This is a genomic window from Pampinifervens navoyensis, assembly GCF_046159715.1.
Classification (GTDB): Bacteria; Aquificota; Aquificia; order Aquificales; family Aquificaceae; genus Pampinifervens.
In genome coordinates, this window is the sequence record NZ_JBJXCT010000004.1 from 55,669 (window position 1) to 107,565 (window position 51,897).

At 48.5% G+C, this 51,897-nt stretch carries 69 protein-coding genes and 3 tRNA genes (2 of these 72 cut by a window edge); 26 read left to right on the forward strand and 46 right to left on the reverse strand.

Going from position 1 to position 51,897, the window contains the following annotated elements; translation table 11 throughout:
* From ACKRDP_RS04175 to ACKRDP_RS04200, 6 genes are all read right to left on the reverse strand, one after another.
* Positions 1-228, reverse strand: the 5' portion of a protein-coding gene (locus ACKRDP_RS04175; protein WP_409153497.1) for a hypothetical protein. The gene continues 171 nt to the left of window position 1, outside the view; the window shows 228 of its 399 coding nt (coding positions 1-228); it begins with the start codon at positions 226-228; its stop codon lies beyond the left edge, outside the window.
* Positions 229-244: 16 nt separating this feature from the next.
* The gene (dnaK, locus tag ACKRDP_RS04180; RefSeq protein WP_409153498.1) at positions 245-2,110 is read right to left on the reverse strand and encodes a molecular chaperone DnaK; all 1,866 of its coding nucleotides are present in this window, start codon (positions 2,108-2,110) and stop codon (positions 245-247) included.
* Between the two features lie 177 nt (positions 2,111-2,287).
* On the reverse strand, positions 2,288-3,460 hold the full coding sequence (gene flgL / locus ACKRDP_RS04185; RefSeq protein WP_409153499.1) for a flagellar hook-associated protein FlgL: 1,173 nt from the start codon (positions 3,458-3,460) through the stop codon (positions 2,288-2,290).
* An 11-nt stretch (positions 3,461-3,471) separates the two neighbouring features.
* Entirely contained in the window at positions 3,472-5,043 is a 1,572-nt protein-coding gene (gene flgK, locus ACKRDP_RS04190) for a flagellar hook-associated protein FlgK (RefSeq protein ID WP_409153500.1), read from the reverse strand.
* Between the two features lie 36 nt (positions 5,044-5,079).
* On the reverse strand, positions 5,080-5,556 hold the full coding sequence (locus ACKRDP_RS04195; RefSeq protein ID WP_409153501.1) for a DUF29 domain-containing protein: 477 nt from the start codon (positions 5,554-5,556) through the stop codon (positions 5,080-5,082).
* 18 nt (positions 5,557-5,574) lie between these two features.
* Positions 5,575-6,366, reverse strand: a complete 792-nt coding sequence (locus ACKRDP_RS04200) for a lipoate--protein ligase family protein (RefSeq protein ID WP_409153502.1) — start codon at positions 6,364-6,366, stop codon at positions 5,575-5,577.
* 17 nt (positions 6,367-6,383) lie between these two features.
* Here ACKRDP_RS04200 and atpC point away from each other — a divergent pair, with 17 nt between their 5' ends.
* The 3 genes from atpC to ACKRDP_RS04215 are packed head-to-tail and all read left to right on the forward strand — an operon-like array spanning position 6,384 to position 8,057.
* Entirely contained in the window at positions 6,384-6,785 is a 402-nt protein-coding gene (atpC, locus tag ACKRDP_RS04205) for an ATP synthase F1 subunit epsilon (RefSeq protein ID WP_409153503.1), read from the forward strand.
* The gene (locus ACKRDP_RS04210) at positions 6,772-7,476 is read left to right on the forward strand and encodes a tRNA1(Val) (adenine(37)-N6)-methyltransferase (RefSeq protein ID WP_409153504.1); all 705 of its coding nucleotides are present in this window, start codon (positions 6,772-6,774) and stop codon (positions 7,474-7,476) included. Before atpC ends, ACKRDP_RS04210 begins: the two co-directional genes overlap by 14 nt.
* Before the next feature lie 29 nt (positions 7,477-7,505).
* Positions 7,506-8,057, forward strand: a complete 552-nt coding sequence (locus tag ACKRDP_RS04215) for a DUF507 family protein (RefSeq protein WP_409153505.1) — start codon at positions 7,506-7,508, stop codon at positions 8,055-8,057.
* On the opposite strand, the gene ACKRDP_RS04220 is transcribed toward ACKRDP_RS04215, so the two are convergent.
* Positions 8,054-8,659 carry a M23 family metallopeptidase gene (locus tag ACKRDP_RS04220; RefSeq protein WP_409153506.1) on the reverse strand — a complete coding sequence of 202 codons (606 nt, stop codon included), beginning with the start codon at positions 8,657-8,659 and terminating at the stop codon, positions 8,054-8,056. The two genes, ACKRDP_RS04215 and ACKRDP_RS04220, sit on opposite strands and share 4 nt — an antisense overlap.
* 83 nt (positions 8,660-8,742) lie before the next feature.
* Here ACKRDP_RS04220 and ACKRDP_RS04225 point away from each other — a divergent pair.
* Positions 8,743-8,814 (forward strand) — tRNA-Ile (locus tag ACKRDP_RS04225).
* On the opposite strand, the gene ACKRDP_RS04230 is transcribed toward ACKRDP_RS04225, so the two are convergent.
* From ACKRDP_RS04230 to sucC, 6 genes are all read right to left on the reverse strand, one after another.
* Positions 8,815-9,291, reverse strand: a complete 477-nt coding sequence (locus tag ACKRDP_RS04230) for a YqaA family protein (protein ID WP_409153507.1) — start codon at positions 9,289-9,291, stop codon at positions 8,815-8,817. It lies immediately after the preceding tRNA gene.
* A complete protein-coding gene (locus ACKRDP_RS04235; RefSeq protein ID WP_409153508.1) occupies positions 9,291-10,046 on the reverse strand; it encodes an MBL fold metallo-hydrolase in 756 nt (251 codons plus the stop codon). Before ACKRDP_RS04235 ends, ACKRDP_RS04230 begins: the two co-directional genes overlap by 1 nt.
* Before the next feature lies 1 nt (position 10,047).
* Positions 10,048-10,269, reverse strand: a complete 222-nt coding sequence (locus tag ACKRDP_RS04240; RefSeq protein WP_409153509.1) for a ferredoxin — start codon at positions 10,267-10,269, stop codon at positions 10,048-10,050.
* Complete coding sequence (locus ACKRDP_RS04245; protein ID WP_409153510.1) at positions 10,233-10,451, reverse strand: ferredoxin; 219 nt, start codon at positions 10,449-10,451, stop codon at positions 10,233-10,235. The genes ACKRDP_RS04240 and ACKRDP_RS04245 overlap by 37 nt, the downstream gene beginning before the upstream one ends.
* Before the next feature lie 71 nt (positions 10,452-10,522).
* Entirely contained in the window at positions 10,523-11,404 is an 882-nt protein-coding gene (sucD, locus tag ACKRDP_RS04250; protein WP_409153511.1) for a succinate--CoA ligase subunit alpha, read from the reverse strand.
* A 3-nt stretch (positions 11,405-11,407) separates the two neighbouring features.
* Complete coding sequence (gene sucC / locus ACKRDP_RS04255) at positions 11,408-12,565, reverse strand: ADP-forming succinate--CoA ligase subunit beta (protein WP_409153512.1); 1,158 nt, start codon at positions 12,563-12,565, stop codon at positions 11,408-11,410.
* A 71-nt stretch (positions 12,566-12,636) separates the two neighbouring features.
* Here sucC and ACKRDP_RS04260 point away from each other — a divergent pair, with 71 nt between their 5' ends.
* From ACKRDP_RS04260 to ACKRDP_RS04275, 4 genes are read left to right on the forward strand one after another with little or no spacing between them, the layout of a single operon-like run.
* Positions 12,637-14,271 (forward strand): ABC1 kinase family protein, encoded by a 1,635-nt coding sequence (locus tag ACKRDP_RS04260; RefSeq protein ID WP_409153513.1) that lies wholly within the window; start codon positions 12,637-12,639, stop codon positions 14,269-14,271.
* A 52-nt stretch (positions 14,272-14,323) separates the two neighbouring features.
* Positions 14,324-15,253 carry a CAF17-like 4Fe-4S cluster assembly/insertion protein YgfZ gene (gene ygfZ, locus ACKRDP_RS04265; RefSeq protein ID WP_409153514.1) on the forward strand — a complete coding sequence of 310 codons (930 nt, stop codon included), beginning with the start codon at positions 14,324-14,326 and terminating at the stop codon, positions 15,251-15,253.
* Positions 15,207-15,494, forward strand: a complete 288-nt coding sequence (locus ACKRDP_RS04270; RefSeq protein ID WP_409153515.1) for a nucleotidyltransferase domain-containing protein — start codon at positions 15,207-15,209, stop codon at positions 15,492-15,494. Before ygfZ ends, ACKRDP_RS04270 begins: the two co-directional genes overlap by 47 nt.
* Positions 15,463-15,717, forward strand: coding sequence for a hypothetical protein (locus tag ACKRDP_RS04275; protein ID WP_409153516.1), 255 nt, complete (start codon positions 15,463-15,465; stop codon positions 15,715-15,717). Before ACKRDP_RS04270 ends, ACKRDP_RS04275 begins: the two co-directional genes overlap by 32 nt.
* 163 nt (positions 15,718-15,880) lie before the next feature.
* On the opposite strand, the gene bioA is transcribed toward ACKRDP_RS04275, so the two are convergent.
* The 6 genes from bioA to ACKRDP_RS04305 all read right to left on the reverse strand — a co-directional run bounded on the left by bioA (position 15,881) and on the right by ACKRDP_RS04305 (position 22,248).
* Positions 15,881-17,221: an adenosylmethionine--8-amino-7-oxononanoate transaminase gene (bioA, locus tag ACKRDP_RS04280; RefSeq protein WP_409153624.1), complete on the reverse strand. Its 1,341-nt coding sequence runs from the start codon at positions 17,219-17,221 to the stop codon at positions 15,881-15,883.
* Positions 17,218-17,889 (reverse strand): 16S rRNA (cytidine(1402)-2'-O)-methyltransferase, encoded by a 672-nt coding sequence (gene rsmI, locus ACKRDP_RS04285; RefSeq protein WP_409153517.1) that lies wholly within the window; start codon positions 17,887-17,889, stop codon positions 17,218-17,220. Before rsmI ends, bioA begins: the two co-directional genes overlap by 4 nt.
* A gap of 1 nt (position 17,890) precedes the next feature.
* Entirely contained in the window at positions 17,891-18,685 is a 795-nt protein-coding gene (locus ACKRDP_RS04290; protein WP_409153518.1) for a universal stress protein, read from the reverse strand.
* On the reverse strand, positions 18,675-21,056 hold the full coding sequence (gyrB, locus tag ACKRDP_RS04295) for a DNA topoisomerase (ATP-hydrolyzing) subunit B (protein ID WP_409153519.1): 2,382 nt from the start codon (positions 21,054-21,056) through the stop codon (positions 18,675-18,677). Before gyrB ends, ACKRDP_RS04290 begins: the two co-directional genes overlap by 11 nt.
* Positions 21,057-21,066: 10 nt before the next feature.
* A tRNA-Glu gene (locus ACKRDP_RS04300) sits at positions 21,067-21,142 on the reverse strand.
* A 38-nt stretch (positions 21,143-21,180) separates the two neighbouring features.
* Positions 21,181-22,248: a bis-aminopropyl spermidine synthase family protein gene (locus ACKRDP_RS04305; protein ID WP_409153520.1), complete on the reverse strand. Its 1,068-nt coding sequence runs from the start codon at positions 22,246-22,248 to the stop codon at positions 21,181-21,183.
* 60 nt (positions 22,249-22,308) lie between these two features.
* On the opposite strand from ACKRDP_RS04305, the gene ACKRDP_RS04310 reads away from it, so the two are divergent.
* Positions 22,309-22,953, forward strand: coding sequence for a hypothetical protein (locus tag ACKRDP_RS04310; RefSeq protein WP_409153521.1), 645 nt, complete (start codon positions 22,309-22,311; stop codon positions 22,951-22,953).
* Here ACKRDP_RS04310 and ACKRDP_RS04315 read toward each other — a convergent pair.
* Genes ACKRDP_RS04315 through prfB form a run of 10 tightly spaced genes read right to left on the reverse strand, consistent with a single transcriptional unit; the run spans position 22,929 to position 29,934 of the window.
* Positions 22,929-23,150 carry a DUF2283 domain-containing protein gene (locus ACKRDP_RS04315; protein ID WP_409153522.1) on the reverse strand — a complete coding sequence of 74 codons (222 nt, stop codon included), beginning with the start codon at positions 23,148-23,150 and terminating at the stop codon, positions 22,929-22,931. The two genes, ACKRDP_RS04310 and ACKRDP_RS04315, sit on opposite strands and share 25 nt — an antisense overlap.
* A 26-nt stretch (positions 23,151-23,176) precedes the next feature.
* Positions 23,177-23,782 (reverse strand): ATP phosphoribosyltransferase, encoded by a 606-nt coding sequence (gene hisG, locus ACKRDP_RS04320; RefSeq protein ID WP_409153523.1) that lies wholly within the window; start codon positions 23,780-23,782, stop codon positions 23,177-23,179.
* A 15-nt stretch (positions 23,783-23,797) separates the two neighbouring features.
* Positions 23,798-24,487 carry a biotin--[acetyl-CoA-carboxylase] ligase gene (locus ACKRDP_RS04325; protein WP_409153524.1) on the reverse strand — a complete coding sequence of 230 codons (690 nt, stop codon included), beginning with the start codon at positions 24,485-24,487 and terminating at the stop codon, positions 23,798-23,800.
* Positions 24,480-25,751 (reverse strand): Ni/Fe hydrogenase subunit alpha, encoded by a 1,272-nt coding sequence (locus ACKRDP_RS04330; protein WP_409153525.1) that lies wholly within the window; start codon positions 25,749-25,751, stop codon positions 24,480-24,482. Before ACKRDP_RS04330 ends, ACKRDP_RS04325 begins: the two co-directional genes overlap by 8 nt.
* On the reverse strand, positions 25,748-26,491 hold the full coding sequence (locus ACKRDP_RS04335) for an NADH-quinone oxidoreductase subunit B family protein (RefSeq protein ID WP_409153526.1): 744 nt from the start codon (positions 26,489-26,491) through the stop codon (positions 25,748-25,750). Before ACKRDP_RS04335 ends, ACKRDP_RS04330 begins: the two co-directional genes overlap by 4 nt.
* Positions 26,488-27,288 (reverse strand): FAD/NAD(P)-binding protein, encoded by an 801-nt coding sequence (locus tag ACKRDP_RS04340; protein WP_409153527.1) that lies wholly within the window; start codon positions 27,286-27,288, stop codon positions 26,488-26,490. The genes ACKRDP_RS04335 and ACKRDP_RS04340 overlap by 4 nt, the downstream gene beginning before the upstream one ends.
* Positions 27,282-27,491: a DUF2283 domain-containing protein gene (locus ACKRDP_RS04345; protein ID WP_409153528.1), complete on the reverse strand. Its 210-nt coding sequence runs from the start codon at positions 27,489-27,491 to the stop codon at positions 27,282-27,284. The genes ACKRDP_RS04340 and ACKRDP_RS04345 overlap by 7 nt, the downstream gene beginning before the upstream one ends.
* 13 nt (positions 27,492-27,504) lie before the next feature.
* Positions 27,505-27,699: a hypothetical protein gene (locus ACKRDP_RS04350; RefSeq protein ID WP_409153529.1), complete on the reverse strand. Its 195-nt coding sequence runs from the start codon at positions 27,697-27,699 to the stop codon at positions 27,505-27,507.
* A gap of 40 nt (positions 27,700-27,739) precedes the next feature.
* Positions 27,740-28,855, reverse strand: coding sequence for a 4Fe-4S dicluster domain-containing protein (locus ACKRDP_RS04355; protein ID WP_409153530.1), 1,116 nt, complete (start codon positions 28,853-28,855; stop codon positions 27,740-27,742).
* Positions 28,819-29,934, reverse strand: coding sequence for a peptide chain release factor 2 (prfB, locus tag ACKRDP_RS04360; protein ID WP_409153531.1), 1,116 nt, complete (start codon positions 29,932-29,934; stop codon positions 28,819-28,821). Before prfB ends, ACKRDP_RS04355 begins: the two co-directional genes overlap by 37 nt.
* 61 nt (positions 29,935-29,995) lie before the next feature.
* On the opposite strand from prfB, the gene rimI reads away from it, so the two are divergent.
* On the forward strand, positions 29,996-30,496 hold the full coding sequence (gene rimI, locus ACKRDP_RS04365; RefSeq protein WP_409153532.1) for a ribosomal protein S18-alanine N-acetyltransferase: 501 nt from the start codon (positions 29,996-29,998) through the stop codon (positions 30,494-30,496).
* Positions 30,432-30,956 carry a hypoxanthine phosphoribosyltransferase gene (hpt, locus tag ACKRDP_RS04370; protein ID WP_409153533.1) on the forward strand — a complete coding sequence of 175 codons (525 nt, stop codon included), beginning with the start codon at positions 30,432-30,434 and terminating at the stop codon, positions 30,954-30,956. The genes rimI and hpt overlap by 65 nt, the downstream gene beginning before the upstream one ends.
* Before the next feature lie 219 nt (positions 30,957-31,175).
* Here the strand turns inward: hpt and ACKRDP_RS04375 are convergent, their stop codons facing one another.
* Together ACKRDP_RS04375 and sfsA are read right to left on the reverse strand one after the other, a co-directional pair.
* Entirely contained in the window at positions 31,176-31,763 is a 588-nt protein-coding gene (locus tag ACKRDP_RS04375) for a nicotinamidase (protein WP_409153534.1), read from the reverse strand.
* Complete coding sequence (gene sfsA, locus ACKRDP_RS04380) at positions 31,760-32,404, reverse strand: DNA/RNA nuclease SfsA (RefSeq protein ID WP_409153535.1); 645 nt, start codon at positions 32,402-32,404, stop codon at positions 31,760-31,762. The genes ACKRDP_RS04375 and sfsA overlap by 4 nt, the downstream gene beginning before the upstream one ends.
* 150 nt (positions 32,405-32,554) lie before the next feature.
* Between sfsA and ACKRDP_RS04385 the strand changes: the two genes are divergently transcribed.
* From ACKRDP_RS04385 to ACKRDP_RS04395, 3 genes are read left to right on the forward strand one after another with little or no spacing between them, the layout of a single operon-like run.
* Positions 32,555-33,793, forward strand: coding sequence for an aspartate kinase (locus tag ACKRDP_RS04385; RefSeq protein WP_409153536.1), 1,239 nt, complete (start codon positions 32,555-32,557; stop codon positions 33,791-33,793).
* Positions 33,783-34,727, forward strand: coding sequence for a D-glycero-beta-D-manno-heptose-7-phosphate kinase (rfaE1, locus tag ACKRDP_RS04390; RefSeq protein WP_409153537.1), 945 nt, complete (start codon positions 33,783-33,785; stop codon positions 34,725-34,727). The genes ACKRDP_RS04385 and rfaE1 overlap by 11 nt, the downstream gene beginning before the upstream one ends.
* Positions 34,705-35,034 (forward strand): YraN family protein, encoded by a 330-nt coding sequence (locus ACKRDP_RS04395; RefSeq protein WP_409153538.1) that lies wholly within the window; start codon positions 34,705-34,707, stop codon positions 35,032-35,034. The genes rfaE1 and ACKRDP_RS04395 overlap by 23 nt, the downstream gene beginning before the upstream one ends.
* Here the strand turns inward: ACKRDP_RS04395 and ACKRDP_RS04400 are convergent.
* Complete coding sequence (locus tag ACKRDP_RS04400; RefSeq protein WP_409153626.1) at positions 34,985-35,584, reverse strand: hypothetical protein; 600 nt, start codon at positions 35,582-35,584, stop codon at positions 34,985-34,987. The two genes, ACKRDP_RS04395 and ACKRDP_RS04400, sit on opposite strands and share 50 nt — an antisense overlap.
* Positions 35,505-36,287 carry a glycosyltransferase family 9 protein gene (locus ACKRDP_RS04405; protein WP_409153539.1) on the reverse strand — a complete coding sequence of 261 codons (783 nt, stop codon included), beginning with the start codon at positions 36,285-36,287 and terminating at the stop codon, positions 35,505-35,507. Before ACKRDP_RS04405 ends, ACKRDP_RS04400 begins: the two co-directional genes overlap by 80 nt.
* Positions 36,288-36,304: 17 nt before the next feature.
* On the opposite strand from ACKRDP_RS04405, the gene ACKRDP_RS04410 reads away from it, so the two are divergent.
* Together ACKRDP_RS04410 and mraY are read left to right on the forward strand one after the other, a co-directional pair.
* On the forward strand, positions 36,305-36,877 hold the full coding sequence (locus ACKRDP_RS04410) for an RNA methyltransferase (protein ID WP_409153540.1): 573 nt from the start codon (positions 36,305-36,307) through the stop codon (positions 36,875-36,877).
* A 1-nt stretch (position 36,878) separates the two neighbouring features.
* Positions 36,879-37,958 carry a phospho-N-acetylmuramoyl-pentapeptide-transferase gene (gene mraY, locus ACKRDP_RS04415; protein ID WP_409153541.1) on the forward strand — a complete coding sequence of 360 codons (1,080 nt, stop codon included), beginning with the start codon at positions 36,879-36,881 and terminating at the stop codon, positions 37,956-37,958.
* On the opposite strand, the gene ACKRDP_RS04420 is transcribed toward mraY, so the two are convergent.
* A complete protein-coding gene (locus tag ACKRDP_RS04420) occupies positions 37,950-38,327 on the reverse strand; it encodes a DUF192 domain-containing protein (RefSeq protein ID WP_409153542.1) in 378 nt (125 codons plus the stop codon). The two genes, mraY and ACKRDP_RS04420, sit on opposite strands and share 9 nt — an antisense overlap.
* Before the next feature lie 20 nt (positions 38,328-38,347).
* Here ACKRDP_RS04420 and ACKRDP_RS04425 point away from each other — a divergent pair, with 20 nt between their 5' ends.
* The 7 genes from ACKRDP_RS04425 (at position 38,348) to upp (ending at position 41,451) form a co-directional block, all read left to right on the forward strand.
* A complete protein-coding gene (locus tag ACKRDP_RS04425) occupies positions 38,348-38,776 on the forward strand; it encodes a Fur family transcriptional regulator (RefSeq protein WP_409153543.1) in 429 nt (142 codons plus the stop codon).
* On the forward strand, positions 38,755-39,069 hold the full coding sequence (locus tag ACKRDP_RS04430; RefSeq protein WP_409153544.1) for a 4a-hydroxytetrahydrobiopterin dehydratase: 315 nt from the start codon (positions 38,755-38,757) through the stop codon (positions 39,067-39,069). The genes ACKRDP_RS04425 and ACKRDP_RS04430 overlap by 22 nt, the downstream gene beginning before the upstream one ends.
* A 19-nt stretch (positions 39,070-39,088) precedes the next feature.
* Positions 39,089-39,166, forward strand: a tRNA-Asp gene (locus ACKRDP_RS04435).
* A 28-nt stretch (positions 39,167-39,194) separates the two neighbouring features.
* Complete coding sequence (dapA, locus tag ACKRDP_RS04440; protein ID WP_409153545.1) at positions 39,195-40,085, forward strand: 4-hydroxy-tetrahydrodipicolinate synthase; 891 nt, start codon at positions 39,195-39,197, stop codon at positions 40,083-40,085.
* Complete coding sequence (locus tag ACKRDP_RS04445) at positions 40,078-40,470, forward strand: DUF4149 domain-containing protein (RefSeq protein WP_409153546.1); 393 nt, start codon at positions 40,078-40,080, stop codon at positions 40,468-40,470. Before dapA ends, ACKRDP_RS04445 begins: the two co-directional genes overlap by 8 nt.
* A complete protein-coding gene (locus ACKRDP_RS04450) occupies positions 40,467-40,841 on the forward strand; it encodes a RusA family crossover junction endodeoxyribonuclease (RefSeq protein ID WP_409153547.1) in 375 nt (124 codons plus the stop codon). Before ACKRDP_RS04445 ends, ACKRDP_RS04450 begins: the two co-directional genes overlap by 4 nt.
* On the forward strand, positions 40,822-41,451 hold the full coding sequence (upp, locus tag ACKRDP_RS04455) for a uracil phosphoribosyltransferase (protein ID WP_409153548.1): 630 nt from the start codon (positions 40,822-40,824) through the stop codon (positions 41,449-41,451). Before ACKRDP_RS04450 ends, upp begins: the two co-directional genes overlap by 20 nt.
* Here the strand turns inward: upp and ACKRDP_RS04460 are convergent.
* Both ACKRDP_RS04460 and ACKRDP_RS04465 read right to left on the reverse strand, forming a co-directional pair.
* On the reverse strand, positions 41,435-42,832 hold the full coding sequence (locus tag ACKRDP_RS04460) for a LysM peptidoglycan-binding domain-containing protein (RefSeq protein WP_409153549.1): 1,398 nt from the start codon (positions 42,830-42,832) through the stop codon (positions 41,435-41,437). The two genes, upp and ACKRDP_RS04460, sit on opposite strands and share 17 nt — an antisense overlap.
* Entirely contained in the window at positions 42,801-43,073 is a 273-nt protein-coding gene (locus tag ACKRDP_RS04465) for an acylphosphatase (RefSeq protein WP_409153550.1), read from the reverse strand. The genes ACKRDP_RS04460 and ACKRDP_RS04465 overlap by 32 nt, the downstream gene beginning before the upstream one ends.
* A gap of 91 nt (positions 43,074-43,164) precedes the next feature.
* Between ACKRDP_RS04465 and ACKRDP_RS04470 the strand changes: the two genes are divergently transcribed.
* Entirely contained in the window at positions 43,165-43,584 is a 420-nt protein-coding gene (locus ACKRDP_RS04470; RefSeq protein ID WP_409153551.1) for a septal ring lytic transglycosylase RlpA family protein, read from the forward strand.
* Here ACKRDP_RS04470 and ACKRDP_RS04475 read toward each other — a convergent pair.
* Genes ACKRDP_RS04475 through accC form a run of 4 tightly spaced genes read right to left on the reverse strand, consistent with a single transcriptional unit; the run spans position 43,571 to position 47,468 of the window.
* Complete coding sequence (locus tag ACKRDP_RS04475) at positions 43,571-44,380, reverse strand: radical SAM protein (protein ID WP_409153552.1); 810 nt, start codon at positions 44,378-44,380, stop codon at positions 43,571-43,573. The two genes, ACKRDP_RS04470 and ACKRDP_RS04475, sit on opposite strands and share 14 nt — an antisense overlap.
* Complete coding sequence (locus ACKRDP_RS04480; protein ID WP_409153553.1) at positions 44,352-45,221, reverse strand: PSP1 domain-containing protein; 870 nt, start codon at positions 45,219-45,221, stop codon at positions 44,352-44,354. The genes ACKRDP_RS04475 and ACKRDP_RS04480 overlap by 29 nt, the downstream gene beginning before the upstream one ends.
* Positions 45,169-46,140, reverse strand: a complete 972-nt coding sequence (locus ACKRDP_RS04485) for a DNA polymerase III subunit (protein ID WP_409153554.1) — start codon at positions 46,138-46,140, stop codon at positions 45,169-45,171. Before ACKRDP_RS04485 ends, ACKRDP_RS04480 begins: the two co-directional genes overlap by 53 nt.
* A complete protein-coding gene (gene accC / locus ACKRDP_RS04490) occupies positions 46,137-47,468 on the reverse strand; it encodes an acetyl-CoA carboxylase biotin carboxylase subunit (protein ID WP_489685577.1) in 1,332 nt (443 codons plus the stop codon). The genes ACKRDP_RS04485 and accC overlap by 4 nt, the downstream gene beginning before the upstream one ends.
* A gap of 39 nt (positions 47,469-47,507) precedes the next feature.
* On the opposite strand from accC, the gene ACKRDP_RS04495 reads away from it, so the two are divergent.
* Together ACKRDP_RS04495 and ACKRDP_RS04500 are read left to right on the forward strand one after the other, a co-directional pair.
* Positions 47,508-48,080: a UbiX family flavin prenyltransferase gene (locus ACKRDP_RS04495; protein WP_409153555.1), complete on the forward strand. Its 573-nt coding sequence runs from the start codon at positions 47,508-47,510 to the stop codon at positions 48,078-48,080.
* A gap of 68 nt (positions 48,081-48,148) precedes the next feature.
* On the forward strand, positions 48,149-48,580 hold the full coding sequence (locus tag ACKRDP_RS04500; protein ID WP_409153556.1) for an Hsp20/alpha crystallin family protein: 432 nt from the start codon (positions 48,149-48,151) through the stop codon (positions 48,578-48,580).
* On the opposite strand, the gene murA is transcribed toward ACKRDP_RS04500, so the two are convergent.
* The 6 genes in view from murA to ACKRDP_RS04530 are tightly spaced (at most 11 nt apart) and all read right to left on the reverse strand, a layout consistent with a single transcriptional unit that may run on beyond the window.
* The gene (murA, locus tag ACKRDP_RS04505) at positions 48,577-49,863 is read right to left on the reverse strand and encodes a UDP-N-acetylglucosamine 1-carboxyvinyltransferase (RefSeq protein ID WP_409153557.1); all 1,287 of its coding nucleotides are present in this window, start codon (positions 49,861-49,863) and stop codon (positions 48,577-48,579) included. The genes ACKRDP_RS04500 and murA overlap by 4 nt on opposite strands.
* The gene (locus ACKRDP_RS04510) at positions 49,835-50,011 is read right to left on the reverse strand and encodes a hypothetical protein (RefSeq protein WP_409153558.1); all 177 of its coding nucleotides are present in this window, start codon (positions 50,009-50,011) and stop codon (positions 49,835-49,837) included. The genes murA and ACKRDP_RS04510 overlap by 29 nt, the downstream gene beginning before the upstream one ends.
* The gene (locus ACKRDP_RS04515; RefSeq protein WP_409153559.1) at positions 50,008-50,307 is read right to left on the reverse strand and encodes an Lrp/AsnC family transcriptional regulator; all 300 of its coding nucleotides are present in this window, start codon (positions 50,305-50,307) and stop codon (positions 50,008-50,010) included. Before ACKRDP_RS04515 ends, ACKRDP_RS04510 begins: the two co-directional genes overlap by 4 nt.
* Positions 50,252-51,481, reverse strand: a complete 1,230-nt coding sequence (hemA, locus tag ACKRDP_RS04520) for a glutamyl-tRNA reductase (protein ID WP_409153560.1) — start codon at positions 51,479-51,481, stop codon at positions 50,252-50,254. Before hemA ends, ACKRDP_RS04515 begins: the two co-directional genes overlap by 56 nt.
* Positions 51,482-51,492: 11 nt before the next feature.
* A complete protein-coding gene (locus ACKRDP_RS04525; protein WP_409153561.1) occupies positions 51,493-51,795 on the reverse strand; it encodes a cupin domain-containing protein in 303 nt (100 codons plus the stop codon).
* A gap of 2 nt (positions 51,796-51,797) precedes the next feature.
* Positions 51,798-51,897 carry the final stretch of a DUF4149 domain-containing protein gene (locus ACKRDP_RS04530; protein WP_409153562.1) on the reverse strand. The gene runs 347 nt beyond the window's last position, so the window shows 100 of its 447 coding nt (coding positions 348-447); its start codon lies beyond the right edge, outside the window — the gene reads right to left on this strand; the stop codon is at positions 51,798-51,800.

Here is a 51,897-nt window from a genome sequence, read left to right on the forward strand (position 1 = left end):
GGTCAAGTCCAGGTGGACAACCTCCCTGAGTATGCTCTGCAGGGTTTGAAAGTTCTCCGTAGCTCTGCCATCACAATACCATATGCATCTGAAGCCCAGAAGACCGTATAGCTGATAAACCTTCTGAGGATAGGCTAACTTTGACCAGTTTTCCCTTATCTTTTTCTCATAAGATAATGCAGTTTCTAAGGCAAGAAGAATTATGAGAAAAGGAAGGGCGACCGCCATAGGCGGTCTTATTATATCACATGGGCTTGCCTTCTATTACGTCTCCACCTTCACCCTTCTGCGTAGCCTGTCCCTGATAAAGATAGCTTCCTAACTTTCCAGCTACCTCAAGCACCTTCTCTGTGGCCCTTCTTACCTCCTGCACATCCTGTGAGCTGGCAAATACCCTCTTTGCCTCTTCTATAGCCTTTTCTACCTCAGAGACCACGTCTGCGGGCACTTTATCCCTGTTTTCCTTCAGCACCTTTTCAAGGTTGTAAACATGCTGGTCAAGCTGGTTCTTGGCTTCCACGAGTTCTTTTTTCTTCCTGTCCTCCTCCTCGTGAAGCTGGGCTTCTTTTACCATCTTCTCTATCTCTTCCTGCGTGAGTCCCGAAGATGCCTGAACCCTTATGGACTGCTCTTTACCCGTGCCAAGGTCTTTTGCCGTCACATGAAGAATACCGTCCACGTCTATGTCAAAGCACACCTCTATCTTTGGAACGCCTCTGGGTGCTGGTGGTATGCCGGTAAGATAGAATTTACCCAGAGACTTGTTGTCCCTAGCCATGGGTCTCTCGCCCTGAAGCACATGAACCTCTACCTCTGTCTGATAGTCGCTGGCGGTGGTGAAGGTTTCACACTTTCTGTAAGGTATGGGCGTGTTCCTGGGTATAAGGACCGTCATAACCCCACCGTAGGTCTCCACACCCAGGGATAGAGGTGTCACATCTACTAGCAGTATCTCCTTTACTTCCCCAGATAGAACACCAGCCTGTATGGCAGCACCCACTGCCACCACCTCGTCGGGGTTTACGCCCTTGTGGGGCTCCTTCCCAAAAAAGTCCTTTATCCTCTGCTGGACCAGAGGAATCCTCGTGGAACCTCCCACCAGCACCACATCGTCTATATCCTGAGGTCTCAGCTTGGCATCCTCAAGGGCTCTCTTTACTATCTCCATAGTCCTGTCCACAAGGTCCTTTATCATCTCCTCAAGCCTTGCCCTTGTGAGCTTTTTCTGAAGGTGCAATGGCTGGTTGGTGGATGGGTCTATGGTTATAAAGGGCAGGTTGATTTCAGTCTCCAGCTTGAAGGAGAGCTCCTTCTTTGCCTGCTCGCTGGCTTCTTTGAGCCTCTGAAGGGCAGTCCTGTCCTTTCTGAGGTCAACGCCTGTTTCTCTTTTGAACTCTTCTATGAGCCACTCCATGATTCTTTCGTCTATGTTGGCACCCCCAAGGTGAGTGTCTCCTGCGGTAGCTTTTACCTCTATAACGCCCTCTCCACCTTCAAGGATGGAGACGTCAAAGGTTCCTCCTCCAAAGTCATAGACAAGAATCTTTACATCGCTCTTCTTGTCAAGCCCGTATGCCAGAGCTGCAGCGGTGGGCTCGTTGAGGATTCTTAGCACCTCAAGCCCTGCAATCTTACCGGCATCCTTTGTTGCCTGTCTCTGACGCTCGTTGAAGTAAGCGGGCACGGTTATTACCGCCTTTGTGACCTTTTCTCCAAGGTATGCCTCTGCAGCCTCTTTGAGCTTTTTGAGCACCTGAGCACCTACCTCCTCCGGGCGAACAGTCCTTCCTATGTTGGGTATTTCAAAGCTGGCATCGCCCTTTTCGTCCGCCACCACCTTGTAGGAAACTCTCTTTGCCTCATCAAGCACCTCTTCATACTTTCTACCTATAAACCTTTTAGACTCGTAGACGGTGTTCTCTGGGTCAAGGATGGCACGCCTCTTTGCAGGCTCACCCACCAGCACCTCTTTTTCCTTTGTCCATGAGACAACAGAGGGCGTAAGCCTTGAGCCCTCCTGATTGGCTATTACCACTGGCTCATCTCCTATAATCACAGCCACCACCGAGTTGGTAGTTCCAAGGTCTATACCTATTATCTTCTCCGCCATAAGGCACCTCCTTTTTCCAGAATGTGTTATCTAATATAAAACTTTAGTAAACTTATGTCAAGTTTTTTATAATGACTTTTAGAATGTTAAGGGGGCAGACTGAGAGAGAGGTCTGTAAAAGTGCTCAGAAATATAACCTCAAAGGTTTACGGTCATAGGAATTTCTTAAGTTGGAGGTTATTTCAGATATCTTATAATGCTCATATCCCTCTGGTCTGCCACTATACGCATGAGGGCTTCGTAGGCAAGCCTGTAGCGCGTGTAGTCCATTATGCTCTGCGAAAGCTCTGCATCTTCAAGGTCAGACTTCTGTTTATTCAGGTTGTCTGTGAGGTTTTCCTGCACAGGCTGAAGGTTCTTTACCTGAGAGAGGACTGCACCCACCTGAGACCTTCTGAAGGCGACCCTATCAAAGGCTCTCTGTAGCAGCATAAGGTCGGAGTCATCCGGATAGAGTGCGGAGCTGAGCTTGTCTCCCACCCTTTTTACTGCCTGAAGCAAGTTAGGAGAGTAAAAGTCCGTTGCACCCACATCAAAGTCACCACCGCTGGTGTCAGAGACAAATGTTTCCTTACCTATATCCACAGGCATAAGCATAAGGGAGTAAGTCCCATCTGGGTTCTGGCTGACCTTCGCCTGAAGGGTGCTGGAGTAGTTGGAATTTATAAGGGTTACGAGGTCATTCAGTGTCTGGGTCGTGGTGTAGTTTACACTGATGGTGGTGGTTCCCACCGTTATATTCAAAGTGCCAGAGTTGCTGAAGTTTGTGCCAGGGCTTGAAAAGGTTGCCCTTGAGATTGCCACGTTGAGACCAAAGGTCTCTGCCCCGTTCAGAAGGGCATCAACCCTGTAGCTGTCTGAAAGCCACACCTTAAAACCCTCTGAAGAAGCTCTGTATTCAAGTGTGTTATCATCAAAGGGCTTCTGAGTAAGACTTGCACCTCCAAAGATGTAGTTTCCTCCCAGCTGGTCGTTTACTCTGTCAAGAAGAGACCTTAGGCTTGAGGAAAAGAGTTCTCCTATTGCCAAGAGCTGGTCTGGCTGAAGCGTCTGATTCTTAGCCTGTATGGTCTTTGCATAAAGGAGTTTCAGACTGTCTTCTATCTTCCCCAGGTTAAAGTCTGAATAGCTCAGAGCTGTGTCCGCAAACAGCCTGTTCTTTGCATATTGAGAAAGCTGGGATATCTCTTTTTTAAGCTCAAGCACATTGTAGGTGGCTGATGGCTCGTCGGATATACTCTGATACTTCCTGCCGGTGGCAATCTCAAGAGATTTTTCTGAAAGCTGTTTTCTTATCCTTGCATCCTGTTCCTGAAACAGGGAAAAGAGCAGGTTATCTGGCACCTTCATGGCCTCTCACCTCACACCATATTCAGCGTTGCCTGAAGCATCTCATCCATGGCGTTTATGGTTCTTGCAAGGGCTTCGTAGCTCCTCTGGAGCTTCATGAGTTCAATAAATTCATTGTCTATTGAAACCCCCTGCATCTCCTGAAGCCTTGCGTTCAGAGAGTCAAGGAGTGCCCTCTCTATCTCATGCTTTGTTTTGAGGTCATTCTGCCTTGAGGCAACTCTATCTACAAGCCCATTGTATAGAGCCTTTACACCTTCCCACCAGCTCCTTGAAAAGTCCATAAACTCGTCAGCCTTTTCGTAATCAAGGTTCTGCACGTATGTGTTTATGTTGGGGTTCAGAGCCATGTCCCCTATTCCCGTTCCTGTAAAGAGGGGTTCAGACCTTTGAATAAGGTTGTTGCTCTCCTCTACAGTATAGCTGGGGTCGCTGGCTGTTATCTGCATGGTGTAGCTTCCGTCAGGGTTTGGAACAAGGCTTGCGGTAAAGTTGGGGCTGAGGGTTGGGTCTGTGTTTATGGCGTTTATGATGTCGTTGAGGCTGTCTGTGGAGTTGTAGCTTATAACCACAGGGCCACCGGGAAAGTTAAAGGTTATGCTTCCTGAAAAGCCAAGGGGTGCAGTTGGGTCGCTTACATTTCTGAGCCAGAACCAGCTGTTCGTTCCCTGTGCGTTAAGGGGCAGTTTTACCTCGCTTATGAGCTTTTTGCCTATCCCCTCAAGCTGGTTTATGTAATCCAGAAGGTCTTTCTGAAAGTCCAGAAGCCCTCTGACTTTTCCTCCGCTTATGAGACCGCTTATGTCCACCTCTGAACCATCTTTTGACTTCCACATAACTCTTCTGCTTCCAGAGTCGTATTTCAGCTCCCAGCTGTATCTGTCCTCTACAAGCACAAAGCCCTGGCTTGTCTCCACCCTTACCCTGCCCATATTATCCTCCTGAACCTGTATGTTTATAAGCTCAGACAGTTCTCTGAGATATCTATCTCTCTCATCCAGAAGATTTTTGTAATCTCTTCCTCTTGCGTAAGTCTGGGCATAGCCCGTGAGTATTTCCTGATTTATCTGAGCAATCTTTTTTGTGAGTGTGTTTATCCTGCCTATGTATTGCCTCATGTCATAGTCCGTGCTGGCAAGGGTTCTGTCCATGTCCTTTCTTCTGTCCTTCAGGTATGAAATAAGGCTCTGGGCAGAGTTTAAGAGTTCACTTCTTGCTCCTTCGTTTGTGGGCTCTTTCATCAGGTTCTGGTAGGCGGTGAAAAAGCGGTTTATGTATTCGCTACCCCCCAGCCCTTGAGTAAACTCCTGAAAGAGGTTTTCTATCTGAGAGTTTCCCTTTATGGCGGTGTCAAGGGAGGAGACCACCGAGAGCTTCTGATTTCTCAGAGACATGTAGTAAAAGTTCTGACTTCTGAGAATATCCTCCAGCCTTATACCCACGGGTGCAAGGCTCTTTATGACCGGGTCTTCCTGGGCGTAGTCGGGATTGTTGGCGTTCAGTATGTTTCTGTTTCTGATGTCTGCAGACTTTCTGAAAAGTTCAAGCCCCTGAGCCACTATGCCAAAGGTAGCACCAAACATTTACACCTCCCTCTTCTTATTATCGTAAAGCACTGTCTAAAATTTAGCAATATCCTTCATAATGTCCTCGTAGCCATAGGGACACATTTCTGGCAGGTTGAAGTCTTCTGGGTTGAACTTGTTTCTGATAAGCCATGCCTTTAGCCTCTTTAAAGCGTAACCCCATGCGGGCTGTAAAAGCCCCGGAAGTTTACTCCTGAGGCTCGGGTTATCCTCAAGTATTCTTGATATTTCAACAAGCTGGTTTAATATGCTTTTATTCCATCCAGACCCGGCTGTTTCGTTCCCGGCAAGTTTCTTGAAGTTTTCTATCTTATACCTGTGCTCCATATAAACTCCAAGCCTTTCCTTAAGCTCATCCTCATACTTTCTCGCCATATACTCAACCTCTTCAAGAAGGTTCTCCCAGTCTACGAGGTCGTATTCCCCTTTCCTCAGAAGCTCAAGGTTTTCATGCACCCATCTGTAAAAATCCTTCTCGTAGAGCTCTCTAATCTCTTCTGTCTTCAGCATGGTTTTTTAAAATATAGGTTAGCCCTTCCAGACATACACCCCCTCCCTTATTTTTATGGCTTCGTGCCTTCTTCCCGTGTCCTCAAGTATGGTCTCCTCTGAGGTCATATCTATTCTTAGCTTTTCTGCAAGCTCGAGGGCATCGGAGGGCACTTCCGCGTATCCATCAAATTCAAACTCCTGCACAAACTCCTCAAGCAGAGCCCCAGAGACCTCCTCAAAAGAGAAAGACCTTCCCAGCTCCCTCTCCAGCCATCCTATGTTTTCCCAGAGACTCCCTCTGACCTCTTCTCTGAGAGCCTCATGGGGAAGCAAAAAAAGTTCTGCCATAAGGTCAGGGTCAAAGCTCATAAGAATGTTTCCCACAAACACAAAGAACTTTCCTATGTCTCCTGCCCCTTGCCCGCTTATCTTCCTCTGTGATGCCTTCACCAAAAGGTCATTTATAGGTCTGTATTCCACCTCAAGCCCGAGCCTATTATAAGCCCTTATGACGGGCTGAGAGAGCTTCTTATAGGCGTCCTCTACCCTGAAGGGGACCAGATTCTTTGGAAGTATAAGCTGGTAAAAAACCTGACCTGGCGCAAGCAGGACTGCACCTCCCCCAATCTGCCTCCTTATGATTCCTATGCTGAGCTCCCTGCACCTTTTGAGGTCTATGAGCTCCTGAGCCCTGTCAAAGTAACCAAGACTCACATAAGTGTCTTCTGGCTCACAGAGGACAAGTCCTGTATAACCCAGCTCTGCCATCGCGTGGAAAAGGGTTGTGGAGAGCATGCGCGAGAGTTTTCCGAGGGCATATACCTTCATGGTATAATTTTAACGCCATGATAAAGGTGGAAATAGTAACGCCCCAGGGACTACATTTTTCAAGGGAGGTTCACTCTGTAAACATACCCACTGCAGAGGGTGAAATAGGTGTTCTTGAAAAGCATATGTATCTCATGACCATGCTCAAGCCCGGGCTTGTTTACTTTGACGGTAAGATGGAAAACGGTGTTGCGGTCACCTATGGCTTTGTGGATGTGACTCCAGAAAAGGTCATAATTCTTGCAGAGGAAGCTTACAACATGGGGGATATTGACCCGGGTAAAGAGAAGGAGCTCTTTGACCAGGCGATGAGAAAGCTGGCAACAGCCCAGACCATGGAGGAGATAGAAGAGTGGGAAAAGGTCAGGGAAAGGGCTAGAACACTGCTCGAACTCGTTGAGAGGTTTGGAAGAGTTTAAGGAGTTTGTTTTTTTCAGGGGGAAGGTAAGGTTCAGACAACCAAAAGCCCACAGGCTCTCCATAGTGGAAGTTCTTTTTGTGGCAAACCTCAGGGGCATAAAGAAAAACTCAAGAGTTCTTGACCTTGGTGCAGGCTTTGGCGCTCTTTCCATACTTACAGCTCTCAGATATGGTTGTGAGGTCTGGGCTATGGAGAGAGACCATTTAATGCTTGAACTTCTGAAAGAAAATGTAATACTCAACAAACTGGAAGAGAAAATTCATATTCTTGAGCTTGACCTCAGAAAGGCAAGGGATTTTTTAGGGGCACAGAGTTTTAACGTGGTAGTTGCCAATCCACCCTTCTATAGGGGACAATCAACCTACAATCAGTATCATCATGAGACAGATACAAGTCTTGAAGATTTTATAAAAACTGCAGGCTTTCTGCTTAAAGATGGAGGACATTTTAACCTTCTAATAGCTTCAGGTCGTCTGGTAGATGCTATTATACACATGAAAAACAACAGAATAGAAGCAGCACACCTTAGATTTTTTTATCCAAAACTGCATAAAAACTCAAAAATAGTGCGCATACATGGTTTAAAAAATCTAAGACCATACCCGGTTATTGAAAAACCTCTGATAATTAACGAGGATGACGGTGGATATACGCAAGAGGTAATGAACCTTCTTGAGTGTTTTATATGATATAATTGATAAGATTTAGGAGGCGGTGTATGAGGCTACCCGAGAAGCTTGTGGAGAGAATAGCAGACAGGATTTTAAAGGAACTTTATGAAAATGAAAGAATAATAGAGCCGGAGGACCCTTATGCCTTTAAGAAAAAGATAGTTGCCATATTCAGGGAAGCAGAGGAGCAGGAGAGACTGCTTGATGAAAAAACGAAGGAGATACTCAAAGAAAAGCTTGAGCTTCTTGAAGAAACCAGTCTTGATTACAGAACAGCATACAAAACAGTCAGGAGCAAGCTGGCAGAGGAGATGAACATACACACAAGTAGAAGGGAGAGGATGAACCAGATAGCCCACAGGATAAGGGATATGATAATGGAAGACCCTGAAGTGGAGATATACGAGGAGCCCGGTATCATAAGAAACAGGATAAGGGAAATACTCATGGAGGCAGTAAAGGAAGAAGAAGAGATAGACAGAGAGGTGAGAGAAAGGATAAGGTCCTACTCAAAGAGAATCGTGGAAGGCACTCCAGAGTGGAATCACCTCTACAAAAGGATATACGAAGATGCCCTGAAGAGAAGGGGGCTTCTCTAAGGCAGATAGGCTATGGGGTTCTGCCTCACTCCGTATTTCAGAACCTCATAGTGGAGATGTGGACCAAAGGCTCTTCCGGTGGTTCCCACACTTCCTATTATCTGACCCTTTACAACCCTGTCTGAGTAGGAAACCTTGATGTCTGATAAATGAGCATATATGGTGGCAAAGCCATAACCATGATAGATTATTACAGTCTTTCCGTAGCCTCTTATCCATCCTGCATATATGACTCTGCCTTCTGCCGCTGAAACCACTGGGGTCCCATAGGGTGCCGATATGTCTATTCCAGTATGAAACTCCCTTCTTCCTCCCATATTTCTCCATCCGTAGTCGGAGGTTATAACACCCACAACGGGCCAGAGGTCTGGTCTTACAGTCTCAACGGTTTTCACATTGACAAGCTCCCTCATGGCCTCTTCAAGAGACATCTCAGTGGCTATAATCTTGCTTACCGTATCAACGTCAAAAATTTCATCGCCGGGCTGTTCACCGCTCTGGTAAGAGACCTCTGAAGGCCCACCTATACCCATGGGAGACGCGTCCATTATGGGCTTGCAGAGAGCTCCCACCAGGGCAATGGCAAAGATATACTTCTTCATGACTATACCTCCCTGGCCTAGTTTCCAAAACTCTACCACAGGGTTGCAAAGCTTGTCAAGAGGTTTTATAATATCTTTTCTGAGGGTGCGTAGCTCAATGGCAGAGCGGGCGGCTCATAACCGCCCGGTTGGGGGTTCGAGTCCTCCCGCACCCATTAATTCAGAATCCTCTCCAGAACATCCCCGAAGAGAACGAAGACTCCAATCCTCAGTGCCCTTGCTATAAGGCTTGCCACTATAAAGCTCCACAGGGGCATGTGGAAAAGCCCCGCAAGCCAGCACACCAGCTTGTAAGGTTCTCCCACAAGAACAGCCCAGAAGCCATATCTGTTGAAGAGGGCTTCTCCCTTCAGATACAGCCTTTTGCCAAAAATCTTTTTTACAAAGGCCTCTCCAAGAAACTTTGCAAGATAGTAGGCAACCAGAGCACCCAGTATATTCCCTGCAAAAGCAACCAGCCCAGCAGTATAGGGGCTTAGCCTGAATATGGGAGCACTTACTATAAAAGGGTAGGGTGGGACCGGCTGTATTATGGACTCTGTAAAGGAGAGCAAAAAGAGGGCTGTATAGCCATGCTCCTGCACAAACTCCTCTGCCCATTTTTTCAGCTGGGGGAAGAGGTGCTCAAGCACTAAAGGCTTACCTCCATGAAGTCTTTTGCTGAAAGGACGGGAATTCCGTATTTATGGGATAATTCCTCAGCGACCCTCTCTGGGTCATGCTGTGTCAGGAACTCATACCCAAAATGGGTAAGTATAACCTTCCTGGGTTTCAGGTTGGCTATGAGCTTTTCTGCATCCTCAACGGTAAGATGGTCTATGGGCTTTGTCTTCCTGTAGAGGGTGGTGTTTATAATCATTAAATCCACATTATGGGGATATGCCTGCAGCATTCTGTCTTCATACAGAGCACAGGATACGTAGAGGACCTTACGGTTAAACAGAAGGGCATAGGTTTCTGCACCGTGATGGGTATGTTTCATAACTGCACTTACATTTACAGTCCCGTAGGAGAGTTCTTCTCCTTCTTTCAGAAAGCCCTCCATTGCAAGCCTTTCTCTTATGAAAGGCAAAACTACTCTGTGCTGTCCCTCAAAGGCCGACCTTGGAGCAAACAGCGCCACGCGCCTTATCTTTCCGCCATCGGTGGCCGATTCTATCACAGAGTTCACGTCAGAGGAGTGGTCAAGATGTATATGAGAGAGAACTACAAGGTCAATATGTCGCGGGTCAATCCCCATTTGATGAAGATAAACAAAGGCTCCTGGTCCGGGGTCCACGTGCACTGTGTTTCCCGAAAGGAAGAGCAAAAAACCTCCAGACCTTCTCAAAAACCTGAATACGCTCGCTCTACCGCCTGCAGTTCCGAGAAAAACAATCCTGTCCAACTCAGTAAAGAATGATAGAGCCGCTGGGACAGTCCTCTGCTACCTGAAGAAGCTCCCCGTAGACGCTCTCAAGGGGCACTTTTATCATAACGAGGGGGATGCCATCCCCCCTATCAACGAAGACCTCTGGTAGTCTGTCGTAGCAGAGCTCGCATGCGGTGCAGGTATCTATGTCAACCTTTATCCTTAAACTTCTTCCGTTATTATGGACCCGCTCGGGCATTCGTCTGTAACCTCTTTAACCTCGTTCTCTAGCTCGGCAGGCACCATCATCCAACCGTCGGGTCCGGGGCTGACAACTTCAGCTATGCCATCGCCTCTATTCTTGTAAACCTCTGGAACTCTATCGTAGCAGAGCTCGCATGAGGTACAGGTGTCTGGGTCAACCATAGTCTTCAAAGCCATATTAACACCTCCTTTGAAAAGATTGAGTTTAAAAAATATATCACAGGTTCAATTTATCAATATAAACTTAATCATAGCCTGCCAAGTGTCTCCGCCACTCTCTTACCTATGAAGGCAGGGTTTTCTATAACATGAACCCCTGCATCTCTGAGAGCTTCCATCTTTGCCTGAGCGGTGCCTTTACCTCCGCTTATTATGGCTCCTGCGTGTCCCATGCGTCTTCCCGGTGGTGCGGTTATGCCAGCTATGTAGGCAAAGACGGGCTTTTTTACATAGCCCTTTATATACTCCGCCGCCTCTTCCTCTGCGGTTCCACCGATCTCCCCTATCATGAGTATGGCTTCCGTTTCCGGGTCTTCGTTGAACATGGCAATAACATCCCTGTGAGAAAGCCCGTGCACAGGGTCCCCGCCTATGCCCACGGCAGTGGATTGTCCAAGCCCATACTGGGTGAGCTGGTAAGAGGCTTCGTAGGTGAGCGTTCCGCTCCTTGAAACTATGCCGATTGTTCCTCTTTTAAATATGTGTCCGGGCATTATGCCCACCTTTGCCTCTCCAGGGGTTATCACCCCGGGGCAGTTGGGTCCTATAAGCTTTGCATCAGGGTAGTTTTTCCTCATATAGTCCTTTACCATCATCATGTCCCTGACGGGTATGCCTTCGGTGATGCAGACTACAAGCCTTATGCCTGCATCAAGGGCCTCCACTATAGCATCCCCTGCAAAAGCTGGAGGGACGAATATAAGAGAGCAGTTGGCACCGGTTTCTCTGACTGCATCCTCTACGGTGTTGAAAACAGGTATACCCTCCACCTGCTGACCTGCCTTGCCGGGCGTAACACCTGCCACCACCTGAGTGCCGTATGCCTTGCACTGGGTGGCATGGAAAGAGCCCTCTTTACCCGTGATGCCCTGAACGACTACCTTTGTGTTTTTGTCTACAAGGATTGACATGGTCTAACCTCCTTTAGATGCCTTCTCCACTGCCTTTTTGGCTCCATCCCACATGTCCTCTGCGTTTATGAAGTTGAGCCCAGATTCTGCAAGGAGTCTTCTTCCCTCCTCAACGTTGGTGCCCTCCATGCGGACAACCACGGGCACCTTTATCTCCACGATTTTTGCTGCCTCTATGAGACCATTTGCCAGCCTGTCGCAACGCAGAATTCCACCAAAGATGTTTATAAAGACTGCCTTTACATTTGGGTCTGCCATGAGTATTCTGAAGGCGTTGGCTATCTGTTCCACGTTTGCTCCTCCACCCACGTCAAGGAAGTTGGCGGGCTCGCCTCCGGCAAGCTTTATTATGTCCATGGTGGTCATGGCAAGTCCTGCACCGTTTACCATACAGCCTATGTTCCCATCCAGCTTTATGTAGTTGAGGTTGTATTTTTTTGCCTCCACCTCAAGGGGGTCAAGCTGGGTGAGGTCTTCAATTTCTTCAAGGTCTCTGTGCCTGAGGAGGGCATTGTCATCCAGCTCCACCTTGGCGTCTAAAAGCACAAGGCTTCCCTCCTTAGTGAGCACAAGAGGGTTTATCTCCACAAGGCTTGCATCCAGCTCCATGTATGCTCTGTATAGAGCCAGAGCTATCTTCACAAACTCGTTTACCGGAAGCCCCAGTCTGAAGGCTATTTTTCTTGCCTGAGAGGGCATAAGACCAAGGGCTGGGTCTATGTGTAGCATGTGTATGGCTTCGGGCTTTTCCTTTGCCACTTCCTCTATTTCCATACCACCTTCCGAAGAAGCCATGAGCACGGGCTTTGAAACCGCCCTGTCAAGGGTAATGGAAAGGTAGTATTCCCTTTCAATGTTGGTCGCCTTCTCTATCCAGACCCTGCTGACGGGCTTGCCATCGGGACACTGAAAGGTTTTGAGAACCTTGCCAAGCATTCCCTCTACCGCCTGCTGAAGCTCATCCATATTCCTGACCAGCTTTACGCCTCCAGCCTTTCCACGCCCACCACAGTGCACTTGTGCCTTTACCACAAGGGGAAACTCACCGAGTTCTTCTGCCGCCTGCAGAGCCTCCTGTGGAGAAAAGGCAACCCTTCCCTCTGGAACGGGTAGTCCGTATCTTTTCAGAAGCTCCTTTGCCTGATGCTCGTGCAGCTTCATGCCTGCCTCCAGAAGATTTTTAGGTTAAAAGATTATAGCAGAGGTCATAGGGTTTTAGGTATGCTTTAAATATGGCACACACCAGAAGGAAACTACACATAGCAAAAGTTCTTGCAAAGCATGGCTTTGGCTTTGTGTTGGCAAAAGCTGGACTTGGTTATTTACTTCCCTTCCACTGGGGTGTCATGGGACACAGAAAGAAGAAGGAGCCCTACAGGGAGGAGGAACATCTTAGGCTTGCTTTTGAGGAGCTTGGAGTAACCTTCATAAAGATAGGTCAGATACTCAGCACTAGGCCAGACATTATGCCAGAAAGCTACATACTTGAGCTTTCAAAACTTCAGGACAGGGTTCCACCCTCGGAACCGGAGCAGATAAGGAGGATAATTGAAGAAGAGCTTGGCAAGCCTGTGGAGGAGGTCTTTGAATACTTTGAGGATGAGCCCCTTGCCTCCGCATCCATAGGGCAGGTGCACAGGGCAAGGCTAAAGGATGGAAAGGAGGTAGTGCTCAAGGTCCAGAAGCCCGGTGTAGAGAAGGAAATAGAAGAGGACCTTGCCATACTTGAAGAGTTTGCAGAAAGAGCTTCAAGAACAGAACTTGGTAGAAGGTGGAACATACAGTCCCTTGTGGAGGAGTTTTCTTACACCATAAGGAATGAACTGGACTACATAAGGGAGGGGAGGAACTGTGAAACCTTTAGAAAGAATTTTCAGGATTACAGGGGTGTCTACATGCCAGAGGTTTATTGGGACTACACTACGAGGAGGGTTCTGTGCCTTGAGTATGTGGAGGGCATAAAGATAAACAGCGTGCCTGAACTAACAAAAGCGGGATACGACCTCAGGGCTCTTGCGAAGAGAGGTGCAAGGATATACATAAAGATGATATTTGAAGATGGCTTCTTCCATGCTGACCCACATCCGGGGAACTTTCTTGTCATGAAAGATGGAAGAATAGCCCTTCTGGACTACGGCATGGTGGGCACTGTGAGCAACATGGACAGGCTAAACCTCTTTCAGCTCATGTATGGCATACTCAGGAATGACCTTGACCTTGTGATGGATGCCCTCTACGATCTTGGAGTTTCTGCGAGAACAAGGAGCGAGAAATTCCTCAGCAGGGAGCTTGAAATACTCTTTTCTTACTACTTTATGCAACCCGTGAGGGAGGTCAAACTCTCCAAGGTAGTGAACGACACTCTGAGGCTTTCCTACAAATACAGGATGAAACTGCCCTCAGACCTATTCCTTCTTCTTAAAACCCTCGCTCTTGCGGAGGGGACTGCCATACAGCTTGACCCGGACTTCAGGCTTGTTAAGGAGATAGAGCCTCTTGTGAAAAAGGGGTTCAGGCGCATGATATTTCCCATGCTCACAAAAAGTGAGTTTGTGAAGAACACTCTAATGCTCACGAAGCTGGGGCTTGAGGCGGTGCCAAAGACAAAGAAGTTCTTAAGAGAGCTGGAGAGAGGAGAGCTGAGGGTATCCGTTGATTATACTGGAGAGGAAAAGCTTATTGAAGACCTTAGAAAAGATATAAACAGACTCGCCATGAGCGTTATAACCCTCGGCTTTATGATAGCCACAGCCATAATCCTTCTTTTTGTAGTTCCACATCTTTTGAAGGAGTTTGTAGTCTACCTGATGGCCGGACTGACCATCCTGATGGTGCTTTATGGTTTCGTGAAGCTGAGAAAGACGTAGGCTTGACCCCTGTCATTGAAAGGGAGTTCTGCTTTTCAGATAATTTTCACCTATGCAATGGCTCAGGTTAAGGAGAGGAAAGATAAAGGTCTACGGAAAAACCGGTAAATTACTTCCAAAGGGCATGGCAGAAGAGCATACCGCCTTCCTGCACAACCTGCTCACCAACGACATAAAGGGTATGAAAGAAAACACCCTCACTTACAACCTCTGGCTCAGACAGAACGGCTTTCCTATAGGGGAATTTTTTGTCTACAGGCTGGGGGACAGCTACCTGCTTGATACCCCCCTTGACCCTGATAGGGTGGTGGAGGAGTTCAACCGTCTTAAGCTCTCCATGAGGGTTTACTTTGAGGTGCTCAGCATGGAGCATGTTTTTGTCTTTGGTGAAGGTGTAGATGAGTTTCTCCTTTCTCGCTTCGGTTTTGCACAGCAGGAGGGTGAGGTAAGGGAGGCGAAGGGTGTTCTTGTAGCCTGCAACCCCATAAGGCTCAGAGAGAAGGGCTACGACCTTGTGGGAGACCTCTCGGGTCTGGAGCTTCCCGGAAAAGAGCTCTCTGAGGAGGAGTTTGAAGACCTCAGGGTTGAAAGGCTCGTGCCAGCGCTTGGCAAAGAGTTAAAGGATGGCTTTTCCCCTCTTGAGGCGTGCCTTCTAAAATATGCCATAAGCCTTACAAAGGGCTGTTATGTGGGTCAGGAAGCCATAGCAAGGGTCCACTACAGGGGAAGGCTTCCGAGGGTGCTGGCACTCTTTGAAGGTGAGGGGCTTTCAGAGGGTGAGAAGATAAGGCATGAAGACAAAGACATAGGCGTTATAACTTCTGTGAGCCCTCTCAGACCTCTTGCCCTTGGTTATGTGCTCAGAGCAAAGACACAGACCCAGAAAGTCTTTGAGACGGACAGGGGAAACAGGGTAGAATTGTTGAGGCTGTGCGATGAGGCTGTCGGAGGAGGAGAGAAGGGCTCTAAAGAAAGCACTTGAAGGCTTTGAGGGTGAGGTTTATCTCTTTGGCTCAAGGCTGAGGGACGACCTCAGGGGTGGGGACATAGACATATTGCTGATTCCTTCAAAGCCGGAAAACCCCGTAGAGCTCGCCCTCAGAGTTCAGACAAAGTTTTTCATGGAATGCGAGCAGGACATAGACGTGCTCGTCTACAGAGATAAGCCCTTTTTCAGAGAGATGCTGAAGAATGCAAAAAGGATTCGTCCAGAAGAGCTTTGAAGATGTGCTGAAAAGCAAAAGACTTCTGGAGGCTTCCATAAAGGGCTACACACCCTACGACCCAAAGAGGGAATATGAGCCGGAGGAGCTTGAAAGGTATGATGCTATGAGCTTCAGGTTTGAAAAGTTTGTGGAAACCGTACTGAGCTTTTTTACCACCCTTGAGCTGTATCTTTTTGGCAAAAAGTCAGACACTCTGAGAAACAGACTTCTCAGGCTTTAGAGGGCGGGTTTTGTTAAAGATGCGGAGCTCTGGCTCAGTGCGAGGCTTCTGAGAAACAAGATAGCTCACACATACCTCCCGGAAGAGCTTGGCGAACTTTTAGAAGTGGTGGTGGACTTCTCAAAAAAGCTCTTTGTGGAGACAGAAACACTGAAGGACAGGTTCAAAGCTGAGCTATAGCCCACTTGAGAGTGTCCAGCACATAGTCCATATCCTCAAGGCTTATCACCAGTGGCATCATGAGCACCATCACATCGCCCAGGGGTCTGAGAAAGACGCCCCTTTCTCTGCATCTGTAAGCAACCTTAAAGCCGGTTCTTTCTCCGTAGGGGAACTTCTCGCCGGTGCTTCTGTCCTTTACCAGCTCTATGCCTGCCATAAAGCCCAGCTGTCGCACATCTCCCACGTGGGGAAGCTCCCAGAACTCCTGGAGCCTCTTTGAGAGATGCTCTATCTTGGGCTGGAGTTTTTCCAGAGTTTTCTCCTTCTCAAAGACCTCAAGGTTTGCCAGAGCCACCGCACAGGCGAGGTTGTTGCCCGTGTAGGTGTGTCCATGATAGAAGTGCTTTAGCTCTCCAAACTCTCCCAGAAAGGCGTTGAAGACCTCCTCTGTGGTGAGCGTTGCCGCAAGGGGAAGATATCCTCCAGTGATGCCCTTTCCGAGGCACATAAAGTCAGGGCTAACCCCTTCCTGCTCACAGTAAAACATACTTCCCGTCCTTCCAAAGCCCGTTGCCACCTCGTCCACTATAAGGAGTGTGTTGTACTTTCTCGTTAGCTCTCTCACACCCCTTAAAAAGCCCCTTGGAAAGGGAAGCATGCCCGCTGCACCCTGAATGCCCGCCTCAAGGCTAACTGCCACAATGTCATCCCTGCTCTTGAGAGTCTCCTCCAGCATGCTCAAAAGCTCATCCCTGCACTCTTCACAGAGCCCGCCATATCTCTCTCTGCAGAATAGGTAGGGTGAAGGTAGCTTTATGGTTTCAAAGAGCAGGTCTCTGTAGGTGCCATGAAAAAGGTCAATGCCTCCAACGCTTACCGCTCCAAGGGTGTCCCCATGGTAGGCTTCCGAAAGGGTAATAAAGACCCTTCTCCTTTCTCCTATGTTTCTCCAGTACTGATAAGCCAGCTTGAGGGCAATCTCCACTGCCTCCGCACCGTCCTCCGAATAAAAGACCTTTGTAAGACCCTCTGGAGCAATCTCCATGAGCCTTTTTGCCAACAATATGGCAGGCACGTTGGAGCTTCCGAGGGTGGTGGTGTGAGCCACCTTCTGAAGCTGTTCAATGAGGGCTCTGTTTAGCTCTGGGTGGTTGTGTCCGTGCACGTTGCACCACAGCGAAGATATGGCATCAATAAATCTCCTCCCCTTTATGTCATACAGATAAACGCCCTCTCCCCTTTCAAATATGAGGTTTTCCTCCTCCCGGTAGACCTTCATCTGGGTGAAAGGATGCCAGAAGTATTCCTTATCCCAGCGGTCAAGGAGCTGTGGGTCTGTCATGAAATCCTCCACGACACAACCACCTCACCCTTTATATCTCCCCTGCCTTCCAGCTCTTTGAGCACCTCAGAAAGTTTACCTCTGATGTATTCTTCGTGAAGCTTTGTGAGCTCTCTGGCAACGCAAACGGGAAGCTCCCCACCGTAGACTTTCTCCATCGCCTGCAAGCTTTTCAGGAGTCTGTTGGGTGACTCAAAGGCTATGAGGGTAGTGTCTGTATAAGCTTTTAGCTCTTCATAGAACTTCTCAAGCCCCTTTCGTGGCAAAAAGCCCACAAAGGCAAACCTGTCGGTGGGCAGGCCCGAGCCCACAAGGGCTGTAAGCACTGCACTTGGTCCGGGGACGACCTCCACTGGAATGCCCTTTTCTATGCAGGCTCTAATTAGCCTGTAACCCGGGTCTGAAATGGATGGCATGCCCGCATCGCTCACCAGCGCCACGTCTTCCTTTTCAAGGAGCTTGAGCACCTTTGGCACCTGCACGCTTTCCTTGGGCTCGTAGTAGGATATGAGTTTTTTTTCCTTTATGTTGTAGTGGTTTAGCAGTATGAGGGTTCTCCTTGTGTCTTCACAGGCTATAAAGTTCACGCTCTGGAGGACCTCAAGAGCCCTCAGGGTTATGTCTTTGAGGTTTCCGATGGGCGTAGCCACCACATAGAGCTTCCCCATATCACTTCACCAGAAGAAGGGGTATGTTTATGTGATGCATCACAAAGCTGGTGACGCTTCCAAGGAAAAGCTCCCTAACCCTACCCTTTGAGTAAGCACCCATAAGAAGAAGGTCAACACCTGTCTCCTGACAGTGGCTTAATATTCTTTCTTCCGGTATCCCGGGCACAACCTGAAGCTCAACTCCCTCGGGCTTTTCAGGTGGCTCTTCTCCTACGTAGAGGGCATGAAGCCGGGCACCGTATATCCCTGAAAGCTCTCTTGCCAGTTTCAGGACCTTCTTTGATACCTCTCCTCCGTCGTAGGCAACACATATATTGCTTACTGGGGCCTTTTCTTCAGGCACAAGCATAACGGGAGCCCTGCTCCTTCTTGATACCACCTCTGCAGTGGAGCTCAGAAGAAAGCCCCTCACCGGTCTTTTCCCGCTTCTCCCGATTATGAGAAGGTCCTCCGGGTCTACCTGATTAACAAGCTCCTCATAGGGAATTCCCACCGTCTGGAAAGAGGAAACCCTTATTCCTCTCTGCCTTCCTTCAGTGAGAAACTCCTCAATCAGGGCATTTGCCTGCTCCTCAAAGAAATCTCTCACCTTCTGGGATATGCCCAGATAATAGGTAAAGCCCAGCACGCCAGCAAGGTCTTCCAGAAAGCTCTCCTCCAGAAGCCTGCTGTCTATTATGTGAACGCCCACCACAGGAATGGATAGCTTCTCCCCCAGCTCAAAGGCGTAATCCTTGGCAGTCCAGCCAGCACTTGAGCCATCTATGCCCACTACTATTCTCTTAAACGTCAAGGTTCCTTACCTCTCTTGCATAGGCCTCTATAAACTCCCTTCTGGGCTCCACTTCTTCTCCCATCAGTATGGAGAATATCCTGTCTGCCTCTGCAGCGTCTTCTATGGTAACCTTCAGAAGCCTCCTTGTGGCCGGGTTCATGGTGGTTTCCCAGAGCTGTTCTGGGTTCATCTCCCCAAGACCTTTATATCTCTGTATTTCAAAGGACTCTTTGACGAGCTCAAAAACCTTTGAATAAAAGTCCTGAGGAGCTTCAATCTCCACCGTCTTCCTTTCGTAAGAAACCTTCACGGGAAACCTCACCTTAGAGCCCTCAAGGAGGGACCTGTAAGAGAGAGAAGAAAGGAAGTCCGCATCCACCATTACCCTTCTGCCCGTAAGCCTGTCTCTGAAGACTATTTCATAGGCATCCTCAAGCCTGTCATAGCGCACATCTATGACCATGTCTGGGAGCTCTTTCTCCAGCTCTTTCACCTTCTGGCTGAGGGTTGAAGCATCTCTGAGGCTTTCCTCCGTAAGCCCTGCGGTCAGAAGGGCTCTGAGAATGTCCTCACCCTTGAGCCTTGCTATTGCCCTGTAGCTTTCTTCAATATCTCTGATTTCTCTAAGGACCTGGAGGAGTGCCTCACCCCTGAGCTCTGTTCCATTGCTGTCTGTGAGCAATGCTTCTTCTTCAAGGGCTTTGAGCAGAAAGCCCTCAAGCTCCCTATCATCTTTGAGATACTGAACCTTCTTGCCCTTTTTGACCCTGTAAAGGGGCGGCTGAGCTATGTAAAGGTGCCCCTCTTCTATCAGCTTTGGCATGTATCTGTAAAAGAAGGTAAGAAGGAGCGTCCTTATGTGCGAGCCGTCCACGTCAGCATCCGTCATCAATATTATTCTGTGATACCTTAGCTTTGAAGTGTCAAGGTCTTCACCTATGCCACAGCCAAGGGAGCTCACTATGGTTCTGACCTCTTCGTTGGAGAAAACCTTGTCAAGCCTTGCCTTCTCCACATTAAGGATTTTGCCCCTTAGGGGCAGGATTGCCTGAGTTCTCCTGTCTCTGCCCTGTTTGGCAGAGCCACCTGCCGATTCGCCCTCCACTATGAATATCTCACACTTGCTGGGGTCCTTTTCAGAGCAGTCCGCCAGCTTTCCGGGAAGAGAGGAATCCTCAAGGGGAGACTTTCTCCGCACCAGCTCCTTTGCCTTCTTGGCAGCTTCTCTTGCAAGGGCAGCCTCCACAGCCTTTTCCACTATAAGTCTGAAAAGGTCTCTGTTGGTGTCAAAGTATTCAGAGAGGTATTCGTAGGTTATGGACTCCACTATGTTTTTTACATTCTGGTTTCCCAGCTTGGTTTTTGTCTGACCCTCAAACTGCGGCTCTGGCACCCTGCAGGATATGACTGCCACAAGACCTTCCCTGAGGTCTTCGCCTGTTATGGTTTCCTTTAGCTCTTTTTGCAGCTTTATGCTGGGAAGGACCTTCATAACCGCCTTTGTAAGCCCAGACCTGAAGCCTGTAAGGTGTGTCCCACCCTCAAGGGTCTTTATGTTGTTTACAAAGGTCTCCACAGACTCCCTGTAGTCTTTTGTATAACTGAAGGCTATATCCGCATAAACTCCGTCTCTTTCTCCTCTGATTCTTATAATCTCCTCAAAGAGGGGCTCTTTGCCAGCAGAGAGAAACCTCACAAGGTCCTCTATGCCCTTCTCAAACCTGAAGGTTATGTCCTTGCCACTTCTTTCGTCTATCAGTCTGAAGGTGCAATCGGGATTGAGGTATGCCAGCTCCCTTATGCGTCTTTCCACTATGTCAAACTTTATTTTTGTAGTTTCAAAAATCTCCGGGTCAGGCTTGAAAACCACCTTTGTCCCGCGCCTTGTGGTGCTACCCACCACCTTCACAGGGTAAAGTGGCTCTCCTCTCCTGTATTCCTGCTTGTAAATTTTGCCCTCCCTGTAAACCTCCACCATAAGCCACTCGGAGAGGGCATTTACCACAGATGCACCCACGCCATGAAGACCGCCAGAGTATCTGTATACCTTCTTGTCAAACTTCCCCCCTGCCCCCAGCATGGTAAAGACCATCTGAACGGCAGGAATACCCGTCTCTGGATGAATGTCTACAGGTATTCCCCTTCCATCATCCTCCACAGCCACAGAGCCATCTACATGAATTATCACTGTTATATGGCTGGCATAGCCAGCCATGTGTTCGTCCACGGCGTTGTCAAGGATTTCCCATATTAGATGATGAAAGCCCCTTTCCCCTATGTCTCCTATATACATGGAGGGCCTGAGGCGAACGTGTTGAAGACCGGTGACTGCCTTTATATCTGTTGCTTGATAGTCTATCTGGGTGTTTTCTTCTCTCTTCTCGCTCATGTTTGTAAAGCACCCCCAGCGGGATTCGAACCCGCGATCTCCGCCTTGAAAGGGCGGTGTCCTGGACCGGGCTAGACGATGGGGGCTAAATCTTTATAAAGTATAGCATACATAAAGTTCTGTGTCAAGTGGTGGAGCCTTCCTCATCAAGGTAGAAAACATCCTCTGAAATTGGCTCATTCCACCTCTTAAAGCCGGGCAGAGCCTCTATTCTATACCACGCAGACCTGTACCATACGCCCTGGGGTTGTCTTTTAACTGGGGCAACCTCTGCCGCCTTTGTTTCAGGATGATAATCCCATGTTATGTAGGCATTAAAGTCCTGGACTATGTCCGTTATAGCTACACCGAACTCTGTGGTCAGCGCCACCTGAAAGTCCCTCCAGCGGAAGACAGAGGAGTCTCTGAGGGTGAGACCAAAGTATCCGACGCCGCCATCCTCCTTGAGGGTTGCTATCCCCCTGCCTATAAAGGCCCTGAAAGCCGGCAGTGTCTCAGGTGGGTCTGAGACAAACACATCGTAATGTCCGAGTATCTCCTCAGGAAAGGGATTCCTGAGGTCCCAGACCCTTGCCTCTGCGTTGTTTATGTTTAGCTCCCTGAAGATTCTATTGTCAAAGTCTATGAGCCTTTTGTCTATATCTATAACCAGCACGCTGCGTGCCTTCCTTGAAAGGGCAACTGCAAGACCCGTCAGATCGTCCTCTGCACCGAGGACTAGAATGTCTTTGTTCCTGAGGTCGCCCCTTGAATCCATAAAGAGGACCCTGGCAACGGTAGTCTCAGGGGTGACAGAGCCCTGGTCGTAATCCCTTATGGCCTTTGGCCTGTCCTTTGTGACCTGAAGAAACTCTCTGTAGAAGTCTATGTCTGCATAGAAGGGTATGCCCCTGCCTTCGCACGCCTGACATACGTAATCCACGTAGGGCTCTATGCCCAGTTCCCTCACAAGGTCAAAACCTTTCTGGGTAAGCCTTATGTTCTCTTCATCATCTATAAAAGCTATGCCCCTCTCAACCAGAGTTTTCACTATACCAGAGGCAGCAGGGACTGGAAGGTCTGACATGTCCACCACTTCCCAGAAGTCTCCGCTTCTGAGCAGAGCAGAAAGCACACGCTCTATGTTCTTCTTGTAAACCCTGACGCCGCCTATCTCCCTCGCTCTGCCTGCAAGTTCAACGAGGATGCTCAATATACCACCTCCAGTAAAAGAGTCAAAGCTGTATAATTATAGCACAGTCAGGAGGGCAAAATGAAAATACAGAAGCTTTTTAGAGAAGTTCAGCAGGACCTGAAGGGGCTTGAACCCTTTTCAGACTGGCAGGAGCTATCCCCCACCTTTGAGAAATACCCCCTAGGAGATTGCACCCTTGTGGTGGCCACTATAGAAGATGGAGACTTTGAAAGGCTCACCGGTATATTCCAGAGCAGAGAAGAAGCTATGGGAGCCTTTCTCAGCGTGGCCATGGAGCACGGGTGGGAAGAGGTGCCACAGACTTACTGCATATATCATGCTCAGGAGGCAAACGGCAAGCTTATGGCTGGGTTAAAATTCGGGCAAGAGGTAAATATCTACGAGCAGACAACGGTGGAGCAGATGGTTCAGCTCATGGCAAGGGTTCACAGGGTAGTTGTTTACTCCTCTGATGTGGTCACCTTCATAAAGGACATATACCCCGAAATAGACCAGAAGGTGTATGTGATAGCAAGGGAGATAGCCAGAAAACTGGGCAAAGCACCAGAGCTTGAGGAGCTTGCCAAAATCTACGGTATGCCCGCGGAAAGCCTTGAGGACAAGCTAAAGCTCATAGAAAAACTGCTCCAGAACCCGGTAAGAACTCCCTACGGAGAGTTGGAGCTACCGCCCTTCAGCTATCCGCTTGCAGAATGTGAGTAGATGGTGGTGGTTATGGTGCTTAGGTCTGCCTTCCTTTCCTTCAGCCATAGGATTTCTATGCCGACGGGATTGCCCTCGTGGTCGTAGTCTACTAATATACCCTCAGCTATTTCTTCAGTGCGTGCCACACGAACAGTTTCCACCTCCCTCAGGTAAACATACACCGCATCAGCCACTGGGTCGTAGGTTATCCTCATCTGAATTTATTCTATTCCATGTGCATTTACAAGAGCTTTTCTAAGATTTCCATCACCTCCTCCCGCATGTTTCTGTAGCTTGCCCTGTTGCAAACAAGCATGGCAGTGGATGTGGTTATCTCTTCCACAACCACTAGGTTGTTTTCCTTCAGAGTCCTTCCCGTCTGCACAAGGTCCACTATAAAGTCGGAAAGTCCCATGATGGGAGCCAGTTCTACAGAGCCACTCAGTGGAATTACCTTACATCTCACGCCCTTTTCTGAGAAAAACTCCTGAGTGATGCGTGGATACTTGGTAGCTACCTTGAGGTAAGAGCTTTTCAGGTATCTTTCTCTGCCTTCCTCCTTTCCTGCCACCACAATCTTGCAGAAGCCTATGCCAAGGTCAAGGAGCACATACAGGTCTGGCTTTTTCTCAAGGAGCACATCTCTGCCCACCACGCCAAGGTCAGCCACCCCGTTTTCCACGTAGACGGGCACATCTGATGGCTTTACAAGAAGAAACTCGTATCCTCCCACCCTTACGCTGAGCCTTCTTCCCTCCTCAAAGCCCCTGTCTATTATTCCTCTCTTCAGGAAGAGCTCCAGGCTTTCCTCAAAGAGCCTGCCTTTTGGTAGGGCTATTCTCAGCATGGCTTTAGTATAGCATCAAAAGGCTCTCAGGGTAATTTCACCCACGCTGAAAGACTTCAGACCATCCTGTGTCTGGAGCAGAAGGCTTCCATCTTCCCCAATCCCCTGCAGTATGCCTACAAGAGGCTCTGGCGTGTAGAGAATCACCTCGCTCTCTTTAAAAAGCAGCCTCTCCTCTATCTCTTTCCTGAAGGCTCCAAAACCCTCTTGCTGAAGCCTCTTCAGGTCCCCCTCTAAATAAGTGAGAAGTTCTAGGAGAAAATCCACTCTTTGGTAGGTCTTCCCGGAAAGCATCCTGAGGGATGCCCCATCAATCCACTCTGGAAAGCTCTCCTGATTGAGATTTATTCCCACACCCAGCAATATCCTTTCTCTGAGCCTCTCTGTCAGCACGCCACAGACCTTTTTGCCACCCACATAAACATCGTTGACCCACTTTATGGCAGGCATAAAGCCAAGCTTTTTCAGATAGTGGGCAACGGAGTGGGCAACCACGAGGGGAAGGGTCATCTCATCCCTTATTCCCACCGGAAGTGAAAGGCTAAAGTATAGACCACCCTCTGGGGAGTGCCAGCTTCTGCCCAGTCTTCCCCGACCGGAGGTCTGCCTGTTTGCTACCACCACCGTGCCCTCGGGAAAATTCTTTTCCTTTAAAAAGTCCTGCGTAGAGGGGAGCTCTTCAAGCCAGATAAGGCTTTTAAGCATACTTCAGGTTTACCCTCAGAAAATGGGTGGCACAGGATATGCATGGGTCAAAGCTTCTTATTATGGGCTCTGCCTGGTCTCTGAGGAGCTCTTCTGTGGGGCTATCCTGTCTTCTTATGAACTCCCAGAGCACAAGCTCCATGACTCTCTGGTTCTGGGATGTGGGTGGCACTATGTCCGCACTGAGAATCCTGCCCTCCTCGTCAAAGGCGTAATGGTGCCAGAGAATGCCCCTCGGAGCCTCAGAAACTCCGTAGCCTTCAGAGCTTTTTGGCACTACTTTAACCCTCGTTACTTCGGGTCTTCTGTATTCCCTTACCATATGGACAGCTCTTTCCAGAGAGTGCACCAACTCTATCATTCTCACAAGGAGGCTCCTGTAGGGATTCCTTACTGGGGGCTCAAGTCCCACTTTTGTAGCCATCTCCCTTGCAAGGGTTGAAAGCCTTTCAAAGGCGTTGTTGAAGCGTGAAAGAGGACCCACCACATACACCTTTCCATCCTTCGTCATGGCATGCTTGGCGGTGGAGTAGGGAACTTCAAACTCCACAAAGAAGTCCTTAAAATCCCTGGGGCTTATCCTCTCTCCCTCAAGGTGTATGTTTCCCTTGAGGATGGGATAGTCCTCCTCAAGGAGTGAGACAAAGAGCACATTTGAGAGCTCAAGCTCTGGAAAGTGTAGCTCTGCAAGCCTTTCTGTAGCCCACATAGCCTTATCAAGGGCTTTTTCCAGGACTTCCTTCAGGGATGTCAGGCTCTCTGGAAGATGGCTGAAGCCTCCCGGCACTACGGAAACGGGATGGGAGGTCCTGCCACCAAGGGTCTGGATTATAAGACTACCCGCCCGCTTTATTTCCATACCTGCAAGCACAAGCTCTCTGTCTACCTTTGAAAGTTCAAGGACAGAAGGGACTCTGAAAAAGTCAGGAAGATGAAGGAAAAAGACATGAAGGGCATGGCTCTGAATCCACTCGCCAAAATACATGAGCCTTCTCACCTTTTCCACATCCTCAGGAATTTTCACACCAAAGGCATCTTCCACTGCCTGGACACCGCTCATCTGATAGGCAACGGGGCATATACCACATATACGTGCAGTAATGTCAGGTATCACATAATAGGGCTTGCCCCTGAGGATACCCTCTATGAACCTAGGAGGCTCGTAGATGGAAAGCCTCAGGCTCTCTGGCCTCCCATTTCTCAGGAATACCTCAAGGCTTCCTTCTCCTTCCACTCTGGTGAGTGCATCAATCCGGACCTTCATAGCCATTCCCTTATGCTCTTATTGTAGCCGTTGAAGGAGACCTGTAGAAGCTCTCTTAGGGTTTCTTCAGAAAGCCCCAGCCTGCGGTAGCCCTCCAGAAGAGCCTGAAGGTCAGGCTTTTCCACAGGACCATAACAGCCGTAACATCCCCTTTTGTAGCTGGGGCAGAGGGCCCCGCATCCAGCTACCGTAACAGGTCCAAGGCAAAGGAGCCCGTAAGCAACCACCACGCAGGGGTTTCCCCTTCTCTTGCACTCAAGACAGAGGGGATAAGAAGGAAGCTGTGGAGTCCTGCCATGCAGGAGGGCAACTACGACTTCTCTTAGAGATTCTCTGTTTATTGGACACCCTCTAATCTCAAGGTCCACCCTTACAAAGTCAGAAATGGGTTTTGAATGCGGATTGACATCGTATCTCTGAGAATAGACAGAAGAGTATAGCTCTGGAAAGTCCTGAAAGTTTCTTGCAGACTGAATGCCTCCCGAGACTGCACAGGCTCCTATGGCAACAAGGAATTTTGAATTTTCCCTTATCCTCCTTATCCTCTCTTCCTCCTCGGGCGTGGAAACAGAACCCTCAACGAAGACAAGGTCAAACTTTCCCCACCTGTTTGAGGAGCTCGCCTCAAGGAAATAGTCTATGCTCAGCACCTCTGAGAGTGTCAATAGCTCCTCCTCCAGCTCAAAGAAGGCAAGCTGACAGCCATCGCAAGAGGAAAACTTGAAAACTCCTACCCTCATACCTCTTTCCTCTCAAAGTATTCCCTTATAAGGTCATACCTGAATATGGGACCGTCCTTGCAGACAAAATAAGGACCTATCATGCAATGCCCACATGTTCCCACGGAGCACTTCATGTGCCTCTCAAGGGAGGCGTATATGTTGCTGAGGGGAACGCCCTTTTCCTGAAGCACCCCCACGCAGGCTTTTACCATGGGGTCGGGTCCGCAGACAAAAACCACAGTATCCCTGTCAAGCTCTACCTCCCTGATAAGCTCTGTTATGAGCCCAACTCTTCCTTTCCATCTGGGGTCTGGTCTGTCAAGGGTTATGTGAAACTCTGCCCCCGAGCTCCACTCCTCGTAGAGGTATCTGTATAAAAGACTGTCATAATCCTTTGAACCATAAAGGTGCACGAGCCTTTTCACCGGCGCCTTCATGGCCTCCTCAAAGACCCATCTTGTGGCAGCAAGCCCGAGACCCCCAGAAAGTATCAGGAGGGTCTTACCATAAGCCTCTTCAAGGTTCCACCTGTTTCCATATGGACCTCTCCAGTAGAGAAGGTCGCCTTCTTTTAGCTGGTCTATATGTCTTGTCACATCACCCACCGCTCTAACCGTGTGCACCACATAGTTGTCGACCTTGCTTGCTATGGTGATGGGTGCCTCCCCCATACCAAAGGCGTAGAGCATGTTGTATTGTCCAGGAAGCGCCCTCTCCCGTGCCTCTACATAAAAGGTGTAGACTCCCTCGCATTCTTTTATGACCCTGAGAACCTCTCCTGCCTTAAGGGTGTATGTGTTTATAATCATCAACATTCTCTTACTTCAAGGGGTATGTTCAGTTCCTCACCTTTTTTCTGTCTCTCTGACCATCCCCATATTTCTATTCCCACAACCTGGTTGTGCTCATCGTAGTCCAGGACAATCCCCATCTCTTCAATATGTTCGCTGTCAATTGCAGGTCTGTCCCTTAACTTTATGTAAAGCACGTCAACATCACGATGGTAGGCTATTCGCATAACCCCTTTCTCCTTAAACTTCTATCAAAAAAAATACGGTAACCACTATTAATATATCGTCAGAGCTTTCTGTGACAATCTTTAAACACCTTCCAGCAACTTTCTTTATTCTCCACTGTCTATTTACATACTTGGGGTCCTGAATTATGTAATCGGGTTCAATGGCGTATTCCACAATTTTCTCTAAGGTGACCCCTTTACTTATCATGAAGCTGCCTCTTTCTCTCCACGCATCTTTCAAAAATTGTTCACTGAACCTGATTTTCATCCACCACCCTTCTTACCTCCTCTCTCACATCTATGCCCACAGGACACCATGTTATGCACCTTCCGCATCCCACACAGCCAAAGGTTTCAAACTGGTCCATCCAGTAGGCGAACTTGTGCATGAGCCACTGCCTGTAGCGGGAGTGAACGCTCTGCCTGAGGTTAAAGCGGTGGACTGTGGCAAAGGAAGGTGAAAAGCACGAATCCCAGACCCTTACTCTCTGGCTCTCTCTGAGCTTTAGGTCATTCTTTTCAAGTATGTCAAAGCAAAAACATGTGGGGCATGCCTGCGTGCAGGATGTGCAGGCAAGACATCGCCTTTCTGTATGCTCCCAGTATACAGACTCCATCCTGCCGTATAGCCTCTGTGGGAGACCTTCTCTTTCAAAGTGGATTTTCATCATGTCTTCAGTTTTCCTGAGCCTTTCTTTTTTCTCCTCAAAGTGTCTATCCTCAGCCGGTATTTTTCTCTCAACAGAGGCAAGGATTTTATCGCCCCTCTCAGAGCCTGCCTCAAGGAGAAAGCCCTCCCGAAGCTCCGTTATGAGAAGGTCGTAGCCCTCCTTTACCTCAGGACCCGTTCCCATTGTGGTACAGAAGCATGTGGCAGTGGCGTATGTGCAGTTTACCGCAACAACAAAAAGGTCCTTTCTGAGGCTGGCATAGTAAGGGTCGGGGTGGGGATTTTTGTGGAGAAAGACCAAGTCCAGCACCTTCAGAGCTGAAAGGTCACAGGCTCTCACATCAAAGAGGCAGAGTTTTCCCTCAGGCAGGCTTGTCTCAAAGGCAAGCCTTCCATTTTCTCTTCTCACCCTCATGAGGGTGAGCTCGGGAGGATGGAGAAAGCTCCTGGGGGAGTTGTAGGGATGGGTGTAGGTAAAGTAGCCCTGAGCCTTCTCAAGGGCATAAAAGCCGGGCCCTTCTACATTCCTGTAGCCCAGAGGAAGTCTTTCAAAGCGGTCAACCTCTGAAAAGACTATTACTCCTTCCCCGAGCTCGGGGGCTATGACCCTGTAAGCTTTCTTAAGTCTCTCAAAGAGCTCCTCCAGTCCCTCAAGGCTTAAGAGGTAGCCTCTGCCCTTTCCCTTGCTCTCCACCTGAGATACTCCTCTATGAAGGGGTCTATTTCTCCATCCATCACCGCGGAGACGTTGCCAACTTCAAGGCCCGTTCTCAGGTCCTTAACAAGCTGGTAGGGCTGGAATACATAGGACCTTATCTGATAGCCCCAGCCTATGTCAGTTTTTTCCCCCTCAAGTGCCTTTTTCTTCTCCTCAAGTTTCTGCAGTTCAAGCTGATATAGCTTTGCCTTCAGTAGCTCAAGGGCTTTCAGCCTGTTCTGTAGCTGAGACCTCTCCTGCTGACAGGAGACCACTATGCCCGTTGGCTTGTGCCTGAGCCTGACTGCAGTGTCTGTCTTGTTTACATACTGACCGCCCGCACCACTTGCCCTGAAGGTCTCCATCTCAATGTCTTCTTCCCTTATCTCTATGTTTATGGTCTCGTCTATCTGTGGTGCCACGCTCACGCTGGCAAAGGAGGTGTGCCTTCTTGCATTGGCATCAAAAGGGGAAATCCTCACCAGCCTGTGAACTCCGTGCTCTCCCTTCAGATATCCGTAAGCATAAGGACCCTTTATCAGGAGGGTTGCACTCTTTATGCCTGCCACGTCGTCCGGGTTTATGTCCACCAACTCCACCTCATAGCCGTGCCTTTCCGCCCAGCGTCTATACATTCTCAGAAGCATGTTTGCCCAATCGCAGGCTTCAGTGCCACCCGCGCCTGCCTGAACTGTGAGGTAGGCATTCTTTGAGTCCATCTCCTCTGAAAGAAGGGCTTTTATCTCAAGCTCCTTCAGAGGCTTCTCTACCGAATGGAGCTCTTCAAGGAGCATCTGCACCGTTTCAAGGTCCCCCTCCTGAGTTGCGTCAGCCAGCTCTTCTACATCTTTGAGCGTTTTCTCTATCCGCTCAACCTCCCTGAGGTTTTCCTCAAGCCACCTCCTTCTCTGAGTTATTGCCTTTGCCTTTTCCTGGTCGTTCCAGAAATCCGCAGAAGCCATACTCCTGTCTATATTCTTTAGCTCTTCCCTCATAGCCTCAGGGTCAAAAACGACCCTTGTATCTTCTAACTTCTCCTTCAACTCCTCCAGTTTGTTTTTAACCTCCGCAAGCATAAGTTTTAATATAATTCCTTTGCTTCAAGTTTGGAGGTTATCATGAAAAGGGTCAATAGTGATGATAAGGGAGATGAGACCAGAAGACATTGAGCATGTGCTGAAGATAAACGAAGAGTGCTTTAATTCCGATGCATGGAGTAGAAAGGCCTTTGAGAGAGAGTTTGAGCTTGACTACTCTTACAGATTCGTTCTTGAAGAGGGAGGAACCATAATCGGCTATGCAGTTGTGTGGAAGATTTATGATGATGCTAATCTTATGTCCATAGCGGTAAGGAAAGACCTCTGGGGTAGAGGCTATGGTAAAAAGCTTATGGAGTTTCTCGTAGAGTATTTTAGAGACAAGGCTCAGAGGATTCTTCTGGATGTGAGAAGATCCAACATAAGGGCAATAAGACTCTACCAGTCCCTCGGCTTTAAAATAGTTTCAGAAAGAAACAAATACTACTCGGACGGTGAAAACGCCTTCCAGATGATGCTTGAGCTGGAGGAAGAGGATGAGGATAAAGGGAAAACCTTTGAAGTTGCTCATACCAGAGGAAAGGATAAGGCAGAGGGTTGAGGAGCTGGCAGCGGTTATAGAAAAATACTACCCCGAGCCCTTTCTTGTGGTTGGACTTTTGAAGGGAGCCTTTGTCTTTACCGCAGACCTCATAAGGGCTTTTGACCTGCCTGTGCAGGTGGATTTTATGTGGGTTTCCAGCTATGGCTCATCACAGGAGAGCGCAGGGCATGTGAAGGTGGTAAAGGATTTAGACAGAGACATAGAAGGTCTGAGGGTTCTGCTTGTGGATGACATACTTGATACAGGCTACACCCTTGCAGAAGTCTACAGGCTACTCAAGCTCAAGGGTGCCAAAGACATAAAGACCTGTGTTCTCCTTGACAAGAAGGAAAGAAGAAAAGTAGATTTTAATGCGGACTTTGTGGGCTTTGAGGTGCCCAACCTTTTTCTCGTAGGCTATGGGCTGGATTGGGACGAGGAAGGCAGAAACCTGAGGGGGATATACGCAGTGGAGTAGCTCCCTGCGCCACGAACAGACTTACCTGAGGGGATAGACATCCGTGTAGCACCAGGCGTTGAAGGGTGGGTTACATCTCCTGACCCGAAACGGACCTCCTCCACCCTCATGTCCTCTATGTATACGGGGTGCATTTTGGCTCTCTCGTAGTCTATGGCAGGCACGCACGACAGAGCGTAAAGGCACGGGGTCAGAATCCTTAACGCCTTCAGAATGTCCTTAGTCCGCTACGTGGGGAAGTTCCAGCCCCACGGCACCCGAGAAGAGCATCTCTTCTATTGCCCTCTCCGAGTCTCCCGGGCTTACATCCACGCCTCTTATACCGTCCAGAAGTAGAAATGCCTGATAACCCAAATTTAGAGCTCCCAGCACCGTATTCTTCACGCAGTAATCGGTGGCAACGCCACCTACGAAGACTCTGCGTATACCTCTCTCCTGCAGTAGGCTATGCAAAACTGTGCCCTGAAAGCCAGAGTATGCGTCAAAATCCGGGCTTGTTCCTTTTGAGATTATAAAGCGGTTGTCATGGGGTATAAACAGGTCTGGGTGAAACCCTGCACCCTCTGTGCCCTGCACGCAGTGAGGTGGCCACAGACCTCCCTGCTCCTTGAAGGATATGTGATTTTGTGGATGCCAGTCTCTGGTGAAAAAGACCGGAAGCCCCCTTTCAAAAAAGAGCCTTATGTAATCGTTTAGCCTTGGCACTATGGTATCTCCATCTGGCACAGGAAGGGCACCCCCCGGCATAAAGTCCCTCTGCATGTCCACCACTATTAGGGCGTCCTTTGGTGTTAGCCTGACCTTCATGGCAGAACCTCCACGGGTATCTCTTCTTTTAATTTAATCTCCTCAAGGCTGACGGAACATCTGTAAGCTCTTATCTCAAGACCAAGCTGAAAGTATCTCAGTAGAGCCTTTGAAAATTCGGGGTCCACCCTCCAGTTGGGAGAGAAGACTTCCGCATCTCCCCTCTGCACTACAAAAACTATGAGCGGGTTGTATCCCTCTTTTGAAAGTTCTATGAGCTTTTCTATGTGCTGTTTACCTCTCAGGGTTGGAGCATCTGGAAAAAGGGCTGTGTTGTTCTCTACGAGGTTAACAGACTTCACCTCAATGGGCCTTCCGTTTATCAGGAGGTCAAACCTCTTGTTTCCAAAGCGGGGCTCAAAGATGGCCGGTGAGCTTACCCATTCTACATAAAGCTTTGGAGCTATGTGGGAGTCTATACAGACGAGATAATCTCCCCTCTTTGCAAGGATTATTTCAAAGGGGTGCCTGCCAATTGTCTTTTCGGCTACATATACTTCATTGCCAGAAAAGAGTAATTCCCTGAGCCTGCCGGTGTTGCGTATGTATGCGGTAAGTTCCTTGTCCTCAAGGGATATGAGTCCCACAAACCTGTTGAGTCTCTGAATAAAGTTTGCCTTTATCAGTTCTGGGAACTTCATTTTAGAAAGGCCCCACCGGGCGGTGGGGCAAAACAATTAGGGGAGGGAGGGGGAGGGAGTTTCTAACTGCCCCTAACTTTTTTATCCTTACAGATGATTATTATATACAAAATTTTTCTCCTGTCAAGGGGGTAGTATAAAATAGTATGGATGAGGCTAATTGTGGTCAAGTTTGGCGGGACTTCTGTGGGAAGTCTTGAAAGGATAGGCAATTCTGCAAAAAAAGTCCTTGAAAAGTTAAAGGAGGGTTATAAAGTGGTGGTGGTATCCTCCGCCATGGCAGGGGAGACAGACAGGCTTATAAACCTTGCAAAGCAGATAGAGACAATGCCCCCAGAACGTGAGCTTGACATGCTCATATCCACAGGGGAGCAGCAGGCGATAGCTCTTTTTGCCATGACTCTCCAGAGCCTTGGTGTTCCCGCAGTCAGCCTCTGCGGATGGCAGGTGCCTGTAATCACCGATGATGTGCACACAAAGGCAAGGATAAGGAAAATAGGCGTCCAGAGGCTCAAAAACCTCCTTCAGGAGGGCTACACGCCAGTGGTGGCCGGCTTTCAGGGGGTCACGGAAAGCTGGGAGGTGACAACCCTTGGAAGAGGAGGTTCAGACCTTTCTGCTGTTGCACTGGCTTATGCCCTTGGTGCAGACTGTGAGATATACACAGATGTGGAGGGAGTTTTTACGGCTGACCCGAGAATAGTGCCAAACGCAAGGAAGATACCCATAATATCCTACGAAGAGATGCTTGAGATGGCATCTCTGGGTGCAAAGGTGATGCAGGCAAGAAGCATTGAGTTTGCCATGAAACATGGTGTAAGAATACATGTAAGAAGCTCTTTTACTGACAGTGAAGGGACATGGATAGTCCCTGAGGAGGAAGTGATGGAAAAGAGCGTGGTTCGGGCAATAACCCTTGAAAGGAATGAATCAAGGATAACTGTAGTGCGCGTGCCCGACAGACCGGGCATAGCCTACAGTATCTTTAAGGCCCTTGGAGATGCCCATATTGTGGTGGATATGATAGTGCAGAATGTGTCCCATCAGGGCTATACGGACATGTCCTTTACCGTTAACAAGGCAGACGCACAAAAAGCAGAGGGTATACTAAAAAGAGTGGCAGGGGAGATAGGAGCTCAGGAGGTGGTAAGGGACGACAGAATAGCAAAGGTCTCTGTGGTGGGGATAGGCATGAGGAGCTCCTACGGAACCGCTGCAAAGATGTTTGAGGTTCTCTACAAAAACGGCATAAACATAATGGCCATATCCACCTCTGAGATAAAGATATCATGCCTTATAGAGGACAAATACGGAGAGCTTGCGGTAAGGGAGCTTCATCAGGCCTTTATAGAGGAGGGTGAAGAGGTAAAGGTGGTCAATGAATCCTGATAGGCTTTCAGAAATTCTTGAGAGGTTTAAAAGCCTCAGGGTTCTGGTAGTGGGAGATGTGATACTTGACAGGTATGTCTTTGGAAAGGTGGAGCGAATCTCCCCTGAGGCTCCAGTGCCTGTGGTGGAGGTTCAGAGGGAGGAGTTCAGGCTTGGTGGTGCGGGAAACGTTGCCCACAATCTGGCAAGTCTCGGGGTAAAAACATATCTTCTTGGCGTGGTGGGTCAGGACTTCGGGAGGCATATCATAAGAGGACTTCTTAAAGATTCTGGGATAGAGGACCTTCTTGTGGAAGACCCATCAAGACCCACCACAGAAAAAACCCGTATAGTGGCCCTTTCTCAACAGCTCCTGAGGATTGACAGCGAAAGCAGGAGGTCTCTGGAGGGAAAGGCTCTTGAGGAGCTTCTTCAGAGGATAGACCTGGACGTGGACGGTATAGTGGTTTCTGATTACGCAAAGGGGGTGGTATGCAGAAGCACTGTGGACAGGATAAGGGAAAGAAGGGTGTTCTTCTCTGTTGACCCCAGACCACAGAACAGGGAGCTGTATGTGGGTGCAGACCTGATGACGCCCAACGAAAAGGAGGCCATGGCAATGTTTTCTGAAGATAGTTTGCAGAGGCTTGGGTGGGGGCTAAAGGGGAAGCTCAGACTTAAAACCCTTGTGATAACACTCGGTGCCAGAGGTATGGCTCTTTTTGACAGAGAGTTCAAGGTGTTTCCCGCAAGGGCAAAACAGGTCTACGATGTTTCCGGAGCAGGGGATACGGTGGTTGCCGTGCTAACAGCCTGTGCCCTTGCAGGGCTGGACTGGGATACTGCCTGCGAGCTTGCAAACCTCTGCGCAGGCATAGTGGTGGGCAAACTGGGCACTGCGGTAGTAAGACCGGAGGAGATATTCCAGAGCCTTGAGGAAGGGTGCAGAATTTGAGGAGCTTGCGGTAAAGTATCTGGAGGGGCTTGGCTACAGAATCCTTTACAGGAACTACCACTGCAGAACAGGAGAAATAGACATCATAGCCCTTGACGACAAAGTGGTGGTCTTTGTGGAAGTAAAGGGTGGAAAGACAGAAGGTCTGGGAGACCCTGTGGAGAGAATGGACAGGAAAAAGATGGAAAGACTCCTAAGGTGTGTGGAATACTATCTTCACAGACATCCGGCAGAGGACTACAGACTTGACCTTGTGATTATAAGGGGGAATAACATAGAACACATAAGGGGTGTTGAGCTTTATTAACCATGCTCTTCCTTACCTCTTTCCTGAGCTCCTTGACTTCAACCCTGAGGTCTTTTATTTCCTCTTTCAGTTCTTCAAATCTCTTTAGGTTGTCCGTCTTAACCTCTTCAAACCTTCTTGCGGTATCTGCCTTGTGGTCAGCAAGTTCCTGTCTGACAAGTTTAATCTCTTCTTTGACTTCCTCAAATCTTCTTGTGCTGTCCGCTTTGACCTCGTCAAACTTCCTCGCGGTATCCGCCTTATGCTCCGCAAGTTCTCTGTGCAAGGCTTCTAAACGAGCTTCAACATAATCTCTGAACTCCCTTATAGACTGTTCAATCCCCGTAATTGGGGAAGAAAAATCGTCAAGCCTTTTGTCCAGGTACATAATAAGAAAAACACCAACTCCTACAATTGCTCCCACTATTGTTATCAATCCTATGACAAGCTCAAGGCTCACAAGAAAATCACAAAGCTCTTTTTTAGAGGTATCAACTCTGCATGTTGTATAGCATGAGAAACCTGTTGAAGAGCAAATCTGTATGAAGGCATTTCCTTTCCTCGCAAACATCTGGAAAGCATGGACTGCAGGAAAGCCCGAGGCTTATCTGAAAAACCCTTTCCCCTATTGGTCTCCACACGAGGGGGTCCGTGGGACCGTAGAAGATATAAGTTGGAAGTCCGCAGTAGCTGGCAAGATGGGAAAGCCCGCTGTCAAGACCGACGAAAAGCCGTGCCCTCTTCAGTGCCCTTGCTATCTCAAGAGGTGAAAAACTCTCAAAGTAATTTTTTATGTGGTCTTTTAGCCACTGGTCTGCTTCACCTATCAGGTATAGGGTTCTGAAGCCCTCTCTTTTAAGAAATTGCTCTATACGCAGAAAAAGCTCAAGAGGTGGATTTTTCTTCCATGAACCGCTGGAGGGATGAAGAACTGCATAGCCTTCAAGGAGGCCATTTTCTGCGGGCTCTATGGGCAGAACTTTTGAGAAGTTTCCCTTCAGAGAGAGGCTTTTCAGGTAATGCTCCACAATCCACACCCTTCTTTCCGGAAAGGGCTTTAGATTTCCATCCATACTTATGATGATTCTTCCCTCAAACTCTCTTTCGGGAATCTCTGAACTTACCACCTGAGCCCATCCCACCTCCTTTGCAAGTAAAAAGTAATCCGTGTTGCCCACAGCCCAGACAGTCTTGCCAGACTCTCTTAGGAGCTCAAGAAGGGGGAAGGTGAGAAGCGTATCCCCGAGACCACCCCGACGGTAAAGAAGCCACATGCTATAATAAGGAATTTATGATAAATCATAACGTCTTCATAGCCTTGCTCCATTATCCTGCCATGGACAGAGATGGAAGGACCATAATAACCTCCTTCACTACCATGGACCTTCATGACATAGCCCGCCCCGCAAGAGCCTATGAGATAAACACCTACTACATAGTTCAGCCCGTTGATGGTCAGAGATACATAATAAAGAAACAGATAGAATACTGGCTCTCAGAGGAGGGTTTTAGGACAAACCCCACGAGAAACGAAATAGTAAAGCTTGTGAGACTGTGTTATACCTTTGATGAGGTTCTTGAAGATATACAGGAAAGTAGAGGCAGAAGACCCCTTATAGTGGGAACGGACGCCAGAACCTATCCAAACACGGTCTCTTACCACTGGCTGTCGGAGGAAATACACAGAAGAGAGCGGGACTTTCTCATAGTCTTTGGCACCGGCTACGGCATACCTCCTTCCCTTATGAACACCTTTGACTACATCCTTGAACCTGTTTACGGTGCGGGTGAGTGGAACCATCTTTCCGTCAGGAACGCAGTTGCCATAATCCTTGATAGACTATTAAGCAGGAACAGGTGCTGAAATGCTTTACCATATGGCACTATACCTGAGGGATTATTTTTTCGCTTTCAATGTGTTCAAATACATAACCTTTCGTTCTTTTCTTGCGGTGCTCATCGCCTTTTCTCTGACCCTGATTTTAACGCCCATTTTCATGAAAAAGATGAAGGCTATTCAGAGGCTTTTCAAGGGATACATAAGGGAATACACCCCAGAGGGTCACCTTGTAAAGAGATACGTCCCCACCATGGGAGGTCTCATAATAGTCCTCTCAGTTTTTCTGAGCTCCTTTCTTTTGATGAGGCTTGACCTCATATACTTCTGGGTTATAACCCTCTGCATACTTGGCTTTGCCCTAATAGGCTTCTGGGATGACTTTGTCAAGCTCAGGAACAAGAAAGGTATATCTGCAAAGAAAAAGTTTTCTGCACAGCTCCTTGTTGCCGGTTTCACATCCGTCCTTATATATCTCTACAGTGGCGTAAACACAAAGCTCTACTTTCCTCTCTTTAAGAATCTTGAGATAGAGCTCGGGCTTTTCTACATTCCCTTTGCCATGCTTGTTATAGTTGCCACTTCCAACGCGGTAAACTTAACAGATGGACTTGACGGGCTTGCCATAGGACCTGTAATGACAACCGCCGCAAGTCTTGGAATAATAGCCTATGCGGTAGGTCATGCGGGCATAGCTGGCTATCTGAATATTCCATATGTTCCCTATGCAGGGGACCTTACAGTTCTCTGCTTTGCCATAGTAGGTGCGGGGCTTGGTTTTCTGTGGTTTAATGCCTTTCCCGCACAGCTCTTTATGGGGGATGTGGGGGCTCTTGCCCTCGGTGCAGGTCTGGGTGTAATGGCCCTTGTTTCCAAGTCAGAGCTTCTCCTTCCAATAGCTGGAGGGGTATTTGTCTTTGAGACCATGTCGGTTATACTTCAGGTTGTCTACTTCAAGCTAACAAAGGGCAAAAGGCTCTTCAAGATGGCACCTTTTCATCACCACCTTGAGCTCTCTGGAGTTCCAGAGCCAAAGATAGTGGTCAGGATGTGGATAATATCTATCCTGCTCGGTATACTTGCCATTGCCAGCCTCAAGCTAAGGTGAAAGGAGAATATCTCTATACATGCACTTTCTACCTCTTATCAGCTCCACCACCGTATCCACGGGCTGGGGTGAGGAGACCACTACCGTTCCTGCCTTTTCCTCTGGAGGGAGGTATGACCTTCCCACAAGCCTGCCCCTGTCAATCCAGTATAGGTCAAGCTCAAGGTGTGTGTTCCTGTTCCAGAAGTGCCTTATGGCCCTGTCTCTGTATAAGAATACCATACCGTCGTATCCCACAAAGGACCTCAGATGCATAAGCCCCCTTTCGTGTTTTTCTGGTGTGTCCGCCACCAGAAGCCTGCACTGATGAACCTGTGCATTAGTTGCATATGTGATAAGAAAGAGTATGATATTGAAAATTATTAGCATATGGTTTATATTATATACCCATGCTTAAGGAAGAAAGGCTTCAGGAATTTATAGAGGCTTGTAAGAATATGGGGCTAAAGATAACGCCTCAGAGAGTGGCAGTCTACGAGGTTTTACTGAGCAGGGAAGACCACCCCACCGTTGAGGAAATATACAACGAGATAAAGAAGAAGTATCCCTTTGTGTCCCTTGCCACTGTATACAGAACGGTGGAAACCCTTGAGGAGCTGGGCTTTGTCAAGAAGGTTGCCTACTGGGGTGGCTCTGTGCGGTATGATGCCAACATAAGCGACCACCACCATCTCATATGCACCCAGTGTGGAGCCATAAGGGACGTGGAGTTCTGCATAGACTGGGACCCACCAGCCTATATGGAAGGCTATAGGGTTCACAAGTATTCACTGCACATATACGGAGTCTGCCCCGCATGTCAGGCAAGGGAGAACTGAAGGTTTACTCAGCCCAGGAGATAGAGAGTAAACTAAAGGGATTGCCCGGCTGGGCCTTTGAAGAAGGCTTTATTGTCAGAGAATACAGCACAAAAAACTGGAAGGAAACGGTCTTTCTCTTTAATGCCATTGCAAGTCTTGCGGAAGCACACTGGCATCACCCAGACGTAGAGGCCGGTTTTAAGAAAATAAGGGTTAAGCTGACCACCCACGAGGCGGGAGGTATAACAGACAGAGACTTTAGCCTTGCAGAGGAGATAGAAAAAATCTCTTCCCTTTTGCTCAAAAGGTGATATAATATTCTCCTCTAAAGGAGCCGTAGTTCAGCCCGGTCAGAACGCCGGCCTGTCAAGCCGGAGGGCGCGGGTTCAAGTCCCGTCGGCTCCGCCATCCCTAACCATATGTTATAATTATCTTCATGTTTCAGGGTTCAATAGTCGCCCTCATAACCCCCTTCAAGGATGGGGAGGTGGATTTCAGAGCTCTTGAGAGTCTAATAGACTTTCACGCAAACAACCATACTGACGCCATATTGGTCTGTGGCACAACTGGAGAGTCTCCTACCCTCACCTTTGAGGAACATGAAAGAGTGGTAGAGCATGCGGTAAGGTATGCAAGGGGAAGGATTAAAGTAATAGCCGGCACAGGGGCAAACGCCACCCATGAGGCTATAGAGCTCACATCCCATGCAAAGAGAGTGGGGGCTGACGCCTGTCTGCTTGTGGTCCCCTACTACAACAAACCTACACAGGAGGGGCTATATCAGCACTTCAAGACGGTGGCGGAGGAGGTGGACATTCCCATAATACTGTATAACATACCCTCAAGAACTGGTGTGGAAATAGCTCCGGAGACCATTTACAGGCTTGTCAAGGACTGTCCAAACATAATAGGCTCCAAAGAGTCCACTCCTAATATGGACAGGATTTCCGAGCTCAGAAGACTTCTTGGTGAAAACTTTACCATCCTATCCGGTGATGATTCCCTCACCTTACCCATGATGGCTCTGGGTGCGAGGGGTGTTATATCCGTTGCCAACAACATAATTCCCAGAGAGGTAAAGGCCCTTGTGGACTACGCCCTCAGGGGAGACTTCCAGAGAGCAAGAGAGATGCACTACGAGCTGTTTGAGCTTTTTAAGGTGCTCTTTATAGAAACCAATCCCATTCCCGTAAAGACCGCCTGCTGGGCTCTCGGCATGTGTGAGAAGGAATTCAGACTCCCCCTGTGTCCAATGAAGCCGGAAAACGAAAGGAGGCTCATACAGACCCTGAAGGTCTACAACCTTCCGGTAGTGAGGGATGTATAAGTTTCTGCTGTTTTTAAATTCCTCTTACCTTGGGCTTGGTTCTTTCTTCAGCTTTTTTGTGGCCCCCACTCTTTTCAGAGTCCTTCAGAAGGAGCAGGCAGGTGCGGTTGTAGAAAGGGTATTCCCCGTCTATTTTGGTATAGGTCTTGTGGTTTCTCTTGCGACCCTCTTTCTTGGTTTCAGGCTCGGTAAGCTCGTAGCTGGGCTTGCTTTTGTGAACCTTATGCTTCATGCCCTTCACCTTTTTTATGTGCTTCCCACCGCTCATGCCCTAAAGCCTGTAGATTACAGTGCCTTCATGAAATGGCACGGCATATCCATGGGTATTAACCTGCTGAGCCTTTTAATTACTCTCCTTCTATGCATACTTCTTATGAGAAGATGATAGAGTTAAGGCTTTCTATGCTTCCAGTGCCAAAGAGCAACAGGTATATAAGAAGAAAGGGTGGAAAAGTGTTCAAACCTCCAAGGGTAAAGAACTGGGAGGTGAGAGCACTGTGGGAGATAAGGGAGCAATACAGGGGTGAGCCACTTGAGGGCAGGCTTTCTGTGTATGTAGAGCTCATACTTCCCAATCACAGGAGGAGAGACATAGACAACATGCTGAAAAGCCTCTGGGATGTGCTGGAAAAGGGCGGGGTCATAAAGAATGACAGCCAGATATACGAGGTAAGAACTCTCAAGAGGGTTTTGAAAGGTCAGCAGGGAACCCTTGTGCGTCTTGGAGATTTTCACTATGGCCTTGAAGATAATTGACCACTCATTGATAAGGCACAAGCTGAACCTTGTGAGAAAAAGGCATACTCCACCGGAGAAGCTAAGAAGTCTCCTTGAGGAGATAACCCTTATGAGTATTCCCTTTGTTCTTGAGGGATTTCCCCTGAGGATGGAAAGCGTTGAGACACCCATGGGTGTAGGAAGAAGTTTTGAGTTTGTTGAGGAAGACAGGATTGTTTTTATATGTATACTCAGAGCGGGGCTTCCCATGCTCAATGGTGCCCTGAGGGCATTGCCGGGTGCAAAGGCGGGTTTTCTTGCTATAAAGAGAAATGAGGACACACTCACCCCGGAGTTGTATTACAGAAGGCTACCACCCCTTGAAGGCAGATTCGTTATACTTCTTGACCCCATGCTGGCAACGGGCGGAACTCTCAGTCTTGCCCTGAGCGAAGCTAAATCCCTGAAACCGGAAAAAATGGTAACTCTCAACTTAGTTGCATCGCCTCAGGGGCTTGAGAGGACCATGTCTGCACATCCCGATGTTGACTTCTTTCTGCTGAGCGTGGATGAGGGGCTGAGCCCAAAGGGATACATAGTGCCCGGAGTGGGAGATATAGGAGACAGGCTTTTCACTGAAGGTCTCTGATATACTCCGTGGGGTCAAGGGGGACTCCCTCCTTGTTCCTGAGCTCAAAGCGCAGGAGACATTCCTCAGAGTTATTCTTCTTGCCAACCCTGGCTATGACCTGCCCCTTGCTGACCCTTTCTCCTCTTTTCACGAGGTTTGACTCATTGTAGGCATAGAGGGATATAAAGTTGTCATGTTCCACTATTACCATGTTTCCGTAAGCCTGCAGGTCACCCCCGCTGTATATAACCCTGCCATCCTCAACAGCTTTTACAGGCGAAGAGCATGGAGCTGAGATTTCTATGCCCTTTGGCACCCTTGACACCTTGCCGTCCACGGGGAGCTGTATGTTGAGACCTCTGGGTGCTGGTGCAGTTGATGTGTCCTTCTCTAATTCTCCCACTACAGACCTCTCTTCTCTTCTGTTGGGTGGCTGTCCGCTTTCCTGTGCTGGTTTTTCCGCCATTTCCCTTCTGGGTATTTTCACTTTTGTCCCAGCCTGCAGGAGCTTGCCCTTTAGCTCTGGGTTGAGCCTTTCGAGCTCTTTCAAAGGCACACCGGTGGCTCTGGCAACATCTCTGAGCCTTCCGCTCCTTCTGACCCTGTATATCTCATAGGCTTCCTCCCTTGTCCTCTTAGACTTTACCTCTTCTGTTTCTCTGAGAGGTATTTTCACCCTTGTTCCCGCAGGAAGCCATCTACCTTTGAGTTCTGGATTGAGCCTCTCAATTTCTTTAACAGAAGTCCCGGTTGCCTTTGCCACATGTTCAAGCTTCGCACCCCTCTTGACTGTGTAAAGTTCATACTTTTCTTCCTTTGCCACTGTCTGTTTACTGCCCTTTGGCAGCTTTACCTGCGTTCCGGGCTTCAGCCATGCATCTTTTAATTCCGGGTTTAACCTCTCCAGCTCCTTGAGGGGAATGCCGGTTGCCTTTGCCACGTGTTCAAGCCTTGCCCCCTTTTTGACCGTGTAGGTTTCGTAATCCGTCTCTTCTGCCCCTCCCCTTTTTTCCACAGAGCTTCCCTTTGCGGGTATCCTTATCTTCTGACCTTCCACAAGCCTGTCATCCTTTAAGTTGTTGAACTCCTTCAGCGTCCTTACATCAACACCAAAGCTGTCCGCTATCTTCTGAAGGCTATCCCCTCTTTTTACTTCATAGATTGCATACTTCTCTGAGGGCTTTTTCTTTGTAGTTTTTACAGGTATGCATAGGTTCTGACCGGCCTTCAGTCTCCTTTCATCAAGACCTCTGTTGGCAGACTTGAGACTGTTTATGTCCACACCTTCTCTTCTGGCTATCTTTTCAAGAGTGTCTCCCTCCTTTACCCTGTAATTCTTACACTCAAGGGCAAAGGAAAGGCTCAGGCTAATACCTAACAGTAAAATCCCTTTCTTCATGGCTTGGCACCTCCTTGAGGACCTCCATGCGGTCAACCTTTCCCGCAGGCGGACCCTCCCAAAGTTCCTTCAAAAATTCCCAAACCACATCCTTTTCTCCCTGAACAAAAACTTCAACCCTTCCATCTGGCAGATTCTTGACCCACCCAGACAGCCCATAGCTCTGGGCAAGCCTTCTCGTAAAGGCTCTGTAGCCAACGCCCTGCACAATACCATTCACGTATATTTTTAGGGCTATCATCCATAGAATTTTACATCAGAAAGAGGGGGTTGAAAATATGAAATGATATGTGGTATCATTAGGAAGACTACAATCCTCAGGAGGTGTCCTCATGAAAATGGCTGTTTTTCTTCTTCTGCTTTTTTCTGTGGCCTTTTCCATGGATTGTAGAATTCAGGAAGGATATGCCAGCTGGTATGGCGGAAAGTTTCATGGCAGAAAAACAAGCTCTGGAGAGGCTTTTAACAAGCACAAGTTTACCGCCGCATCAAGGGATTATCCTCTTGGAACCTATCTGCTGGTAAGAAATCTCAGCACCGGGGAGGATGTGGTGGTGGTAGTCACAGACAGAGGGCCATCCAGAAAGAGCAGGATAATAGACCTCTCAAAGTCCGCCGCTGAGAAGTTAGGTATGCTAAGGCAGGGTGTGGCAAGGGTTCAGGTAATGCCTCTATACTGTGCAGCAGAGGGTAGTGAGTCAAGTGAGGAATTTCATGAGGAGGTTATAAAGGACCTTATCAACACATTGTAAGCCTTCTGTTTGTAAGGAGCGTCCCGCATCCTCCAAGAGAATCCTTTCTGAACCTTGTAGAAAGCGTCACCCTTATACCGTAGGACCTGAGAATTAAAAAGGCCTTCTCGTATTCCCAGTCCTCCACATCACTGAAGTCTTTCACCGTCTGGTTGTATCGCAAAAGGGTTGCGCTCACACCAAGCTCTTTCACCAGCTGTGCAAAACCCATGAGCTCATCTCCAGAGTCGTTCACCCCCTTAATCAGAAGGTAGGCAAGGCTTATCCTTTTTCTCTTCCTTGAGGGCATTGTGGACAGCTCTTCTCTGAGAGCCTGCACAAGGTTCCTCAAACTGCCAGCATGGGGGAGCAACTTTTCTCTCTTTTCTTCTCTTACAGAATGTATGGATATGCTGACTCCATTGTGGGGTAGTTTCAGCAGCTCTCTGAGCTTACTTACCGGATAGCCCGTAGTGTAAAAACTCACCCTGAGCCCTTCATCTTTAAAATGCCAGAAGGCTTCCTTTACCTTCTCCCAGTTCATAAGAGGCTCACCAATTCCTGCAACCGCTACCCGCCTTATGTGAAGCCTGTCTTTCAGCAGCTCATACTGACCTGTTATCTCCTCCAGTGAGAGGCTTCTGAAAAGTCCATCTATGCCAGAAAGGCAGAAGGGACAGCCTATGGCACACCCTGCCTGTGTGGATATGCAGAGGGTATCTCCTCTGTAGTAAACCGCCTCCACTCTTCTGCCATCATGCAGTTCAAATAGATAGAGCCTGTTGAGACTACTGTTCAATTCCTGCAAAAGCCTCATTTTCCGTCACAGCCCTTCTACAGCAACCCCCACAGCTTCTGCAATGGTTCAGTGCCCTTTCATAACCCTCTGGCAGAATATCTTTCAGGTCCACTTCCCTTTTTGACTCCTCGGAAAGGAGGCTAATCTTCCACCTGAGCGGGTCCACCTGCAATACCCTGTAAACCTTGCCCTCAAAACATACTTCGCTTCCAGCCTCCGGCAGGAGGGACTTTACAAGATAGTTTTCCCTCTCAAAGACCAGACAGCATATTAGCCTTCCACAGGGACCCGTAAACTTCTGAGGTGAGAGAGGGAGGTTCTGCTCCTCAATATCCCGCAGGGATACGGACTGAAACTCCTCCTGAAACCTGACACAGCATGGAACCTCCCCGCAGGTGCCCACCCATCCAAGAATCTGCACTGCATCCCTTACGCCCACCTGTCTCATCTCTATCCTCTTTTTGAAGACCTTTGCAAGGTCCCTCACCAGATTCCTGAAATCTACCCTGTGCTCGGAAGTGTAGTAGAAGAATATCCTGCCCTTATCCAGTGGTATGTAGGTTTTTATGAGCTTCATGTCAAGCCCATGTTCGGCTATCTTCTTCCTGCATACCTCCATGGCTTCCCTTGCCTTTTCCTCGTTTTCTTCCATTCTTCTTATGTCTTCCTCTTTAGCCTTCCTGAGGAATATGGCTTTCAAGGATGAAGGCTCTCTTGATGTGCCAAGCACCTTTACCACCTCTTCCCCCTTCTCCGATTGCACTACAAGAAGTTCACCTCTGGAAACGTCGCTCTCCCATACGCCTTCAACCTGAAGCACCTTGTTGGTGTCCTGAAATTTTGCCTTTATGTAAGACATTCTTTACACCTCCTCTGAGCTGAAAGAGTAAAAGGCTGAGCCTTATACCCTTGCTTAAATATTCTAACCCTGCAGAGGCTTTGTCAAGAGCCTGCTCAAAAGCCTCATCTCTGGTCTGTTTATACTTCATGTGAAGCATGTTCAGGAGCAACTTCAAAAGCATTGACTGTCTGTCGTAATCCCACTTTTCCACCTCAAGAGCCTTTTTGTATAGGGAGAGCAGGTCTCCTTCCAGTATGGTTTCTGCAGTGGTGAGCAGCTCCTTATCTTCTTTGAGCTTAAGAGCCATGGTAAGACTTCCCTCGGAAAGTTCGAGTATCAGAGGGTCCTGTATTCCCGTGATTTCCCTTAGTTCCTCCTCGCTCAGTGGTGGAACCTCCAAAAGAAAGCTCCTTGACCTTACGGTAGGTAGTAGCTTCTGAAGCCTGCTGGTAACAAGAAGAAAGTGGGTATCCTCTGGCGGCTCCTCAAGGACCTTCAGTAGAGCGTTCTGTGCCTGTGGGTTCATGCTCTCTGCGGGCTCTACGAATACAACTTTTCTCTTAGAGAGGGCGGGTTTCAGGTATACAAAATCTTTAACTCCCCTTATCTGGTCAATCTTTATCTCCGCCTTCTCAGGTTTAAGGTATACAAAGTCTGGATGGTCTCCCTGAAGGTAGAGATAGACCCTCTTGCCTTTTCTATCCTCCCCATAAAAGATTAGCTCCTCTTCCTTTCTATGTCTGAAATCCTGCATGTGGACACAGGACTGACAGTTTCCACAGGGTGGATAGCTCTCCTTAAGGCAGAGGAGCGAAGTGGCAAACTCAAAGGCAATATCCCTCTTGCCCACACCTTCTTTGCCGTAGAAGAGGATGGAGGCGGGAACCCTTTTCTGATGGTAGAGCCTGCTCAGGAACTTTTTTAGCCTTTCTCTCATATCATGAGCTCTTCTACAAACCTTATGTGGTGCCTCCCCTGCTGGAACTCTCTGCTGGAAAGCACCCTCTTGTGAAAGTCTATGTTGGTCTTAAGTCCTGTGCCACTTATCCTGAACTCTTCAAGGGCTCTCAGCGCCCTGTTTGTGGCTTCTTCCCTTGTCTGTCCCCAGCATACGAGCTTGCCTAGAAGGGAATCATAGAAGGGCGGGACAGAATAGCCACAGTATATGTGAGTATCAACTCTAACCCCAAAGCCTCCTGGAAGATAGAGCTCTTCCACCTTGCCCGGTGAAGGAAGAAAGGTGTTTGGGTCTTCGGCGTTTATCCGACATTCTATGGCATAGCCTTTTCTTTCAGGCTTTTTTATGTTTAGCCTCTCACCTCTCGCTATCCTGAGTTGCCACTCCACAAGGTCTATTCCGTAGACCATCTCGGTAACTGGGTGTTCCACCTGAATACGACCGTTCATCTCCATGAAGTAAAAGTTGCCCTCCTGGTCCATAAGAAACTCTACCGTGCCCGCCCCTTCGTAGCCTATCTCCCTGCAGAAGTCTGCCACAAGAGCCTCCATCTCTTTCCTCTTTTCCTCTGTAAGATGGTAGCTTGGAGCCTCCTCTATTAGCTTCTGATGTCTTCTCTGAACCGAACACTCCCTCTCCCCAAGGGTGAGCACGTTGCCGTATCTGTCAACGAGAACCTGTATTTCTATATGTTTTGGGTTTATAAGGTATTTTTCAATGTAAACCCTTCCATCGCCGAAGGCCACCTCCGCCTCCTGCATGGCAAGAGGTAGCTTCTCTCTCAGTTCTCTATCATTGCTGACAACCCTTATCCCCCTACCCCCTCCACCGGCTGCCGCCTTTATCACCACTGGATATCCCACCCTGCTGGCAACCTCAAGAGCCTTCTGAAAGTCCACCGGACCATCACTGCCAGGGACAAGGGGGAGCCCAACCCTTTTTGCCACCTCCTTTGCCCTGACCTTGTCCCCTATAAGCTCAAGGGTCTCTGCAGAGGGTCCCACAAAAACCTTACCGCTGGCTCTCACTATCTCCGCAAACTTCGGGTTCTCGGAGAGAAAGCCATAACCTGGATGGACCGCCTCTGCACCAGACACCTCAAGGGCGGATATTATTCTGGGTATATCAAGGTAGCTCTTAGAAGGCTCTGCCGGTCCTATGCATATGCTTCTGTCTGCAAGCTTCGCATGCATGCTGTTGGCATCTGCTTCAGAATACACCGCCACGGTCCTTATGCCCATTTCCCTGCAGGTCCTTATCACCCGGACCGCTATCTCACCCCTGTTGGCAATAAGAAGGCTCTGCATCAGGACTATTTTACACGCAAAGGCTATACAATTTTCCACATGCCCGAAAAACTTGTTCTCTGTATAACGGGCGCCAGCGGTGCCATATATGGATACAGACTTCTTCAGGTGTTTACCTCAATGAACTTTGAGATAGACCTTATTGTCTCCTCTTCTGGCTGGGTTGTTCTCAAGCAAGAGCTTGACTTAACTAAAGGTAAGATACTTGAGGAATTTCCCCATGTGAGGCTTATTCCAGACAGAGACATTGCAAGCCCGGTAGCCAGCGGCTCAAGGCTCGTCCACTACAGAGGGGTTGTGGTGGCACCCTGTTCCATGAGCACCCTTGCCCATATAGCCTCTGGCACCAATCAGAACCTTGTCCACAGGGTTTGCGAAGTTGCCCTCAAGGAAAGGGTCCCCTTAGTGCTCCTTGTGCGAGAGGCCCCCTATTCTCTCATTCATCTGAAAAATATGCTCCAAGTCGCAAAGGCTGGTGCTCTGATTATGCCCGCAAGCCCCGGCTTTTATCACAGACCGCAGAGCCTTCAGGAGCTTGTGGACTTTGTGGTGGGAAAGGTGCTGGACGCTCTCAGGATTGAACATGGTCTTTATAGAAGATGGAGGGAATGAAGCCCTTGACATTTTACAATAAAGGACTAAAATAAATTTACAGAAAAACCTTAAAGGAGGTGGTTGCCATGAGAAGAGGACTTATGCTCTGGAGCCCTTTTGCAGAGATTGAACGCATAAGAAGGGAGTTTGACAGGCTCCTTGAGGAGCTCATGCCCAGGGAAGAGGGCGAAAGGGTCTTTGCACCCGTAGTGGATGTGTATGAGACAGACCAGGAGCTTGTGGTAAAGGCTGAACTACCTGGAGTGAAGAAGGAGAACGTGGAAGTGTCCATAAGGGACAACGCCCTGCACATAAGAGGTGAGAAGAGGGAAGAAAAGGAAGAAAAGACGGAAACCTACCACAGGGTTGAAAGGGTCTACGGAAAATTTGAGAGGGTTCTACCACTGCCAGCCGATGTGAAGGTGGAGTCCGCCAAAGCTGAGTTCAAGGACGGCGTTCTTGAGATAAGGATACCCAAGGCTGAGGGTGCAAAGGAAAAGAAGATTGAGATAGCTTAATCTTTGTGATGGGGTCCCCTCTCTATGAGGGCCCCCAGGGCTTTTAGTTTTTTTTCAAGCTTCTCATAACCTCTATCAAGGTGGTATATGTCCCTCACGAGGGTTGTTCCCTCAGCCACTAGCCCTGCAAGCACAAGGCTGGCAGAAGCCCTGAGGTCTGTAGAGTAAACCTCAGCACCGTAAAGCTTCTTCACACCTCTGACTATGGCGGTTCTGTCCCTCACATGAATATCTGCGCCCATCCTCTGAAGCTCTGCCACGTGCTGGAAACGGTTTTCAAATATGTTCTCCCTTATCTCCGATACACCATCTGCAAGGCAGCAGAGCACCATAAACTGGGCCTGCATGTCTGTGGGAAAGCCAGGGTACTCTGCGGTGGATATGCTGAGAGGCTGAATAGCCTTACCACCCCTGACCCTGAGGCTATTAAGACTCAGCAGTTCAAGCTCGGCACCCGCCTCCCTTAGTTTCTCTATCAGGCTACCCAGGTGTTCCACTCTTACGTCCTCAAGCAGAACATCTCCACCTGTCAGAAAACCGGCCACCATAAAAGTTCCTGCCTCAATCCTGTCGGGGATAACCCTGTGACTAAAACCTCTCAGATGTTCGCTCCCCCTTATCAGGGCAGTCCTGTCCTCTATATGTATCTCCACCCCCATTTTTCTCAGCACTTCCACAAGGTCCATAACCTCTGGCTCCAGGGCTATGTTTCTCAGAACGCTCCTCTTTTCACAGCCACTCAGGAACATGAGGGCATTCTCCGTGCCAGTCACCGTTATGACCTCAAAGGTGTATTCTACAGGCTTTATCTTCTTTACCTTCATATCTATGTAGCCATGTTTTACTTCTATGCTTGCCCCTGCCCTTTCAAATACTTTTAAATGCTGGTCTATGGACCTTACACCTATGGAACACCCTCCTGGCATGGATACAAGAGCCCTTCCGAACCTTGCAAGCAGGGGACCCATTACGAGGACAGAGGCTCTCATCCTCCTCACCACTTCATCGGGTGCCTCGTGGGTTTTTATGGGTTCTGGGTCCACCACCACCCTTTCCCCTTCAAACTCCACAAGGGCTCCCAGATGCCTTAGGAGCTCAAAGGTTGTTTTTGTATCAAGAAGGTCAGGCACATTTTCCAAAGTGCAGGGTTCTCTTGTAAGTATGCTTGCCATAAGTATGGGCAGGGAGGCGTTCTTTGAGCCGGATATGCTCACCTTCCCTTTCAGGGGTTTACCCCCTTCTATTACTATACATTCAGAAGTATATGATGTAGTGCTTCTCATCTTTTTTTATTATTATCTTTACCACATCTCCCTTTCCGGAGTAGAAGATTTCAACCCCGTCGTCTTCCTCCTTATGAACCGCCGGTTCTTCAGAGTATATGACCAAAATTCTTTCCGCCTCCTCCACTACCAGGGGAAAATCGTTCATATCCTCACTACCACGCAGGTAAGAGCTTCCTTCACCCCTTCCAGAGAGTGTATCTTGTTTATTACAAGCCTGCCAAGTTCATCCTGATTCTTGAGTTCTGCAAAAACTATGATATCGTAGGGACCTGTTACCACATCTGCGGTTTTTACACCTTCAAAGGTTGAGAGAGCCAGCATTATGGAAGGAATCTCCCTCGGGTCAGCCTTTATTAGCACGTATGCCTTTATGGAGTATTCGCTCTCAAGCTCCATAAGCTCTGTTATGGACATGGGATAGCCTTCGCTCTGAGTCTGCATATTCCACCTCCTGCAAGAATATTTTAACCAACTTCTCTGCAAGGGACGGGTCCTTTCTTATCTCCTCCACTGCAAGGTGAACCAGCCTTCTTACCCTGGGCTCTCTTTCCTCCACATCTTTCCATGCTTCTTTTATGTTTACTATCTCTTTCTCAACCCTGAGAAACTCCAGCCACTTCATAAACTTACTCACCTCATCCCACACGATTATCTCCCCTTTCTCCTTTTCCTTCAACCTCTCCCTCAGATTTTTCTCCGCCACCTCCTGCAGATCATCTATGTTGTAGAGAAATACCTCATCAATCTCGTTTACTTCAGGGTCCACATTTCTAGGAACGGATATGTCTATGAAGAAGATTGGCTTGTAGTTCCTTCTTCTTATTGCCTTTTTTACCATCTGATGGTCTATGACGAATTTTTTGCTGCCCGTTGAGACTATGACTATGTCAAAGTCATGAAGGTGTTCGGACAGCTCTTCAAACCTCAACACATGCCCCTGAAGCTCCTTAGCCAGCTCTACTGCCCTCTCGTAGGTTCTGTTGCTTATAAACAGATGCGCCTGCAGCTTCCTCAGATACTTGGCAGAGAGCTCAGCCATTTCCCCGGCGCCAACGAGGAGAACCTTTGTGCGTGCAAGGCTTCCGAATATTCTCTTGGCTAGCTCCACAGCCACATAGCTTACCGATACTGCATTTCTGCTTATTCCCGTCTCTGTCCGGACCCGCTTGGCAGTTCTGAGAGCCTTTTCATATAGCCTGTTCAGGACCTTCCCAGTGCAGTGGAGCTCTCTGGCTACTCTGTATGCCTCTTTGAACTGGCTGACTATCTGAGTTTCCCCAACCACCATGGACTCAAGCCCGCTTGCAACCTTAAAGACATGCGCAACCGCCAGACCATCTTCAAGGAAGAAGGAATTTTTCCGCAGCCTTGTGTCCACACCTTTGAGCTGGAGAAGTTCAAGCACGAGCCTGTTCATAGGCTCGTAGTCTTCAGCAACAGTGTAAACCTCTACCCTGTTACAGGTGGAGAGAAGTATTATCTCCCTTATACCCCTTATGGTTTTGAGGGGTGGCAAAAGATAATAGGCATCTTCCCTGCTACAGGCGAGGAGCTCCCTCTGCTCCACGGGGGCAGTTTTGAAGTTTACACCCCAGACAAATATGCGATACATCATGTATAAATATATCACACCACAATAGCCACAACCACCATATCCTCCACGGCCTGAAAACCATGAGGCTCATTGGGTTCGTAGAGGAGAGCTTCTCCCTTTCCAAGTCTTTCCCTCTTTTCTTCCGACCCCACAAAAAAGTCTCCTTCACCCTGAAGCACGAGGGTGATAACTCTGTGCGGTGATGTATGAAGGTTTATCTTCTGACCAGCCTTGAGATAAAAGGCAATGCACCTTAAGTCTTCCTCCACATGAAGGGCCTTTTTTGCTGGCATGAAATCCGAAAAAACACCCTCTGCTTTCAAAAGTTTTGCCATCTTTAACCTCCAAACCTGAGTTTTACTGCAAGGTAGACTACCAAAAAACTGAGGAGCAGGTTTATAAAGCCAAGAAGTCTCGCCAGACCTCTATGAAAGGCG

Coding starts and splice junctions, on each gene's coding strand:
- ACKRDP_RS04385 (WP_409153536.1), top strand. CDS start 32,555: ATGAGGCTAATTGTGGTCAAGTTTGGCGGGACTTCTGTGGGAAGTCTT.
- ACKRDP_RS04260 (WP_409153513.1), top strand. CDS start 12,637: ATGGCACACACCAGAAGGAAACTACACATAGCAAAAGTTCTTGCAAAG.
- ACKRDP_RS04405 (WP_409153539.1), bottom strand. CDS start 36,287: ATGTGGCTTCTTTACCGTCGGGGTGGTCTCGGGGATACGCTTCTCACC.
- ACKRDP_RS04445 (WP_409153546.1), top strand. CDS start 40,078: ATGTATAAGTTTCTGCTGTTTTTAAATTCCTCTTACCTTGGGCTTGGT.
- ACKRDP_RS04350 (WP_409153529.1), bottom strand. CDS start 27,699: ATGATAAGTAAAGGGGTCACCTTAGAGAAAATTGTGGAATACGCCATT.
- sfsA (WP_409153535.1), bottom strand. CDS start 32,404: ATGAAGTTCCCAGAACTGATAAAGGCAAACTTTATTCAGAGACTCAAC.
- ACKRDP_RS04375 (WP_409153534.1), bottom strand. CDS start 31,763: ATGAAGGTCAGGCTAACACCAAAGGACGCCCTAATAGTGGTGGACATG.
- ACKRDP_RS04525 (WP_409153561.1), bottom strand. CDS start 51,795: ATGGCAAAACTTTTGAAAGCAGAGGGTGTTTTTTCGGATTTCATGCCA.
- ACKRDP_RS04430 (WP_409153544.1), top strand. CDS start 38,755: ATGTCAGGCAAGGGAGAACTGAAGGTTTACTCAGCCCAGGAGATAGAG.
- hisG (WP_409153523.1), bottom strand. CDS start 23,782: ATGCTGAGAATAGCCCTACCAAAAGGCAGGCTCTTTGAGGAAAGCCTG.
- ACKRDP_RS04325 (WP_409153524.1), bottom strand. CDS start 24,487: ATGCTTAAAAGCCTTATCTGGCTTGAAGAGCTCCCCTCTACGCAGGAC.
- ACKRDP_RS04425 (WP_409153543.1), top strand. CDS start 38,348: ATGCTTAAGGAAGAAAGGCTTCAGGAATTTATAGAGGCTTGTAAGAAT.
- ACKRDP_RS04450 (WP_409153547.1), top strand. CDS start 40,467: ATGATAGAGTTAAGGCTTTCTATGCTTCCAGTGCCAAAGAGCAACAGG.
- ACKRDP_RS04345 (WP_409153528.1), bottom strand. CDS start 27,491: ATGCGAATAGCCTACCATCGTGATGTTGACGTGCTTTACATAAAGTTA.
- ACKRDP_RS04240 (WP_409153509.1), bottom strand. CDS start 10,269: ATGCCCGAGCGGGTCCATAATAACGGAAGAAGTTTAAGGATAAAGGTT.
- ACKRDP_RS04200 (WP_409153502.1), bottom strand. CDS start 6,366: ATGAAGGTATATGCCCTCGGAAAACTCTCGCGCATGCTCTCCACAACC.
- ACKRDP_RS04515 (WP_409153559.1), bottom strand. CDS start 50,307: ATGCAGACTCAGAGCGAAGGCTATCCCATGTCCATAACAGAGCTTATG.
- ACKRDP_RS04495 (WP_409153555.1), top strand. CDS start 47,508: ATGCCCGAAAAACTTGTTCTCTGTATAACGGGCGCCAGCGGTGCCATA.
- ACKRDP_RS04470 (WP_409153551.1), top strand. CDS start 43,165: ATGAAAATGGCTGTTTTTCTTCTTCTGCTTTTTTCTGTGGCCTTTTCC.
- bioA (WP_409153624.1), bottom strand. CDS start 17,221: ATGACAGACCCACAGCTCCTTGACCGCTGGGATAAGGAATACTTCTGG.
- hemA (WP_409153560.1), bottom strand. CDS start 51,481: ATGATGTATCGCATATTTGTCTGGGGTGTAAACTTCAAAACTGCCCCC.
- dapA (WP_409153545.1), top strand. CDS start 39,195: ATGTTTCAGGGTTCAATAGTCGCCCTCATAACCCCCTTCAAGGATGGG.
- ACKRDP_RS04485 (WP_409153554.1), bottom strand. CDS start 46,140: ATGAGAGAAAGGCTAAAAAAGTTCCTGAGCAGGCTCTACCATCAGAAA.
- atpC (WP_409153503.1), top strand. CDS start 6,384: ATGATAAAGGTGGAAATAGTAACGCCCCAGGGACTACATTTTTCAAGG.
- ACKRDP_RS04500 (WP_409153556.1), top strand. CDS start 48,149: ATGAGAAGAGGACTTATGCTCTGGAGCCCTTTTGCAGAGATTGAACGC.
- ACKRDP_RS04245 (WP_409153510.1), bottom strand. CDS start 10,451: ATGGCTTTGAAGACTATGGTTGACCCAGACACCTGTACCTCATGCGAG.
- ACKRDP_RS04215 (WP_409153505.1), top strand. CDS start 7,506: ATGAGGCTACCCGAGAAGCTTGTGGAGAGAATAGCAGACAGGATTTTA.
- sucC (WP_409153512.1), bottom strand. CDS start 12,565: ATGAAGCTGCACGAGCATCAGGCAAAGGAGCTTCTGAAAAGATACGGA.
- ACKRDP_RS04195 (WP_409153501.1), bottom strand. CDS start 5,556: ATGCTGAAGACAGAAGAGATTAGAGAGCTCTACGAGAAGGATTTTTAC.
- murA (WP_409153557.1), bottom strand. CDS start 49,863: ATGAGAAGCACTACATCATATACTTCTGAATGTATAGTAATAGAAGGG.
- ACKRDP_RS04480 (WP_409153553.1), bottom strand. CDS start 45,221: ATGTCTTACATAAAGGCAAAATTTCAGGACACCAACAAGGTGCTTCAG.
- rfaE1 (WP_409153537.1), top strand. CDS start 33,783: ATGAATCCTGATAGGCTTTCAGAAATTCTTGAGAGGTTTAAAAGCCTC.
- ACKRDP_RS04275 (WP_409153516.1), top strand. CDS start 15,463: ATGCAAAAAGGATTCGTCCAGAAGAGCTTTGAAGATGTGCTGAAAAGC.
- ACKRDP_RS04510 (WP_409153558.1), bottom strand. CDS start 50,011: ATGAACGATTTTCCCCTGGTAGTGGAGGAGGCGGAAAGAATTTTGGTC.
- flgK (WP_409153500.1), bottom strand. CDS start 5,043: ATGTTTGGTGCTACCTTTGGCATAGTGGCTCAGGGGCTTGAACTTTTC.
- ygfZ (WP_409153514.1), top strand. CDS start 14,324: ATGCAATGGCTCAGGTTAAGGAGAGGAAAGATAAAGGTCTACGGAAAA.
- upp (WP_409153548.1), top strand. CDS start 40,822: ATGGCCTTGAAGATAATTGACCACTCATTGATAAGGCACAAGCTGAAC.
- ACKRDP_RS04315 (WP_409153522.1), bottom strand. CDS start 23,150: ATGAGGATAACCTACGACCCAGTGGCTGATGCGGTGTATGTTTACCTG.
- ACKRDP_RS04475 (WP_409153552.1), bottom strand. CDS start 44,380: ATGAGGCTTTTGCAGGAATTGAACAGTAGTCTCAACAGGCTCTATCTA.
- ACKRDP_RS04335 (WP_409153526.1), bottom strand. CDS start 26,491: ATGAGGGTAGGAGTTTTCAAGTTTTCCTCTTGCGATGGCTGTCAGCTT.
- flgL (WP_409153499.1), bottom strand. CDS start 3,460: ATGAAGGTGCCAGATAACCTGCTCTTTTCCCTGTTTCAGGAACAGGAT.
- ACKRDP_RS04270 (WP_409153515.1), top strand. CDS start 15,207: ATGAGGCTGTCGGAGGAGGAGAGAAGGGCTCTAAAGAAAGCACTTGAA.
- sucD (WP_409153511.1), bottom strand. CDS start 11,404: ATGTCAATCCTTGTAGACAAAAACACAAAGGTAGTCGTTCAGGGCATC.
- ACKRDP_RS04310 (WP_409153521.1), top strand. CDS start 22,309: ATGAAAATACAGAAGCTTTTTAGAGAAGTTCAGCAGGACCTGAAGGGG.
- ACKRDP_RS04410 (WP_409153540.1), top strand. CDS start 36,305: ATGATAAATCATAACGTCTTCATAGCCTTGCTCCATTATCCTGCCATG.
- ACKRDP_RS04400 (WP_409153626.1), bottom strand. CDS start 35,584: ATGTTTGCGAGGAAAGGAAATGCCTTCATACAGATTTGCTCTTCAACA.
- dnaK (WP_409153498.1), bottom strand. CDS start 2,110: ATGGCGGAGAAGATAATAGGTATAGACCTTGGAACTACCAACTCGGTG.
- mraY (WP_409153541.1), top strand. CDS start 36,879: ATGCTTTACCATATGGCACTATACCTGAGGGATTATTTTTTCGCTTTC.
- ACKRDP_RS04330 (WP_409153525.1), bottom strand. CDS start 25,751: ATGAAGGTCCGGATTGATGCACTCACCAGAGTGGAAGGAGAAGGAAGC.
- ACKRDP_RS04420 (WP_409153542.1), bottom strand. CDS start 38,327: ATGCTAATAATTTTCAATATCATACTCTTTCTTATCACATATGCAACT.
- rsmI (WP_409153517.1), bottom strand. CDS start 17,889: ATGGGGAAGCTCTATGTGGTGGCTACGCCCATCGGAAACCTCAAAGAC.
- prfB (WP_409153531.1), bottom strand. CDS start 29,934: ATGCTTGCGGAGGTTAAAAACAAACTGGAGGAGTTGAAGGAGAAGTTA.
- ACKRDP_RS04340 (WP_409153527.1), bottom strand. CDS start 27,288: ATGTTGATGATTATAAACACATACACCCTTAAGGCAGGAGAGGTTCTC.
- hpt (WP_409153533.1), top strand. CDS start 30,432: ATGAGGATAAAGGGAAAACCTTTGAAGTTGCTCATACCAGAGGAAAGG.
- gyrB (WP_409153519.1), bottom strand. CDS start 21,056: ATGAGCGAGAAGAGAGAAGAAAACACCCAGATAGACTATCAAGCAACA.
- ACKRDP_RS04460 (WP_409153549.1), bottom strand. CDS start 42,832: ATGAAGAAAGGGATTTTACTGTTAGGTATTAGCCTGAGCCTTTCCTTT.
- accC (WP_489685577.1), bottom strand. CDS start 47,468: ATGCAGAGCCTTCTTATTGCCAACAGGGGTGAGATAGCGGTCCGGGTG.
- ACKRDP_RS04220 (WP_409153506.1), bottom strand. CDS start 8,659: ATGAAGAAGTATATCTTTGCCATTGCCCTGGTGGGAGCTCTCTGCAAG.
- ACKRDP_RS04465 (WP_409153550.1), bottom strand. CDS start 43,073: ATGATAGCCCTAAAAATATACGTGAATGGTATTGTGCAGGGCGTTGGC.
- rimI (WP_409153532.1), top strand. CDS start 29,996: ATGATAAGGGAGATGAGACCAGAAGACATTGAGCATGTGCTGAAGATA.